Raw genomic sequence first — 57671 nt, 5'->3', positions numbered from 1 at the left:
CTCTCACCCTTTGTGATACTGCCACGAACACGGGAAATCTCGTCGTCTATTGTGTTTTGAATTTGTTGGCTGACGCTATCGTCGTTTGCCCACCCTACGGCCATAAGCCCTCCTCGTTACTTGAATGAGAAAATCTACTTACCGTGGTAAGGTGGATGATTATATCGATTACAAATAACAAGATAATTAGGGTAAATTCGAAAACACTATTACGCTTTGGTAAAAATAGATAACCTAAAACCAATTACCATTCTTTAATTAGTTGGTATGACTCATTCTCCTGAAGCCTTGAAAGAACATACCCGTGAGTAGAACCATAGCTTCCGCTTAACACACTGTTTTCCTTTAACAGTATTACATCTTCCAAACCATCATCATTGTAGTCTCCGGTCGCAAGAAGAGTAACTTTTTGGTAACCATCGGAGTTATCGTAAAATACAGCCTGGAAGTCATTCAATCGCTCAAAACTAGTGATTTTATCCATATCAGCCCATCGATGTGCTTCTTTTGATTTTCTCAATTGTTCATCAGAGATGATAAAACTCAACTCTGATGGAGATATATCCGGAAGACTCTCACTAATGATGCTTTCTGATATGTAAGAAGTATTAGATGGTTTAAGAGATCCCATCACTTTCCAAGATTCACATAAGACTTTTGTTGCCATTAACGCAGAATGCTCTGAGTCTATTTTAGCGCTAAAGTTTTTTTGGCTTTTCAGCTCGAGTTCTGCACAACTTTTAGCTACTGAGACTTCTCCAGAAGCGGACTTAAGTGGGAACTCAAAATACCACTCCGCTCCATAAACTGCTCTGACATTATCCTGAGTTAAGAAGGTCACTTTTTCGACAAAAAAACGATCAGAGTTATTGTAAGGACTATAGAAGGGCTCTATCGAAATTGGGTTTGCGAATAAGCTAGAAGAAGATAAACCTAGTAAAAGGAAGAGTGATTTCATTAATGAGACCTTAATAAGTTTGCTACATAAGCATTTCTTTCTGCTTGTACACCATTTCTTTTCGACTCGAGGGCCGCTTGCTGATAATTTCCGTTTCGAATATGCCCATTAAACTTGGGATAAGTATCTTTAAGTTTTGGCATACCTAAATTAAATATCATGTCAAAAAGCGCTAGCTTTACGTTGTCCGGATAAGATGTAAACGCTTCATCTCCATAGATAACCTTAAGCTCTTTTTCGAAAGACTGTATGTGATGTGCTACTTGCTCGTTCATCACGCTTTCAGTTAATTTGAGGGCTGTAAAAGGCTTAAACCTTGAAGCTGGCTCTGACTCTCCAAAAGGCCGGGCCTTAACACGCAAAAACTCTTCTTTGATTTGCTCGTAAGTAGCCGGTTCATTTGTAGAATTGTGAACAAATGGGAGCTTTGTTGCTGCGGTAACGTCGCTTAACATACTACCTACCCCAACAGTGATATAGCCTCTGGTATCCAAATACATATGCTCGACTCTTCCCTCATATTGCTCTAATTTAGCCTTGAGCTTCATTTTGAGGGAGGTTGAGACAGGCAAAGCCTTCTTCGCACTCAAAACCGTGATACCTTGCATCAACTTACGATGGCTTCTTCCATTCACATCTATCCTTCCATCTGGACGAGCCATCCCAACAAGGTTTTTCTGAAAAGCTTTAATTGCGGCGACAGTCTTGGAGTTTTCCGGTCTAGAGCCCAGTTTCCCATCCACTTTAAGTTCCTTTACTCCCCTTAAAGAACCAAGCAATTGGTTAATAGACCTTTGTACCGTACGAATATCAGCATCCACATTTTTACCACCCAAGCCAACAGAGCCGCTTATTCTTATTGAAGCCATGAAAGTACCTCCTCTTTATATTTTGGAGGAGCTTGTCACGCTCAATGAAGCTTAGAAAAATATCATTAGGGACTGGTTTTAATAATTTAGGCTAACTATGCAATACCTCATCCTATATTTACATAACAACGTATTTTCACTCGACGCAGATAACAAAAAACCCAGCACTGAGGCTGGGTTTTGGTGTTCAAGTGGTTAACGAATTAACCGATGTGCGTTGCGCCCGCCATGTACTTCTGAAGTACTGTAGGGATTGCAATGCGGCCGTCTGCTTCTTGGTTGTTTTCTAGGATAGCAACCATTGTACGACCTACAGCAAGACCAGAGCCGTTTAGCGTGTGTACAAGCTCAGGTTTCTTCTCGCCTTTACGACGGAAACGCGCTTGCATACGACGAGCTTGGAAGTCCCACATGTTAGAACATGAAGAGATTTCACGGTAAGTTTCTTGAGCAGGAACCCAAACTTCTAGGTCGTAAGTCTTACGAGCGCCGAAGCCCATGTCACCTGTACATAGAACCACTTTACGGTAAGGAAGCTCTAGAAGTTGTAGAACTTTCTCAGCGTGACCTGTTAGCTCTTCTAGTGCGTTCATTGAATCTTCTGGCTTAGTGATTTGTACTAGTTCAACTTTGTCGAACTGGTGCATACGAATCAGACCACGAGTATCACGACCGTAAGAACCTGCTTCTGAACGGAAACATGGCGTGTGAGCTGTCATCTTAATTGGTAGATCCGCTTCGTCAGAAATCGTGTCACGAACTAGGTTCGTTACAGGTACTTCTGCAGTAGGGATTAGAGACAGTTTACGTGGCTCTTCGTCGTTTACTTTTTCTACTAGCGGCTCAGTGTGGAAAAGATCTTTACCGAACTTAGGAAGCTGACCAGTACCGAATAGGCTGTCAGAGTTTACTAGGTAAGGTACGTACATTTCTGTGTAGCCGTGCTCTTCAGTGTGAAGATCTAGCATGAACTGAGCGATTGCGCGGTGTAGACGAGCAAATTGGCCTTTCATCACGATGAAACGTGCGCCAGTGATCTTAACTGCGCTTGCGAAGTCTAGACCGTCACCCATTTCGCCCAGGTCAACGTGATCTTTCAGTTCGAAGTCGTAAGACTTTGGCTCACCCCAACGAGAGATTTCAACGTTGTCGTTTTCATCTTTGCCATCTGGCACTTCGTCTGCTGGGATGTTTGGTACAGAAAGCGTGAATTCGTCTAGTTGAGCCATTACTTGCTCAAGTTCAACTTTCTTCGCGTCAAGATCGCTACCTAGAGTACCGATTTGTTTCTTGATCTCTTCTGCGCCTTCTTTGTCGCCAGCCGCCATTTTTTGGCCGATTTGCTTGGAGATGGAGTTACGCGTGGATTGTAAATTTTCTACTTCTACTTGAATGGACTTACGTTGTTCTTCAAGTTTACGAATAGTATCTACGTCTAGCTTAAAGCCACGACGCGCCAGTTTAGCAGCTGTTTCATCCAGCTCTGTACGAAGTAATTTAGAATCCAGCATTGTTAATCCTATGCTTTTTGTTGTGAAATCACGCGCACTTTCCAAGCGTACGCGTTAAAAAAATTTACTGAACAAATGTATCCAAAAACGCCTACTTTTCATAGCGCTTTTGTGGGCTATTTGCGTCTAAAGTAGCCAAGTAATCTAACTTTTCGCCGATTTTGGTCTCTAGACCACGATTTGTCGGCTGATAGTACCTACGATCGCCCATTTCAGGTGGCAAATATTGCTCACCCGCAGCGTAAGCGCCAGGCTCATCGTGAGCATAACGATACTCTGCACCGTAACCCATGTCTTTCATCAAACTGGTTGGTGCATTTCGAAGGTGATGCGGCACTTCATATTCAGGTAAGTTATGAGCGTCTGTGAGCGCCTGTTTCCACGCCACGTAAACAGCATTACTTTTCGGCGCACACGCTAAGTACACGATCGCCTGTGCAATCGCACGTTCACCTTCTGCTGGACCAACTCGGGTAAAGCAATCCCAAGCAGACAGTGCCACTTGCATTGCGCGAGGGTCAGCATTACCTACATCTTCAGAAGCGATCGCCAATAAGCGTCGAGCGATATACAAAGGGTCACAACCAGCAGCAATCATACGCGCAGACCAATACAGCGCAGCATCCGGGTTTGAGCCTCGAATTGATTTGTGAACCGCAGAGATTAAGTCGTACCAGATGTCACCTTTGTTATCGAAGCGAGAGACCTTCTCCCCTGCGACTTCCGCAAGCAACTTAAGCGTGATCTCTTTTTCACCCTGCGTATTGTCTTCTGCCATGTCGTAGAGCAGCTCAAGGTAATTGAGAGACATACGAGCATCACCGTTTACCAGTTCTGCTAGGCGGTCTAATACGTTATCAGCGAAGTGTGCAGGTGTATTACCCAGTCCACGTTCTTTATCGCTAATGGCTTGGTTCAACGCCAACGAGATTTCATCTTTGTCGAGAGACGTTAGCTTGTATACACGTGCACGTGACAGCAATGCGTTGTTTAGCTCAAACGATGGGTTTTCTGTCGTCGCACCAATAAAGGTAACCGTGCCATCTTCGATATGCGGTAAAAACGCGTCTTGTTGAGATTTGTTGAAGCGATGCACCTCATCCACAAATAAGATGGTGCGGCGGCCCGCCATTTTGTTCTCACGTGCTTTCTCGATTGCTGCACGGATTTCTTTCACACCAGACGTTACGGCAGACACGCGCTCTACTTCAGCATTGGCATAGTTTGCAGCCACTTCCGCTAATGTCGTTTTGCCTGTGCCCGGTGGTCCCCAAAGGATCATCGAGTGAATGTGACCCGCCTCTAGCGCACGGCGCAGTGGCTTACCGGGACCTAAAATGTGCTGCTGTCCGATGTATTGTTCAATCGTTTCCGGTCTCATACGAGCAGCAAGGGGACGAAAATCTTCGTCCCCCGAGAAATCTAATGTGTAATTGCTCACTACCAATTAATTCCTTTGGTCATCCACTTCCACACCTTTTGGAATTGTGAATGTGAATCTGTCTGCTTTTGGTTTACCCAGCTTCACGTTGCTAAAGGTGAACAAACCTATTTGACCGTCTTGTTCAACCACATTGAAACCTTTCACCACACCTTTAGCATCAATATTAATCTGGAATTGACCTTGTGTGGAGTCTACTGCACTAGGAATGAGGATGAACTCATCACCTTTTTGGGAAATCTTGTAGTTATCCCAATCACTTGCGCGATTACGCGTTAGCAAAACAAATGGCGTTTGCTCTGTTGCTTGTTCTTGCCAGTAGATACTCACTTGCTCGATGAATGGGCTGTAGTACCACAATGTCTTACCGTCAGAAACCAGTAGGTTTTCATCTGGGAATGTTGTGCTCCAACGGAACAGGCTTGGACGAGCGATTTCAACCGTGCCTTCTCCTTCCATCACCGTTTCGCCTTCAGGGCTGATAACCTGCTGAGAGAAATCCGCACTGAAGCCATCATTCATAGAAAGGCGTTTGTTTAGTTCATCTTTGGGAGACGCGGCGTGTGCAGTAGAGAAGAGAGAAAAGCTTAAAACAAGCGCAGAGAAAAGTTTCGCTGAAAATAGTTTTTTCATTCAGATACCTATTGTTAGAACCACTCACCTCAGTTGGACTGAGGTGAGTAACACAAGTTCATTAATCTTTTGGTGGCGCAGGTGCCAGTACTTCACGGTTACCGTTATGACCCGGAGCACTTACGATGCCCTGCGCTTCAAGCTGCTCTACAATACGGGCGGCACGGTTGTAACCTATCTTAAATCGGCGCTGAACACCGGAAACCGAACCTCGACGTGATTGAACCACGTGCTCAACAACTTGATCGAAGAGTGGGTCTACATCTTCATCCGCTTCCATTTGCTCACCTGGCAATAGACTTTCTGGAGTTTGATCTCCACTGATGATCTCTTCAATGTAGCTCGGTTTACCACGCGCTTTCCAGTTGTTTACAACAGCATGAACATCATCATCTGATGCAAATGCACCGTGAACACGAGTTGTATGACTTGATCCCGGCGGTAGATACAACATATCACCCATACCAAGTAGTGATTCTGCGCCGCCTTGATCTAGGATTGTACGAGAGTCCGTTTTAGTCGATACCGTAAACGCAACACGAGTTGGAATGTTCGCTTTAATTAGACCGGTAATAACATCAACCGATGGACGCTGAGTCGCAAGAATTAAGTGAATACCTGCCGCGCGCGCTTTTTGCGCCAAGCGAGCAATCAGTTCTTCAACTTTCTTACCTACCACCATCATCAGGTCAGCAAATTCGTCAACAACAACGACGATGTAAGGCAGCTTTTCTAGCAATGGCGGTTCAGTATCCATGCTGTCGCCTTCCTGCCAGAACGGGTCATGGATTGGGTGGCCCGCTTCTGCTGCCATCTTCAATTTTTCGTTGAAGCCCTTCACATTACGTACACCTAATGCCGACATCAATTTGTAACGACGTTCCATCTCGCCCACACACCAACGTAGAGCGTTTGATGCGTCTTTCATATCAGTCACAACTTCAGAAAGAAGATGAGGGATACCTTCATAAATAGAAAGCTCTAGCATTTTCGGGTCAATCATGATGAAGCGTACATCTTCTGGGCCTGCTTTATACAGCATGCTCAAAATCATCACGTTCACACCCACCGACTTACCAGAACCTGTTGTACCTGCTACTAACACGTGAGGCATCTTCGCAAGATCGGCCACCACAGCTTCGCCCGCAATGTCTTGACCTAACACAACCGTTGTTGGTGACGTTGCTTGCTCAAACTGAGGGCTACTGATGACATCAGATAAATAGACCGTCTGACGACTCATGTTTGGCAGTTCCAAACCGATGTAAGGCTTGCCAGGGATTACTTCCACGACACGTACCGCCATCGCAGACAATGCACGCGCTAAGTCAGTTGAAAGACCAGAAATACGACTTACTTTCACCCCCGGCGCCAAATCAAGCTCAAAACGAGTGATCACTGGACCAGGATAAATACCAACCACATCGGCTTTGATTTTGTAGTCAGCGAGTTTGCTCTCTACCAATCGAGCGACCTGCTCTAACGCATCACGGTCGATAAAGTTTTCACGTTTTTCTGGATGATAAAGCAACTCGAGCGTTGGGAGTGGCTCTTCCGGAACTGGCAAGTTTTCTTCTTTCTGTACCAAAAATGGGTTCTGTGTTGCAGCGACTTTGGCTTGCGCATTGGAAACCATATCTTGGAATGCGGTAACGTCTTGGTCGTTGTCTTGGACCTCTTCTACCTCCACTTTTTGAGGTGCAGGTTCAAATGTTGTTGAAGGTGTTGCAACTTGCTGATGAGGCGTTGTTGGCTGTACTTGCTGCGCAGGCTGAGACTCCACTTCGTCTTCATCATCTAACACATCAAAGTCAGAGATCGTAGGCTCAATATATTGGCTCGATTCCGTTTGCGCCGTGATGCTATCTAATACAGCAGAATCAATTGCAGGCTCTTCATGTACAGGATGCTCAATACTTGGCTGCTGTACTTGCTCTGCTTCAAATTGTTCGTACTCCGCATAATCTGGTTCAACACTGATCGGTTCTTCTGTAGCTGTATGTTGCTCGACATAGGAAGAATAAGTGTCTGCAAATGATGGGGTAGCCTGTTCTTCAGTTCCCCAGTCATCTGCTTGTTGCGCCGCTGCTTCAAGCTCCTCTATCGTAACATTCAGTTGCTTGGTGCGTTCCAAGAGCGGATCAACGTTATCAGTGTTAACCGTATGGATAGGTTGTATTTGAGGCTCAGGTTCAGAATAAACTGGCGCAGCATTAACCGTAGCCTTGCGTTGTGGTGGAGTCGGTTCTACCATCGCCTGTTCCGCAGGCTTATCAGGTTTAGCTTGCGGCATATAAATAGGATACTCATGCGCTGGCGCCGGCTCTTTCGGTTCATCGACATCGTACGCCGTTAAATGAGGAAGCGGCTCATCATCAATTTCACGGTCTACATTATGTTTAGGCGTAGAGACTTTATCTTCTACAAACTCATCAAGCTGAGGTTCTAAAACTTCCTGCTCTGAACCTCTTGCCTTATTTGCAAGCGCGGCAATTAGTGCTAACGCACGATCACCAAGCCATTCCACGATGTTAAGCCATGAGATGCCAGTGAAGAGCGTAAAGCCCGCTCCCCACAAGAACAGCAGTACCAATGTGGTACCGAGTACATTCAATGTAGGTAAAGCGAGGCTAGACAACACATCCCCGACCACACCTCCGGATGAAAAATACCAAATGTCATCAAAATTAATATCGGCAAGACCGCAACTGGTCATAATAAGGACGACAAGACCGAGCAGCCTTGTACCCCATAGCATGAAATCAATTGGCTCATCTTCTCCTCGTTTACGGCAAATCACCCATGCAGCCGCCGCTAGCAAGAAAGGGATTGGGTAAGCGAGAGAGCCAAATGTGAAGAATAGAGTATCGGCTAGCCAAGCGCCGAAAAGGCCACCAGCATTATCGATATCCCCTCCCCATGCGGTTTGGGACCAAGAAGGATCGGCCGGACTGAAGGTAAATAGTGCAACCGCAAGCAATACCGAGCTAAGAACGCCAACGATAAAGCAGCACTCTTTTAAGCGTTGGAAGCCATTTAAGCGTGAAGACTGGGGCTCTTCACTGGTTTTGATAATGGTTTCGACTTTCTTTGCGTTCTCTTTGAACATAAATCAACTTGAATATGGAAATGAAATAGGAAATTGCAAAACATTCCGAGCGGCATCAAGCCGCTCGGTAAATTGATTTAACCATATCAAGGAGAAAAACCCAATTACTCTCTGGCGAAAGCGGAAGCATATACCGCTTTCTTTGCAAGAAATTAACGAGTTTTGATCACAAGCTGGTTAGATTGTTTCACTTCTTCCATAACAACGTATGTGCGAGTGTCATTTACGCCAGGTAGACGTAGTAACGTATCGCCCAATAGTCGGCGGTAAGCACCCATATCTGATACACGGGTTTTAAGAAGATAGTCAAAGTCACCTGAAACAAGATGACACTCTTGTATGTCGTCTAGCTTTTGAACAGCTGAGTTAAACTGCTCAAACACATCCGGTGCACCACGGTTTAGCGTAATCTCAACGAATACTAATAGTGATGCATCCAGGAACTGCGGATTCAATAATGCAGTATACCCTGTGATATAACCCTGACGCTCTAAGCGACGTACACGCTCCAAACATGGCGTTGGAGAAAGTCCCACACGTTTTGAAAGCTCAACGTTTGAAATACGACCGTCTTTCTGCAGCTCATTAAGAATGTTGCGGTCGATACGGTCTAGTTCCTTGGACGGCTTTTTATAGTTGTCTGCCATTTTTTATTCCACCTTATTACTTCCTTGCAAAAAAATATACTACAACTTTTTAATATTTGGTGCCAAATTTTACAAATCTATAACTATACTAGTTATTAATTCGACAATAACACCCTACTAACAGTTAATACAACCATTATAGAAAGAGGATACAGGATGATCATTGGCGTACCTAAGGAAATCAAGAATCACGAATATCGTGTTGGTATGATCCCAGCTAGCGTGAGAGAACTCATCTCACATGGTCACCAAGTTTTAGTTGAGACCAATGCAGGTGCCGGCATTGGTTTTTCAGACGATGATTACATCGCTGTCGGCGCATCCATTCTCCCTCATGCTGCTGACGTATTTGCGCAAGCAGACATGATTGTAAAAGTAAAAGAACCCCAAGCAGTAGAGAGAGCAATGCTCCGCGAAGGGCAAATTTTATTTACTTATTTACACCTAGCACCAGATTTTCCACAAACTGATGAGCTAATCAAGAGCAAAGCTGTCTGTATAGCCTATGAGACTGTAACAGATAATATGGGTCGTTTGCCACTGTTAGCACCAATGTCAGAAGTGGCAGGTCGGATGTCTATCCAAGCTGGCGCGCAAACGTTGGAAAAATCGCACGGCGGTCGTGGTCTACTCCTAGGCGGCGTACCTGGTGTTGAACCTGCAAAAGTCGTTATCGTTGGTGGTGGCGTTGTTGGTGCAAACGCTGCTCGTATGGCGGTTGGCCTTCGCGCTGACGTCACTATTCTAGACCGTAACGTAGACACACTTCGTAAGCTTGACGAAGAATTCCAAGGTCGCGCAAAAGTGGTTTATTCTACTGAAGACGCTATCGAGAAGCATGTTCTAGAAGCGGACCTTGTTATCGGTGCCGTTCTAATTCCTGGCGCAGCAGCACCTAAACTGGTCACTAAAGAGCACATTGCTAAGATGAAGCCTGGTGCGGCAGTGGTTGACGTGGCAATTGACCAAGGCGGTTGTTTCGAAACTTCGCACGCGACAACTCACGCAGATCCAACTTACATCGTTGATGAAGTGGTTCACTACTGTGTAGCAAATATGCCTGGCGCAGTTGCTCGCACTTCAACATTTGCACTCAACAACGCTACACTTCCATACATCGTGAAGTTAGCAAATAAAGGCTACCGCGAAGCACTTCTAGAAGATAAAGGCTTCCTTGAAGGTCTAAACGTTATTCACGGAAAAGTAACGTGTAAAGAAGTAGCAGAAAGCTTTGACTTGGAATACGTTGAACCAACTCAAGCTATCGCTATGTTTAATTAATGACAAAATAAAACATAACTTGTCACGTTTTGTTTACAAAAGCCCACTCATAAGTGGGCTTTTTCATATAGAGCGTTTGGCTATAAAGAATAACTAAATCTTATATGCACAAATTAAAATATTTCTAGGCGTGACCGATTTAGGGCAAAACTCTGACAATCTAACACGGTAACCACGTTCTTCAAGATAAAGCACTTTGTCTAATGCGAGCCAGATCTCCAACGGACGTTGAAAAACAAGTTGCACTAAGCTCATTCTCTCCATTTGCCAGAAGCGTTGTTCGCTTAACTTTTCAAAATGAGAGAAATCGATTTCTTGAGGAAGAACAATGCCTTTTTGCTCCGCTGCCCAGCGACATAAAGATTCAAAACCATCACTTAATTGCGACTTACGGATACTCGGCACAGGCTGATACTCTGCCATTCCCAAAGCTTGTCGCGTGATCAAATCAAACCCAAGACGAAACATCATTTCCTGCTGACGATGACGACGCACGCGCTCTCCTCCTGTCACCGTTTGTTGTAATGGGATACGCAGTTCTTGCTTAGACAATGATAGAGAAGAAGCCCTGCCCGATTCCGACATCGGCTGGTATTGTTCCGACTGAATCAAGTGGTAACAACAAGGTGATATGGTCATCGCAGCAACCCCATTTTCACTGCCGTACTGCATTAGACGAACGTGAAGGTCACCGCATGCATGCAGTGCTACTGCGTGTTGCGTTGGCTTAAACACGGCTTTCGCTTTGCTATCAAACGCGTCGCCTTGAATAAACGTCATCTTCCAATGATGTTCATTGGCTGCTTGTTGCCCCGAATCGCACAGTGCTTGTTGGTATTCAAAGCTGGTTACAGGCTGATCGGTTTGCGTGGTCAGGATTCGCCCCAAGTAACCTTTACCTGAGCACCATTCTAGCCATTCTTCGCCACAGTGTTGTTGAATTGCAGCTTCACCCATCGAGCTAATTTGCTCCAACTTACGTCCCGGAATACCGTTATCTAAACCACGAGCGAGTTCCAAGCCGTTTAACGACAAAAGCTCTAAATGAGTCAGTTCTGCGAGTTGTTCAAGCTCAGGCAAAAACGGACTAAGTGCTTTTAACGCGAGTTCTGGTTCTGCTTTGCATTCTTCGATTTGAGAGGGAGTAAGAGACGCTAGCCATTGGCACAGTCGAGGATGTTGCTCCTGCCAAGGTAATGATGTGCGAATGCTGCTTTTAAAAGGCTCGAATCGCCACAAAGATTGGTTTTCGATTAAGCAGTCATTAATAAATTGAAATTGCGTTTTCATAGCTCCCCCTACAACGAGCGCATTGTAGAGGGAATCGAAACATCAATGAAGTGTTATCTCACCGGAAGCTCGATGTCTTTAAACATCTCTTCGATTTCTGCATTAGACTTCAGCGAAATCGCCTGCTCAACCACTGGACGCGTTAAGTGCGGTGCAAAACGCTCCATAAAATCGAACATGTAAGAGCGTAAGAATGTACCACGGCGGAAGCCGATGCTCGTGGTGCTCGCGCCAAACAAATGGCTCGCATCTATTGCAACCAAGTCACCGTCCTGCTCTTCATCCACTGCCATGCTTGCAATCACACCCACACCGATACCCATACGAACGTAAGTTTTAATGACGTCTGCATCAGTTGCCGTGAACACCACTCGCGGGGTTAAACCTTCGCGGTTGAATGCTGTATCCAGCTCTGAACGGCCAGTAAAACCGAACACGTAAGTGACTAATGGGTAAGCGGCAAGATCACTGATCGTTACTTTGTCTTTCTTCGCTAGTGGGTGGTCTTTAGGCACAACTATTGAACGATTCCAGTGATAACAAGGCAGCATGATAGCATCTTGATATAAGTGAAGCGCTTCTGTCGCAATCGCAAAATTCGCTGTACCTTTAGCTATCGCCTCAGACATTTGTGACGGTGTACCTTGGTGCATGTGTAACGACACTTTTGGATAACGAGAAGTAAAACCTTTGATGACATCTGGCAGTGCATAACGAGCCTGCGTATGTGTCGTGGTGATATTCAGCGTCCCCATTTCTGGATGGGTGTGCTCTCCAGCCACCGCTTTGATGCTTTCTACACGAGCGAGAATTTCTTGAGAGATACGTACAATTTCTTCTCCAGCTGGCGTCACTTGCGTTAAGTGCTTACCGCTACGTTCAAAAATCTGAATACCTAACTCATCTTCCAGCAACCGAACCTGTTTACTAATACCTGGCTGAGAGGTATATAAGCTTTCCGCCGTTGCAGATACATTCAGATTATGGTTTACAACCTCAACAATATATTTCAGCTGCTGCAGTTTCATCGTAATCCCTTACTTATTCATGAGAGAGTTTATTGGCCACTCAAGCGAGCGATATAATAATTAGTTATAACGCGTTCAAATCGAAATGAACAGCAATTTCTAACTTATACCTCAATCACATACTAATAATCTTCAAGCAAGAAACAATATGCACAAAGTTGAGCCAATAAATGACTGAAGTTCTATGATGTGACTTCTATCAGTAACTAAAACGTGGGAGAGACAAAATAATCAAACAAATAAGGTGCCGAGTAAGATAAGATTCATGTATTCTTTAACGCTAGCCGCAGAAAAGTAAAGCAGACGCAAAGATATGAATATTGGTTTAATAATCGCTTTGGTAGCCATCCTACTGGTGTTAATCCTAGGCTATAACATTATGTTGCAATATAAGGTTAAAGTTGAAACCGCAAAAAGGCAGGAATCAGCGCGATATGTAGCCTTGATAGATGGTACTGAAGAGTTGATTGGTCATGCGCACCATATCCCTTTTAGTAAAGAGCTGTTGCTGTGTCTAAACAATCGTATTCTTGACGCGCTAGAGAGCATGCATGAGCTGGACCCGAAGAACAAGCAACTTGCTCAACGTATCGAAAATATGAAGCAGCAGATTACGCAGCTAAAAGAGAATGGTCCTACTGGCGAGAGTACCACTTTCAAGATGCCGAGTAGTGATAAACAAGCTATCGTCATGCTTAAGCTGGTTAAACGACTTCGCGACACTATCCGTAACGAGCACAACAAAGGCCGATTGGATACCCAGACTTACGTCACTGAAAATGCGCGCTTGGAAACGATGCAAATTCGCATCAACATTGAAAATGTCATCAAAAGAGCAAACGACTCTATCGCTCGTGGCCAACCAGGCACCGCGCTTCAACTGCTGCGTAAAGGTATCGATGCTTTGAGCACTAAGAGCGATCCTTATTCTATTCAAGCGAAACAAAAGCTTGAAGAGATGTTGGGTGACTTAGATAAAAAGCGCCAAGATAAAAGCGATGCTGAAATGCAGCAGATTGCTGACAAAGAGCGTGACAATGACATGGAAGCACTCTTCGGCGAGAAGAAAAAGTGGTAACATTCACTTCAGGTCAAGAAAGGCTGCAATTGCAGCCTTTTTTCTATCCGCAAGACAACGGATATGCCCAATAAAAATGTGAAGTACTAAAACTAAAATGATGAATCTAGACGCCTATCAAGATCTTCTTGCTCCCATTAACCAATTTCTGCAATGCAGTACACCTGATGAATGGGTAGAGGAAGCAAAGAAACCAGAGAACCTTCAAACCATTTTGTTAGACCACCTACTGTGCGAACTAAAAGCTGGCCAATCTGCCATGTTTTTAATTCGTAAGTATGCCGTTGACCAATCCAGTTCACATGCTCTACTTGACTGGTTTAAGCCCTACGAAGATTTTGCTTACCGTAACGTAGGCTCATTGGAAACTTTAAAAGGCAAGAGCAATATTTCTAAGTCAATCATGGCTAAGTCCGACTCACCATACAGCCAAGATTTGATCGATAAGATGGTGCTTTTGATAAAAGAGGAGTTACACCACTTTTATCAAGTTTTAGAGATCATGGAAAGTCGTGGAATTGAGTATAAAAATATTCCAGCAAGTCGCTATGCTAAAGGACTGATTTCGCATATGAAGACTCATGAGCCAGAAACGCTGATCGATAAACTCATCATTGGTGCGTACATCGAAGCCCGATCTTGTGAGCGTTTTGCCAAACTAGCACCACATATGGATGACGATATCGCAAAGTTCTACATTTCTTTATTACGTTCAGAAGCACGCCATTACCAGGATTATCTTGTATTAGCGGAGCAAATCGCAGGCAAAGATATCAGCGAGCGCATCGCCTACTTTGGACGTATAGAGGCAGATTTAATTTCTACGCCAGATACAGATTTTAAGTTTCACAGTGGTATCCCAGCCTAGCGAGCATATTCTCCCAAGGTTGAGCATACTCTGAACTTATATAGACAGAGAATAAATAAGCCGGACATTTCGTCCGGCTTATTTATTGTAGCAATGAGGTTAGGAATAAAGCTGAAACACAACAACTAGAGCTGGAATGAACCCATTCGAGTTTTCAAGTTGTGCGCTAGGCTACTAATCTGCTGACAAGCCACAGCCGTTTGTGAAGCTCCCTCAGCCATCTCTGTTGAAGCACTATTAATATGCTCCACACTGCGATTCAGCTCTTCGGATACAGAATTCTGCTCACTGCACGCCGTTGCGATTTGTGTGCTCATTTGCGCTATGTTATCGACAGAATGTTCAATTTCTTTTATCTGGCTATCAGCGTCATTAACTTGCTCAACACACTGAGAAATACCCTCCTGACAATCACGGCTTGAATGCCCTATTTTACTGCTGCTCTCTTGTAGCTGATTAACAATTTCCACAATTTGTGAAGTGGAGTCTTGAGTGCGTTGCGCCAGAGAACGAACCTCATCTGCCACAACAGCAAACCCACGTCCTTGTTCACCAGCCCGAGCGGCTTCAATTGCGGCGTTCAGTGCTAACAAGTTTGTTTGCTCGGCAATCCCGCGGATCACATCGACGACCACATTGATATTGTTTGAGCTCGATTCAAGCTCACGTGCCAGTTCATCTGATTCTTGGATCGTATGTGATACACGCTCAATTACTGCGATAGTTTGTTGTAACGTCGCCGTTCCTTGCTTTGCCACTTCCGCAGCCGAATAAGCAGAGGTTGCGCCAACTTCGGTATTTTGTGCCACTTCACTTACAGCAGCTTGCATCTCTGTCATCGCAGAAGCCACCGAGCTAAGTTCAATTTGTTGATTTTGCATACCAGAGGCGGTCTGAGAAGAAATAGCACTCACTTCCTCTACTGCTGCCGTTAGCTGAATCGTTGAGTCATTAATCTCAGAAACCAACGAATGTAAGTTTGTTTGCATACCGACAAGCTCTTTAAGCAACGTTCCTAACTCGTCTTTGCTCAATTCACTTTCGTCGATTTGATTATTCAATTGACCCTTGGCGATTTTAGAAGCGAATTCCAATGCTCGATCAACAGGCCCGCAAATGACTCGAGAAAGCAACATGGCAGACATTACCATGACCAATGCGACGACGAGCGCACCAACAGCAGCGCTGTATTGTGTAAATGCCGCTTCACTTTGTACTTCTTCACCAATCAAATTCACCAACTCATCGTTTAACGCGAGGGTATCATCCAAGCTGCTCAACGCTTTTGAGTAGGTATCGAAACTCGATAAAATCACATCATTTGCACTTTCAGCATCACCTTGGCTTAGCAGTGCGTTGTAAGTCTTCGTTTCTTTGATGTATTGATTCCAAGTTTCTTTAAAAACGCTAAAAGACTGCGTTTCACGCTTATTAAGGTCGAGCTTTTCGTATTCTGCAATACCAGCCTGCACATCAGAACGCCATTGGTCGAGGCCTTTTAACCACTCACCAATTTTGGGGTGATTTGCGTTTGGCAATAAAGAGAACTCATCTTTACGCACTTTAGTAATATCAACTTGGATACCTTTCAAAATCGCAACAGAAGGTAAACTCTTATCTGTTAACACTGAGATGTCTTTATTCAGTGTTAACAAACCTTGCACCAACATTACTGACACTAAACCAAACACGGCAAAAACGGTTAAATAACTAACCGATATTTTCTTTACGACACTTAAGTCTTTAATACGCATGCACTTTCTCCCCGCAGCCTTTCCAAACCTCTCACTTAAGTGAAAGCTTAACCTCTAAAACGCACTGTTTTTTGCGCTCGATATCATTGAACGCTCTTATATACATCGGCTTGAGAGATCAAATCTTGACCAGTAATTGATAGTTTTATCACATGCTATTTTAAAGATAGGCTCGTATGCTCCGTATTGTGTCTACATCTTTTCATGAGCGCTTCTCGGCGCAGATCCAAGATCTCATCGATGAGCTTTTCTTTCGCGTTTATCCCAAAATGCTGGGCATAATTTTTTACTTTTGCTATCTCATTAGGCTGCAAGCGGTACACCTCTTTCTTTAAACGCGCTTCTGCTTCACTTCTAATCAGACCTTGCTCTTGTAACAATTTAATGATGGTTTCATCGGTTGGATTTACTGCTCTAGCCATGGTGCTCCATCTATCAATTTGAGTTCTAGCCATATGGCTAGATGAATGACGCCGCACAACTTATAGAGCAAAGATGACAGCTTGATTGCAGTGAATGCAATTCGTTGACTGTTGGTATTATTTTCCACCGCTTCAACGGCAACACACTCAATACCTCCACCCTCACCATTGAATAAAGATCACATTCTGATAACAATTTTCAGCACTGACTTAGATGTCATCCATATTTAACGTGCAAGTAACATTTATAAACAAGAATGATTGCTCTAGTTCAAATGATGGAAAAATAAGATGAAATTTTCGCAGTGGAGCCTTTTAGTAAGTAGCTTGATAGCGTTACCCAGCATTGCAGATACCGACGTTTACCTAACGAATAACTCTGATCAACCGTTAACTATTCAAGTAAAACATGAAGGCAGTGATTTGCTTCAATACGGAGAAGAGTGGCAACAACATGTGCAGGTACTTGGTCCGTGGGAAACTAAATCTGTATTAAGCTTCAACCGCTGGGAGGGCGTGAAATCAAATCAAACTTACCGTTTTGAAACTGTGGTTTCTAGCCCCGAAGGTGAAAGCATAACACTCAATCAAATAATGGAAGGCCATTGGTACAATTCGACCATTGAATACGGCTTGTCCGCAGCCGATGTCGAGTTATCTCTCAAAGATGATCGTAACATTCATCGTGCCAACACTAACGCTTTTGGTGCGAGAGAAACCGAACTGGCATTTAAGTCAGACAGTACCGCTCGATATGATGATCTTTACTACACCATCACGCCAAGCAAGGTAGCGGAATCTGTCGACAACGAAGAACAAAACCTTAAGTTGATGACTTATAACATCTGGGCGTTGACGGCTATTGCATCGCACATTGGAGATCGTTACGAACTGATTCCTCAACATGTAAAAGGTTACGATGTTTTGGCACTGCAAGAGGTGTTTGCCAGCGGCCGTGAAGCATTCTTACGTGAGTTAGCCAAGGAATATCCTTACCAAACAAAGATGTTAGATAAAGAAGGCGTTAATATTCATGATGGTGGCGTAATCATAGTTAGTCGCTACCCTATCGTGAATGAAGCGCAATATGTCTTTCCCGATTGCTCTGGTACAGACTGCTTTGCCGATAAAGGCGTAAATTATGCGGAAATAATTAAAGGTGGTCAGGCTTATCATGTGTTTGCTACCCATACCGCATCTTTCGATACAGACACCGCCCGTGAGTATCGTCAGCGCCAGTTCAAACAAATCCGCACACTCGCCCAATCTCTTAACATTCCTTCAAGCGAAACTGTGGTATACAGCGGCGACTTTAACGTAAACAAAAGAAAGTTTCCTGGTGACTACCAACAAATGATCGCTAACTTAAGTGCCATAGAGCCTCACTACTCTGGTTACACGGAGTCAACCTTTGATCCCCGTATCAATAACTTCGCAGGTGAAGCGTTATCAGGTGGCGAAAACGTGGAATACCTTGACTATGTTATGGTGAGTAGTGAATACGGGGTGAAATCATTCAATGACAACCGTGTAGACGTACCGCGCACAACCGCAGAGAGTTTATGGAAACACTACAACCTTTCTGACCATTTCCCAGTAAGCGCAACAATCAAGCCATGAAGAAAATCGCTTTGATAATCATGTCCGCCATTATGGCGGGCATGATATTTTTAACTTTCAGTCACGATGTTCAAAAAGAAGAGCTCGCTTCCTCTCCTTCCCCTAAGACAAAAAATCAGAATGTCTCCAGTACATCACCACAAACAAGCAGCATCGTGCCCGATACAGATACTTCACCACAAACCGCTAAGCTCCCTTCCACAGTTCAAATAACGACTGAGCGATTAACTCAACTCAAAGGCAGGAAACTTGTCGCCGAACTTGAGACGTTTTGGCAAGAGTGTATGTTGAACCGTAGTTGTGAAGAGCAGGTCGCCTTGTTTGAGGCGCATTTATCTTCAGCTCGATTCCAGCTTTTGGCGAACTACCCTCAGCTCAGCAGCCAATGGCAAGAGAGTGTAGGAAATTTGTTATTTGATGAGCAACAATCACTGGCGTCGCGTATTGCACAGCTGAAGAACGAAGCAAGGAGCATCTGGGGAGAATTGGCTGATGTTGTTTTCGCGGATGAGTTCGCGCTGTACGATTTCAATTTAGAAGCCCAAAAGCTGGACACTCAAAGCCCAGATAACTTTTTGCGAGCTTTCGAGCAACTCACCATTGACTGGCAAGAACATGCAGATGCTATCGGGCTAACAAGCAACCAGGAAAAATATGAGCGTGCGGTCACCCTGATTCCTAATAGTATGAGCCTACCAGATCGCTTGGCGATCATCGCAGAGCTAGAACGAACTTACTTAACGAAAGAAGAAAGTAAAAACATTCATGCTCGTCAGCAGCAAATTACAGAGCAAAAAAAACAAGTCAAAGATTACCAACAAGCATTACAACAACTTGAGTCCAAGCTAAGAACGCAAAGAGCCTCTAGCCATTCACATTTGTCAGAACCGGAATGGCAAAGCTATTACCAACAAGAAGTCGCGGATTTTCGTCGTGAATTTTTTTCTTCTTAACAATGCGCTTTGACTGACTGGGAACTTAAAAAGGCACGTTGCTAACCAGTCGTCGTGCCTTATGTTCAACTCTCTACTTTTAATTCAGAACAAATTTAAACCAAATACATCTTTCACATCAAATAGCACTTTTTCGGTTTTCTCGCGAGAACGCTCACTACCTTGTTTTAAAATATCAATCAGCTGCGCTTTATCATTCAAATACATAGCGCGCTTTTCTCGAATAGGGCGAAGCATCTCTTGTAAGCATTCTTCTAACACTTTCTTGGTCAAACCATCACCTAACCCACCTCGTCGATAATGGTCTTTTAGCTGTTCGACATAATTTTTATCAGGATGAAAAGCATCGAGGTAGATGAATACAATATTCCCTTCGACTTGGCCAGGGTCCTCAATTTTCAGATGATTGGGATCGGTATACATAGATTTCACCGCCGCAGAAATCTCCTTTTCAGACGTCCCTAGGTTGATTGCATTCCCCATGCTTTTAGACATCTTATTTTTGCCATCAGTACTCGGCAAACGAGGTGCATCACTAAGTAATGGACGGCATTCCCTAAGAACCTCTTTTCCACCCAGGTGGTTTATTTTTCTCACGATTTCATTAGTTTGCTCTAACATCGGCAGCTGGTCATCACCCACTGGTACTAGCGTCGCATGAAACCCCGTAATATCAGCAGCTTGAGAAATTGGATACGTTAAAAAGCCTGCGGGAATAGAGCGTTCAAAGCCTTTACTTTGAATCTCATTTTTAACCGTGGGGTTTCGCTCTAATCGTGCGATAGAAACAAGATTACTGTAATACATTGTCAACTCGGCTAACGCTGGAATTTGAGACTGCAACGTGATCGTAGTTTGAGCGGGGTTGATACCAACAGCCAAATAATCTGCAACGACATTGAGAATATTAGAGGATACCTTTGATGGGTTATGCGCGTTATCCGTCAGCCCTTGCATGTCCGCAACCAAGATCGTTTGCTCGTGCTCCGTTTGCAATTTGACTCGTTGTTGCAATGAACCAATATAGTGCCCGAGGTGTAATGGACCTGTTGCTCGATCTCCGGTAAGTATAATTTCACGCTGAGATGTATTTTTATGGGTATTCATATTTGTCTCCAAGTAATTAATAGATCGCTACTGGAGATAAAAAGATCAAACACTCTTAGCTACCATCCAGCAGCTTAAGAATGTAAGTATTCCGCGCCGCTCTATTTAGAGCGCCACCAAGAGAAGGTTGTTAATGAAGGGCGAACGTGTATTTTCATGTTTTTTAAACTAACAGCACATACCGCAGAACTCAATCTGTTTTGTACTGAATTAGAGTGAGTGTTCCAACAGCCAATTAAGAGGATTACATTGGTAAAGACATCGCAATGACCAAAACCGCACCAAATACCGAACCAGAGACAAACGCACACAGTACAGTTTTGTTGTGTTTCCTTTTCATTGATGAACTCCTATCCATAACTACGATGACCAGCCCTCACATCTAATACGCATGTGGATGCATCACGACAACGAGTTAATCAACATATCGCACGTAGGACCAGTACCGCTTTGTTAAATTGGGACCTCGTCCATAACTTGGAGTGTAAATGACTCCGGAACCTACAACAGAAGAAAATTTCATCACGTTACTGTCCTACCCTCCGGGTTTGTGGCTTAATAGGCAACAGGAACACTTTTTTCTTTTGCTGCGGATACTTACATGGAAGCTGTTTTACATCAGTTGCAATTCTCTTTGTCGATAACCGGACCTATCTGTTTGATGTTGGTACTTGGCGTTCTTTTTAAGCGCTTTGGTCTAATCAACGATAATTTTATCGAAGTAGGCTCTAAACTGGTGTTTCAAGTTACCTTGCCTGCAATGTTATTTGTCAGCATTGTGGCTTCAGAACACGACTTTTCCGCGGCAAGTGGATTCGTCAATTTCGGCGTCATCGCTAGTATTTCGTTTTTCATTTTCACCTATCTTTCCGTCAAACTTCTATTCAAAGCATCGCCTGACCAAGGCGTTCTCATCCAAGGTGGGTTCCGAGCAAATACAGGTATTATTGGTATCGCTTACGTTGCCAATGCGTATGGTTCTCAAGGTGTGGCGTTAGCGGCTCTCTATGTCGCGGTCACCACATTTATTTATAACGTCCAAGCGGTAATTTGCTTATCTCCCAAAGGAGCAACGTCTGCCTCGCAAGCAGCAAAGATGATGGGCCGAACACTGACTAGGAATCCACTCATAATCTCCATTGTTCTAGGAATGGCTTTTTATTTACTCGCTATTCCAGTACCGAATGTGGTTATTGACGCAGGAGACTACTTGTCCAAAATGACATTGCCTTTGGCGCTGTTGTGTACGGGTGGCTCACTTGACTTTAGCTTGATGAGAAAAGAGAAAGGTCCATCTTGGTTTGCGAGCAGTTACAAGCTCATCGTAGCGCCAGTCATCATCACCATGGGAGCTTACTTAGTAGGATTTCGAGGAATTGAGCTAGGTATTCTTTTCTTTATGAACGCCTCTCCAGTCGCTGCTGCCAGCTATGTCATGGCGCGCTCCATGGGAGGCAATGCCACGTTAGCTGCAAATATCATCGCACTCACTACGGTGCTTTCTACCGTGACCTGTACGTTGGGCATCCTATTTCTTAAGTTCTACAACTTAATATAATTGGCCAGCGATAAAATAAAGACGCTAGACGGCATTGATGTAAGTTACTGGTCGTGATTCGCAAAAGTGAGCTTTCTTACCAGACGAAAAAATTCAGTCGCTTCAGATTCCGACAAACAAGAAAAAAACTCTTTCTGTAAATTCGTCATGATTTGATGAACTTGCTTTAAAGCATTTGCCCCCTCTTTTGTCATGCTTAGCATTTTAAGGCGCTGATTCGATTTACTTTTAGAAACTTGAACAAACCCTCTCTTTTCCAGATTGTCCACCATCCGCTTTGCTACACTTCGCTCAGTTCGAACCGCATCAGCTAACGCTTGCTGGCTCATAGGCTGAAATTCTTCTAAAGCGGCCAGTGCACTTGCCATTTCTAGTGTCATCAAATTTTGCCGAGAGAGCTCAGCTTGGGCACGATTGCGGTACATGCGCTGCATCACACCACAAACAAACATAGGGCTTTGATCCAAAACGGAAATTGGGGAAACTTTCTGATCTTTCATCGTCGTTTTTCTTCTTTAGGCTTCCATTCGGTCGAAAAGGCTGTGCTGATACTGCACACAACACGCCGTCTTTCAGGCTCGCGTCATAGACGGTAACCACCAAGTGAAAACATAAAATAAAGAGCGCCGAAGCGCCCTTTAATCGTGTTTATTATCACTAGTATAACTCAGTTAAAACAACCAAGTCCTACTCGCTTTGCTGAGTGGGTTTAGTGCTGGTCTCAGACAACTCTGCCTCCGACTCTTTTCTCGCACGTCGATCAAACAATCGCTCAACCACTACAAAGAAGATTGGGACGAAGAATATACCCAATATCGTGGCACTGATCATGCCACCAAGCACGCCGGTACCCACTGCGTTTTGACCTGCTGATCCCACACCTGAACTAATAGCTAGTGGTACCACACCCAAACCAAAAGCAAGCGATGTCATGATAATTGGGCGCAGACGAACGCGAACAGCATGTAAGGTTGCTTCGATAAGCCCAGCGCCTTTCTCATAGTAGTCCTTTGCAAACTCAACAATCAGAATGGCGTTTTTGGTTGCCAAGCCGACCGTCGTTAATAAGCTCACCTGGAAGAACACATCGTTATCCATACTGCGCGTCATTACCGCAAGCACAGCACCAAGCACACCAAGAGGAACAACTAACACCACGGCGAAAGGTACTGACCAACTTTCATACAAAGCGGCAAGAACTAAGAATACGACGAGGATAGATAGCGCATATAGCATCGGCGCTTGGTTTCCGGAAAGGCGCTCTTCATACGAAATACCATTCCAGTTCACCGTGAAGCCTTCCGGTAGCTTTTCTACCATTGCTTCAATTTCTTCCATGGCTTCACCAGTACTTACACCAGGAGCTGCACCGCCTTGAATATTCATTGCTGGCAAACCATCAAAGCGCTGCAAAAGAGGAGACCCATAGGTCCACTCGCCACTCGCAAAAGCAGAGAAAGGCACCATCTCTCCTTTAGCGTTGCGTACGTACCATGAATCGAAGTCTTTTGGCTGCATGCGGTATTCCGCATCACTTTGCACCATCACTTTCTTCACACGACCGCGGTCAATATAATCGTTAATGTAAGCCCCGCCCCATGCAGCTGACAGGATTTGGTTTACGTCATTGATACTGACATCCAAAGCACGAAGTTTGACGTGGTCAATGTTCACTTTGTACATTGGCGCATCTGCCTGACCGTTTGGACGAACACCAACAAGTTTCGGGTTTTGTGCTGCCATGCCCAGAAGTTGCCCTTGAGCCGCAACTAATGCATCGTGCCCTTTATTCAACGAGTCTTGGAGATAGAAATCGAAACCTGTCGAGTTACCTAGCTCTTGAATCGCTGGAGGGGCGAACGCAAACACCAAAGCTTCTTTAATAGTAGAGAAGTACCCCATCGCTCGGCCCGTAATGGAAGCGGCATCGGCGCCTGGCGCTTCACGCTCAGACCAATCTTTCAGGCCGATAAATGCCATACCCATATTTTGGCCTTGGCCTGCGAAACTAAATCCAGCAACGGAGAAGACAGATTTTACATTGTCTTTTTCGTCTACTAGATAAAAGTCACGCATTTTCTCAAGTGTTTTTTCCGTCTGCTCTTGTGTTGAGTTAGGCGGCAAAATAGCCATTGAGAATACTGTGCCTTGGTCTTCATCTGGCAAAAATGACGTTGGAAGGTTCATAAATAACCAGCCAGCACCTGCACTCATTGCCAAAAATACAACCAACATGCGACCTGTGCGTTTTAAAAGTTTAGCAACACCGGTTTCATAGCCAGCTGTCATCGCATCAAACTTGCGGTTAAACCAGCCAAAGAAGCCTTTCTTTTCTAGAAGCTCAGCATCGCCTTTTTTCAGTAATGTTGCACATAATGCTGGAGTCAGAATTATCGCAACCAAAACGGAAAGCGTCATAGCCGCCACAATAGTTATTGAAAACTGACGGTAAATAACCCCGGTAGAACCAGACATAAACGCCATAGGGACGAATACCGCTGAAAGCGTCAACCCCACACCAATCAGGGCACCAGTGATCTGCCCCATCGATTTTTTGGTCGCTTCTTTGGGCTCCAACCCATCTTCATGCATCACACGCTCGACGTTTTCCACCACAACGATGGCATCATCCACCAGCAAACCGATAGCCAGAACCATCGCGAACATGGTTAACGTGTTTACGCTAAATCCAGTCGCGTACAAAATAGCGAAGGTTCCGAGCAATACGACAGGCACTGCGATCGTTGGAATGATCGTCGCACGGAAGTTCTGCAAGAACAGGTACATGATTAAGAACACAAGAAGAATAGCTTCTAATAGCGTTTTAACCACTTCTTGAATCGAGGCTTTGACGAATGGCGTTGTTTCAAATGGGTACGCAATCTGCAACCCTTCTGGGAACGTTGCACTCAGTTGTTCTAAGCGCTCTTTTACCGCATTGGCTGTCTCAAGCGCGTTTGCGCCAGTACCTAATGAAATACCTAACCCCGACGCTGGGAAGCCATTATATTGGCCTCGAATATCATAACTTTCTGCACCACGCTCAACGCGAGCTACATCTTTCAAATAAACATTCGAACCACTGGCGTCGGACTTAAGAATGATGTCTTGGAACTCTTCTACACTGCTCAAACGACTTGCAGAAGAAATCGTAGCATTCAACAACTGACCTTCCTGCGCAGGTGCCGCACCCAGTTGACCTGAAGAAACTTGCGCGTTCTGTTCACTGATCGCGTTCGCTACATCGATTGCGGTCAAGTTGAACTGCGTAAGCTTAAATGGATCCAGCCAAACTCGCATCGCATACTGCGCACCAAACGCCTGCACTTGTCCTACGCCAGTTACACGACTTATCGGGTCTTGAATATTCGTTACAACAAAGTCGCCGATATCGTTTTCTGTAAAGTCAGGATCTTCAGAATAAACTGCGACAACCATGAGAAATGCCGTATTGGATTTATTGACGACAATACCTTGGTTTTGTACCTCCATCGGCAATGAAGTCAATGCCAATTGCAGTTTGTTCTGCACCTGTACTTGCGCGATATCAGGATCAGCTTCGCTATCAAACGTCAGGGTAATTGTCGCATTACCAAATGCATCACTGCTCGATGATAGGTAGCGAAGGTAATCTAATCCCGTCATGTTTTGCTCGATAACTTGCGTTACCGAGTCTTCAACGGTTTTTGCTGATGCACCTGGATAGCGAGCACTGATGGTGATCGTCGTCGGTGAAATCGTTGGGTATTGAGAGACGGGTAAATTGAATAATGACATTACCCCCGCCAACATCGTTAGAATCGCGAGAACCCAAGCAAATACCGGACGATCGATAAAAAATCGTGCCATGATTACTCCTGTTCACCGTTTTGGATAGTTACCGAACTGCCTGGCCCTACCTTTTGTAAACCGGCGGTAATGACTTTATCACCCGCGTTCAAACCATCAATAATGCGCCATTGGCTATTGATCGCTTCAGCAGTCTTCACTGGTTTCGCTTCCACTTTGTTCTCGCCATTAACCGTCATCACTGTCGCTTTACCTGTCGCATCACGAGATACCGTATTTTGTGGTATTAGAATCGCATCAGGGTCGACACCAGTAATGACCGTCGCACGAACAAACATTCCAGGTAGCAACAAACCGTCAGGGTTTGGGAATTCGGCACGAAGCGTCACGCTGCCCGTACTTTCGTTCACATTGACCTCAGTAAATTTCATTGTGCCTTTGTGTTCGTAAGTGCTGCCATCTTCAAGCATCAATGTAACTTGCGCAGAGTCATCTTCTTGCATATGGCCTTGGGAGAGTGATGCTTTCAAACGCAGCAGTTGCGCGGATGATTGCACAATATCAACATTGATAGGGTCAAGCTGCTGAATGGTCGCTAATTTGGCAGCTTGGTTAGCCGTAACCAACGCACCCGCTGTCACACTCGATTTACCGATCACCCCGCTAATCGGAGCTTTGACTTGCGTATAATCTAAGTTGATTTTTGCTGTGTTGATCTTGGCTTTTGCGACTAGGACCTGCGCTTTCGCTTCTTTGTATGCCGCTTCTGCTTCATCCAAGTCTTGTTGGCTGATGGATTTTTTGGTGATCAAGGTTCTGTAACGCTTCACCGTGGCATAGGTCGACTCTGCCGCAGCTTGCGCACGGATTAATTCCGCTTCAGCGCTCAGCAAATCCGCCTGAAATGATGAATCATCAATTTGATATAGCGACTGCCCTCGTTCAACAAGGCCACCTTCAACAAAATTTCGCTCCGAAATAATGCCAGTGACTTGCGGACGAACTTCCGCTTCTTTGAATGCTCGGCTACGACCCGGCAACTCTACTGTCAATGCTTGGCGCGTTGGCTGCACTGTTAACACTTCTACTTCGGTTGCGGGCGCAGGCCCCCCACCTTGGCTCGATCCTTCTTCGCTAGGTTGACATCCAACCACAAAAAGGCTCGACGCAATCAGCAGAGATAGCGTGGTTTTACGTCTCATGAATTTTTCTCTCTTATCTACCGACAAGCCTTCAAGATTCCTTATTAAAAGCTTCTAGAATGACTTAATAATGACTAATGGATGTATATCCAGAACAAATTAATTAGGATGATAAATACCCAGTGTTGTACATACAACAAAATTTACAGTTCTATACGCTTACGAAAAACGTTTATGGTAAAGGTGTTATGAAGTTCTCAAATTTGAAGATTTTGGGTTGGAAATCACATTTTCCTGTGTGCAATTGCAATGGTTAAAAAGCAGCAAAAGTGATGATAAAAGCATCATCACGCTGTACAGAGTTTGTTACCGCTGTCTAGGGTTATTTGCCCACTCTGGTATACGAACTAAAGTGAGAAAGGAATGTAAATATAGTCGAAATTTCACAAGTCAGGTTCGCCACTTATCTAAAAAATAACCCGCTAAGAAGCGGGTTATTTCGTCAGTGAGATTGCTGTTCTCAGCTTATACTTTGAACTGACTGACCTGATGATCTAAACGTTGAGTTTGCTCTGACAACATGGCTAAAGAAGCTTGCGCTTGGTTTACGATTTCCACAATTGAAGTGCTACTGTCTGCAATGCCTTGTACGTTGCTATTTACTTCGTCACTTACTGTACTTTGCTGGCTCGCAGCCGTTGCAATGTGTGTATTCATCTCGTTCATACGTGAAATCGCGTTCAAGATTTCAGAAAGGGATTCACTCGCTCGGCCAGCGGACTTGATCGTTTCATCACTGCTATTTTGGCTACCGCGCATCACTTCTACAGCTTGTCCTGCACCAGATTGTAGCTTTTCAATCATGGTTTGGATTTCTCCCGTACTCTGTTGCGTACGACTGGCTAAAGAACGAACCTCGTCCGCTACCACAGCAAAGCCTCGCCCTTGCTCTCCAGCGCGAGCCGCTTCAATGGCTGCGTTAAGCGCTAATAAGTTTGTTTGCTCGGCAATACCACGAATTACATCCAGTACGGACGCAATGTTACTCACATCATGATCCAATGTGTTAATGACGTGGCTTGCGCTTTCGATTTCACTTGCGAGGCTGCGAATTGAGCTAACCGTTTGATCCAAAATAACATTGGTATTGGTAAGTTCATCATTCGCTGTTTGGCTCGCAACCGCGGCTTCGTTAGCGCTATCGCTTACATTTCTGCTGGTGACTTGCATTTCGTGCACTGCCGCCGCTACCGCCTCACTATCTTTTTGCTGAGAAACGGTCGAGTTCGCGATGGTCTTGGTCAACGAGCTAAGATTTGCCATTTCGTTACGTAGGGTATTTGAGCTTTCAATTACCTGAGCGACTGTCACTTGAATTTTGGACACAAACTGGTTAAATGCGTCTGCTAAATTGCCAATTTCGTCTTGTGTTTTTACATCGATTCGCTGACTTAGATCACCTTCACCGGACGCAATTTCTGTCATCGCATTTTTAATATCATTGATAGGCTTCACAACCGTTTGCAACAACAAAAACGCCATCGCAATAGCGGCCAGAATAACAATCACAATGCCCGCTTCAAGAATGAGTTCTGCTCTTGTTGCAGCCGCTGATATTTCGTCCTTCAATTGGCTTTGCTTTTCTTCTATTGCATCTTTTACAACGTTAAGCTGCGCTCTAACCTCGATAAATTGGTCTTCAAAGGTATGTTTGTGCTCATTGTAGTAACCACGCCATTGAGATTGAGGTAAACGTAGCATCGCCTCATAACTTGCTAACCATTTTTCACCCAAAGAGACAAGCGTTCGAACTTCATTACCATGTGTAGAAGGCGTCACACCGGCTTGCGATAGCTCAATCATTTGTTCCATACGCGGCAGCGCTTTGTATGCGTTGTCTTTGTATTCACCGATGTGGTGATCAATATCGGTTTGAGTATCAGAAAGAGCAACACCTTGGATTGCAGATGTAGCTTGGTAAAGATCGCGGTAAGCATCCTCAATCGTTAATAAGTTCGGCACGATCTGTTCGTTGAGTGTCTCACTCAATTCAGATTGCTTCCAACTTGTCATAACGTTTAATACAGAGCTCACAATAAACAATCCAATAATCAATGACAGCGGAATCACTATCTTCTGCTTGATCGTTAAGTTCTGGAACATGAATAGACTCTCTTTATTTATGGTATACAAACTGCCGGAAATTATATCAAACAAATAGAGTATACTATTAGGTAAAAGAGGCTATTCAACATGAAATCTAATGACTTTTTGACAAGGGTTCTAATTTCAACAATTAGTTGATTTTATACAAAATTTAACAAAGAGATCTTTTCAAAAGATGCAAATTAAAATGCTCTTTCAAAACGAAAAATATGTAACAGAAAGTGAATTAAAAGGGACCACATTTTGAAGAATAGATCGACTCAATGATTTACTGAGAACACATACAAAACACAGTTCTTGGATTGAGCACCACCGCGGAATATGCAAAGGTCCGAACATTTCTTCTAAAGCTCAAAAAAACCATTGTTTATCTGACGTATTTAAGGGTACTCCTTGATGATGTTAGTCGTGATGTTGGCAGACAGGATGCTTACAAGTTTTCGAAGTTAACCAGTAGCACAGTGAACGATTCAGATTTTCTTGAGCGCCAAGGCAATAAAAAAGTTTGCCATTTTCCTCTCAAGAGACGCATTAAAGAAAATAATGCAACCTAGTCACAAAGTCTTGCTACATCTTCAGAAAAGAATGATGTTGCTAAACAAATCTGGTGCAGCATACACATTGAAGCTAAACTCGTTTAAGGAACTTTTTCATATCAATATGAGAAAACATAGATTTCTCAAAGTTACACCGACCATTCAACGATTAAACTAATGTTAGCGTACCGGTACGTCCAAAAACTCCATGCATGAACCATTTGAAAGAGCCAAAATGTTCCAACCCAACTTCGCCTCAGTGGAGTGGCGAGTCGTTTCGCTCGCTCTCCTACTCTCTCTTCCTAACACAGCTCAAGCGGATCCACTAGATAAGGAAATTAGCAACCTTCTCCAACAACGTTTTTCTATCGCGGTTTTGCTGTCCGACACTGACGCAATTGCGTTTGGTATTGGCGACTTTGATCCGAATGCATTATTTGATACCGCCAACCCAGAGTTCGGGACTGACGAGTCAATCAATGAACGTCGAAGCAAATCCGTATATGTTCTCCCTTACACGACTAACTTTGACATAGAGGGCAGCGAGGACTTACATGAGCTGTCGTTTAAGGCATTTACGATACAAACAGAGAATGATCTCAAACTATTCGGCACAAGTAAGGATCTTCTCAAGGAAAGGACATACGGTGCATCGATTGGTTATGGGTATCTATACAAAGCAAGTGAAAACGTCACCCTTAGCACCAGAACGACGACTCACCTTATGCGTTATAAAAACTCATTCTCTACCGATAATAAACTTTCATCCATCATTGGAAGAATCCTAGACGGCCGTGCCGTTAACGTTTCAGCATGGGCGGCAATAGTTCAACCATCCATTAAAGCCAAATACACGTCTCCCACAATTTGGGGGAAATGGCATGCCAGTTCGACATTGAATTCATTCATTGGGCACAGCTGGGGAAGCGCAAATAACGGCAATATAGGCAACCCTAAAGGTTGGTACCTATCTAATGAAATCACCGGTTACTACAATATTTATCACGGTGAGCAGGCTTTATTTACCGGGATTAAAAGAGTCGACCTTTCGCATGATTTAAGCGATGAACTGGGAAGTCCGCATTACTACGAAGCTTCTATAGGATGGCTATTTTATGCACCAAAGCCCTTTGATTGGTTGGACAATTTCGGCATAGGCGTTAACTTCAACTACGGCTCGACTCTCAGAGGCGGCAGCATTCAGCTTTACTACAACAAACAATAAAGCCGTCAATACAGGAACCAGTTGGTAGCATATATAACAAGAAGAACGAGAAGACACAAAAGGAATGGCAGAGTTAGCGTCTTCGCAAACTTTTTCATGAGACTTGGGTTATCAAACACCACACCTTCCGCTTCTCTTACCCTTCGCTCTTCGTCAAAATGCCATTTAATGGCTAAGTAGGCTCCTATCCCTAATACAATAAGCTTAAAAGCTCCAGCAAAGTAAGGAAAGAAATTAGCCCAACTGTCATTCATTATCCATCTCCATCAAATTCAATATCAGCTTTGCGGTGGCAGAATCCAAAATTCATGTAGAATACCCCCCTCAAAGTCAGACTCTCTGGCTAGCGCCAGTCTACTGCTCGAGATAGCTGTCCACAACTCTCTTTACCATATCGGCATCTATTAATTATTTAATAAATAATAAGAAAGACACTAGCACACTTGCTGAAAAGTAAGTGTCAGTTTGGATTGAAACTCATCAGAAATCGAAAATGGTCCGCAGTCGACTTGTTGATCTAGTGAAAGCCGAATTACCTAGCGCCAAATCGTTCGCTAGTATAAAAATGTAGCCTATCGCACTTCTGGTCGAGTGCTAACGAACTTATGATGCATATGTCATTAGCAGTGCAATTTTAAGTTTATCAATTAGCTAAAGTTTCCCACCTTAACTGCCAGTAAGTTTGCTGTGTTTGAGATGATCTCGACATGACTAGTGTATAAATAGTATGGAGGTTCAAAGTGAAGGCAAGGCAATTTTCCTTACTAAAAATATTGTTTTTGTAATTTTATTTCAGGATTATCGAAACCATCATAAGGATAATTCGAACTAATCTTAATCCATGCTCCTTCAGTTACATTTGCTTTCTTTTACTCACTTCTCGCGACTATTAGTGGCATTTTGAGACAATTTCCTACACTCCTTTCTTTCCCTTAGTTGATATAAATCATGGTTAGAAGAAAACAGAATCACCTGTATTTCTCGATACATGAATCCAAACTGCCCGACTTTTCGTAACTAAATTACAGATAGACACGATTTTTAGTATGGCACGTTTTTGAGGAACCAAGATGTTAGATACCCTCATGCTGTCGCGGATCCAGTTCGCGGCCAATATCAGCTTTCACATTCTCTTCCCGACCATCACCATCGCGTTGGCATGGATGTTGGTGTTTTTCAAGTGGCGATATAACCGCACCCAAGCCCCCGTATGGCTCGATGTTTATTACTTCTGGGTCAAGATATTCGCTCTTACTTTCGCCTTAGGTGTAGTATCCGGCATTACGATGAGTTTCCAGTTTGGTACCAACTGGCCAGGCTTTATGGAACGAGTCGGTAACGTAGCAGGACCATTGCTCGGATACGAAGTGATGACCGCCTTCTTTATGGAAGCCACCTTCCTTGGCGTGATGCTTTTTGGACGAGGACGAGTGCCGGAATGGGTTCATACTCTCGCCACCGTTCTGGTTGCTGTTGGGACAAGTATGTCCGCGTTTTGGATTCTAGTGCTTAACAGCTGGATGCACACACCAAGTGGCTATGAAGTGATTGACGGAATTGTACATGTAACCAGTTGGAAGGAAGTTATTTTCAATCCTTCTTTACCTTACCGTCTTCTGCACACGCTATTAGCATCGGCGCTGACTGCCAGCTTCTTGATTGCGGGTATCTCAGCTTATCAAATAATGAAAAAGCCAGATCACCGCTCAGCCAAACTTGGCCTAAAAGTCGCGCTGTTCGCGGCGGCTGGATTCATCCCAATTCAAATCTTTGTCGGTGACCTTCACGGGTTAAACACGCTTGAACATCAACCTGCAAAAATCGCAGCGATGGAAGGCGTGTGGGAGACCGAGCAAGGCGCGCCTCTTCTTCTGTTTGCGATGCCAAATGAAGAAACTCGCAGCAATGATTTTGAAGTGGGCATCCCAAAGCTGGCGAGTTTGATTCTTACGCATGACTTAGATGGGGAAATCCAAGGACTTAACGAGTTTGCACCTGACCACCCGCCAGTGAAGCCCTTGTTCTTTGGTTTCCGCGTGATGGTTGGTGTTGGTGTCCTTATGTTGCTTGTTAGCTGGTATGGCGCGGTGAAGCTAGCACGTAAAAAAGCGCTACCTAAACCTTACCTGTACACGGTATTAGCCATGACGTTCTCTGGTTGGATAGCCACACTGGCGGGTTGGTATGTTACTGAGATTGGTCGACAACCTTGGTTGGTCAGCGGTGTATTGCGAACATCCGAAGCCGTCACCACGGTTGCGAGCAGTAGCGTGATGACTTCGCTCATTATGTACTTAGCCATTTATGCTGCATTGCTGGTTGCGTACATCCATACCCTATTCTATTTGGCGCGCAAAGACGTTGCAGCCCATGAAGTCCCACTGACACAACAAGAGGCCTAATCATGCTCGACTATCTACCAGAAATTTATCTTCTGCTGCTTGGCTTCTCGGTCTTTATGTATGCCGTGCTCGACGGCTACGATCTTGGCGTCGGTATCCTTTTACCGAGTGATAATGAAGCGCAACGTGACCGAATGATAGCGTCTATCGGCCCTTTCTGGGATGCGAATGAAACGTGGTTGGTGTTAGCCGTCGGTATTCTGCTGATTGCCTTTCCTACTGCTCATAGCTTGATTTTGACGGAACTTTATATGCCGACCGCGATTATGCTTATCGCACTGATCATGCGTGGCGTGGCGTTCGACTTCCGAGCCAAAGCGAACTCGGATCATAAACCTCACTGGGATTGGTGCTTCAGAATTGGCTCGTTAGTCACCGCGCTAACCCAAGGCTACATGGTGGGTCGTTACATCATGGGATTTGAACAATCAACCGAAGCATTTGGCTTTGCTTGGTTAAGCGCACTTTGTGTAGCGGCGGCGTACGTTTACATCGGTGGCGCATGGTTAGTACTAAAAACGGAAGGTGATTTGCAAATACGCTCGGCCCGTTGGTCTCGCCGTGCTGGTTGGTTAGCAGCCTTAGGAATCTTGGTGGTTAGCGTTGTAAACCCCAATTGTAAATCAACAAGTTGCCTTGCGTTGGTTCAGCTTCCCAGAAATCTTGTTGCTTGCCCCAGTTCCGTTAATTGTATTGGCAACCATCTTCCTAGTTGATCGCTATTTGCGTCAGGTTCCAATGGTGAATGATCTGGGTGTGCGCTGGCCTTTCTTTGGTGTCACTGTCATTTTCGCGTTGAGCTTTCTCGGGCTTGCGTATAGCTTCTTCCCAGAAGTTGTGCCGGGATTAATGACCGCACAACAAGCTGCCTCCTCGCCTGCGACGTTAATAATCGTGGGCTACGGTGTGATGATTGTTATGCCGGTGATATTGCTTTACACCTTTGTGGTATACCGGATCTTCAAAGGCAAAGCGACAGAACTTAGCTACAAGTAGGAAAGGGAATTCCTCAACAAAGCGCCGCTGCTCATGCGGCGTTTTTTTGCAGTACTCAACGACTAAAGTATCTACCCAAGGCGACTGAGTGGGAACGCTGAGAGAATGTAGCGGCAGCCAGTAGTTTGTTCCTAACTAGAACGAGATAACCGTTTCTCAACTATAGCGATACAGGCACAAAAACAGAAAGAATATTTGATGTTACAAAAGGTAGACCGCCACTTTAAAACGCTTTGAGTATTTTTTGCGCTCAATGTGGTGCAAGTATACTTATGCTTTTTATGACTTGTGAACACTCAATTGCATGTTATGTTGCTGTTGAAATCGTACATGAAATAAGGACAAGAACATGAAGATAAGATGCAAAACGACGCAAAGCATTGAAAAATTTAACCCTGATGACCTCAATCTAAACACAGATCTCTTTGGTATGATTGCTGTTGTATTCGTGTTCATGGCTGTTTTGCTTAGCATCTAGTAGCACTACGTTCATTCTTGTGGCCGTATTCATACCTCATGTGATATGGGTGCTAAATTCTAGATTAAAGCGGATGTGCTAACCCGCACCAATCAGATTATGGCTGCCTCTGTATAGCATCTTCAATTTTGGCGTTGTATAGAGGTGAGATGTGAATAGTTGGCTTGTAGATAGAATGGCGCTTGCACCTTGAGCACTCTTGTGTACTTTCAATTACGCATTACTTTAGTGTAGATACGAAAAAAGGCCTGACAAATCAGACCTTTTAGAATGTGGCGGTGAGTGAGAGATTCGAACTCTCGATACGTTGCCGTATACACACTTTCCAGGCGTGCTCCTTCAGCCACTCGGACAACTCACCGAATCAAATTTTGGTTAGCATCATTGGCTAACGAGGCGCTAATTTAATGATTATGTGCCTGATGGTCAAGGCTAAACATAAAAAAAAGCGCCCTTTTCGAATCGATTGCTCACTAAGTAACTAAATTGAGCAAAACTGGGGCATTTACATGCTTTGAGAATAACCGGGAACACGGAACCAACGGCGGCACATATCCAAGAAGTACCCATACAACACACCCATGCCACAAGAAATAACAGCGTTACTTGCCACTGCGGTCACAATTTGATCTGTAGACGCGCCAACCGCGAATAAGATACCCGCATAAACTGGAGATTGAAATAGTACATAAGCGACCAGATCAGAGATGTTTTTCATAAAGGAAGACGGCGACACCTTACTACCTTGATGCAGCACCCAATCACGAAAAACCCCATACGGCCAAGCAATGGCGATATTCACTGGAATCGATAGCGTACGCGATGCTAGAGATTGCTCAAATGTCATCCCTGAAATCAAAATCTCGACAATCATCCCTGTGATAAAGCAAAAAACAACCATAGCAAAGGTATCCGCTGCGGCGTGACGAATACAAAATGGTCCACGAGACTTCATTTACAAAACCCTTAAAACCAAACACTGCAATTAATAAAAATAATAAAACTATTAACCACTAAAAAGACATCAAGCCAGTTAATGATGCAATTAGAACACACAAAAACTAGCTTATGGCTCTGTATTTAAAATTAAGTTGTAAATTTATAACCAACTTTTAAAGTAAAAGTAGTTTTTTTCACCAATGGCGAGTAAAAACGCCTAAAATTACGTAAAAATGGTACAAAAACACGGATTTCACTTACATAAAAAGGGGTTACGATAATTATTTTGACGTAAAGTTAGAACAAAACTCGGACTGTAAACAGTCACTCCTATAGCTTATGCTACCAAGCTGCGAAAATTCAGAGTATTACCGATATAATCACAGTAGAAGGTCTTGCTGCTTTACTCGTAAAAGTAAAACTGCAAGCCTGTTCATTGCAGGTTAGAAGAGTTTGTGACGACGCTGGATGACGTATGAATAGTAAGAACAATTTACAGTTGCGCCATATTGATTCAGTTATGGTGAGGCCAGCAAAATCGTTAATGTATCGATATCATCTTGGTCCGGGGATTGCTGACGCTTTAAGTTACTTCTTATCCGTTCGGCGACTGAAGAAACGTCGCCACTGAGTTCAAGGGGAGCCTCCGCAATGATCGCTGAAATAGCCTCAAGTGCTTCATTAAGATGTCCATTATCTAGAGCGACATAGAAGTTGAGTAACCACTTTTCAGCATTAAAGCTATCTGCTGCATTTCCATCAAAGTCCGATTGGTACTGATATAACTGTGTCGCATGAAGATACAGTGCATCATTTAATTCAGACTCCACTATTGGTTTCGCTATTATGTGGTCTGCTCCTACATTAATCATACGCTCTTGTGTTTCTTTGAACACATCCGCTGTACAGCCAAAAATCAGTACCGACTTAGCAGGTGAACTCATTGCTCGAATGGCTGATATGGCCCCAACGCCATCTAGAACAGGCATATGATTATCCATCAGTATCAAATCAAATGGTTTGATCGCAACCTCATCGACTGCAAGCTGACCATTTTCGACACTTGTGCACTCAAAGCCCTTGGCTCGGAGGAAAGTTTCCATAATGATCGCATTTGTTCGGTTGTCTTCAACAATGAGTGCTTTCAACCCTTTACAGTTCAATTTATGTGTATTGATTGACTCTACTTTACCCGGCTTGCAAGGTGTAAGGGCAATTTCGACAGTAAAAGTCGTTCCAGCGTCCTCCTGACTCTCTACAACCACTTGCCCACCCATATGTTCCGCGATTTCTTTGACTATTGCTAAACCAAGCCCTGTACCACCAAACCGTCTAGTCGTTGATGACTCTGCTTGCTCAAAAGGACGAAAAATGCGTTTTTGTGCCTCTTTTGAAATACCAATCCCTGTATCTTTTACCTTTAGTATCAGCTTGGTGCCAGCCTTACTCGATTTCTCGGCTAGCTCTACCTCTACGATGCCACGATCGGTGAACTTAACAGCGTTATTGAGTAGATTGAACAGTACTTGACGCAAACGGGCTTTGTCATTGTTGTACCAACGACCCGTTGGTAAATGCGAGACTACTCTAAAGCGAAGACCTTTTTCTGCACATAGCGTTTGATAAACACTCTTGATACTGCCGATAATCGACTCAATTGGGAAAGGCTTATTTTCAAACTCAACATGCCCTTGTTCAATTTTTGAGTAATCTAAAATCTCATTGAGTAATGTCATCATGTGATCACCTGAATCATAAAGTGTTCTCAGGTGCTTACGCTGCTCATCGGTAAGTGGTGTTTTTAACAGTATCTGGGCAGTTCCTAGTACACCGTTCATTGGTGTGCGAATCTCGTGGGACAATGTGGCTAAGAATGCCGTTTTAGCGTTTGTCGAAGCCTGAGCTTTTATTCTCTCCTGCTCTAAATAGATCGTCTTTTCATTGAACTTCTCGATAAGCTGTCCGATTTCGTCATCGCTATCGTAGTCAATATCTATGATCCCACCAGTTTTCGAGTCATCAATCTTAGCGGCAATGCGAACAATTGGTTCAACAATATAGCGATTCAGTAAGTAGTAACCGACCAAGACACACAAGAGCAAAAATGGAATGATCCTCCCCTCAACGCTCATCACTTGTTCAAACACTTGATCGGCGACTTTAGCTTTTGCGTTGACAACTTCCATGCGCCAATCGAACTCTCCGAAATCAAGCTCGCTGACATAAATTTCGTCCGTCAGTTGAAAGTTGTGTTCAATAATCACGTTTGAGTCAGCATCGCGAACCACTACCCCCAAAGAATGCTGGTTCGTGTGCTCTCGAATAAACTGAAAAAGTGCATCAAGTGATAGGTCTACCGTTACAACTCCAGCGAATCGACCGTTTTGGTAGTACGGAGAAGACGCGGTAATCATCTGGACCTGAGTAAAGGTATCGATGTAAACCGTAGACCAACTAACAGAACCTACCGGAGCATCGGCGGCAGCGACATACCAGGCTTCATTATCATAACCGCCAGATTCGGGGTTATTGTAGGAGTGAATTTGGTCAATACCACTATCACTGTTTTTATTGAAGAATAGACTTTTATATCTCCATTGTTCTGCTTTTAGTTCGGGTTTAGGCCATACGCCACCACTAACAAGCATCTTGTCACTCAATTGAAGTATATGTGGAATTATTGTGTTGAGAGATTGAATATTTTCAGTCCCTTGGGCTAGCCCTACTAAGCTGCTCAATACACCTGTAGAACTGAGGAGGGGCTCTTTTATCTCAAGAGCCAGGAGTTGGGTACGTAACTCTAGGTTTTGCTCTAGCTTTTGTCTAACCGGTGGCTCAACAACCAAATAGGCGACAGAACCGATAGTGGCGATAAAGAAGCACAGGTAAAGTGTTAGGGCGAGAATGCTTTTTTTTCTAAGTGATGAGCGAATTTCCATAGATGTGTGAATCATTCCCTAATATCGATTTATCACTAATTGATTGGTAAGATGAGCGCAATCAACCAGCCCATTAACAAATGGTATTCTATTTTGAAACTACAAGACATCCTTTCTCTCCCAGAACTTGACGGTAAACTACTAAACCTAGCAAAAACTCAAGGCTTTGTAACAGCGATGGCTGCAGCGCCAAACGTATTAATGCCTCAAGAGTGGTTGCCATTCTTATGGGGTGGAGAAGAAACAGCGCCATTTACTGACGGTGAACAACTAGAGCAGTACATTGACGAGATTGTACAAATGTGGAACCAAACTCGTCCCGCTCTCCTAGAAGGCACTTGGCAGTGGCCTGCAGGGTGCGCGCTAGATGAGCAAGACATTGTAACAAGTCAGGCTCGCGATTTCTGTGAAGGTGTATTACAAGGCTGGCAACTTGCGCGTGATGACTGGGAAACGTTGATGCCTGAGGATAGCGAAGATAATGCCCTACTCGGTGGTGTTTTACTTTCTCTTACTATGCTTTACGACCCAGAAACAACCATTGAAACATTGGCCGAACAAGGTATGGAAGGCTTAGAGCAGTTTGAAGAGATCTTCAATGCAATGCCAGTGATGTTATGTGGTCTTACCCAGCGCGGTGTTGCATTAGCTGAAGAACAATAGACGCAACGCTGTCGACCATCAAGATTGAACGGCTGAATAGACAAAAAGCTCTCCAAATGGAGAGCTTTTTTGATCATGTTAAAATTACATGTGGAATATACCGCGCCATATCTTGAGTCACTAAGCTACTGTCTTCCCTAATCGAAATACCGGCAGCTCTATCATTGACCAACCAACTGCCAATTAACGTATGGTTTTGCCCAAACTTAGGTAGTGGATGGTATTGCTGGACGATATTGAATTTAGATTCATAAGGCCCTGACGTTTTAACAAAACGTTTTCCATCGATGACGATCTCGATGTTCGCGCCCTCTCGAGAAAATAGTGGCTTGATGACACAATCTCTCATAGTGTTCGCTTTTGAATCGTTAGCAAAATAAGCGGGCAAAAGGTTCGGGTGATTAGGAAAGCGCTCCCACAATAACGGTAAAAGTGCTTTATTGGATAGAATCGACTTCCACATCGGTTCTAACCAGTTTACGTTCGCAGTCGCTAAGTACTTCGCATATTCCTCTTCAAACATAAACTCCCAAGGGTAAAGCTTAAACATCCAACGAATCGCTCTGTCGTCAGCATCCACAAACAGACCATCTTCCGTCACTCCAATATCTTCGACATGCACGAATGCCGTTGCTAACCCTGCCTCTCGCGCGCAATCCTCTAAATACTGGACAGTCCCTTTATCTTCTTCAGTGTACTTGCAGCAGCTAAAGTGAAGTGTTTGTCCTGGTTGGTATTTTGCTATTTCGGCAAAGCGCTCGATCAAAAAGTCTTGAAGAATATTGAATTGATCCGCGCTCTGGTGAACTCGACCTTTATTTACAACATCTTCTAGCCACACCCACTGCCAAAAGCCAGTTTCAAACAAGCTGGTTGGCGTATCCGCATTGTTTTCCAGTAATTTTGCAGGCGAGGTCCCGTTGTACGCGAAATCCAGCCGCGAATAAAGCGAAGGTTCGCTTCGTCTCCATGAAGAAGCGACCTGCTCCCACATAGATTCAGGGATCGCACATTGCGTCAGCAACCGCTCACTCCGAACGACTTCATCCACAATAGCCAGGCACATCTGATGCAGCTCTTCAGTGGGCGCTTCTATATCGCGCTCAATTTGCTCCAGCGTGAATTGATAGTAAGCACTCTCATCCCAATACGGTTGGTCATACATGGTATGGAAACCAAAACCAAACTGGCGTGCTAATTCACGCCAGTTTTCGCGCTCTTGTATTTCTCGTCGAAACATAGTGCTTTTTAACCGCCTCGACTGACCGACACCGCTTTACCAAACCCGCCTCGAGACATCGCCCTGCCAATGGTGCCGCCGCCACGTTTATTAAGGCTATTCGTCGCAACTTTGGTCGGCTGATTTCGGTAGGAGCCAAAGAATTGTCCTGCTCCATTATAGAATTTGGATTTATAACGGTACATCGGCTCTGAGTAATAGCTCTTGTTATAACCTTTCAACCCGCTTAATGAGCGACTGTAAAAAAAACCGCCAAAGTTAGGTACATAAGCTCGGGAACTGGAACTGTAGTAACAATCATCCTCGTAGAAATCATTCTCGCATTCGAACTCGCTGCGGTAGCGAGGGGCATTTTGTTCGGCACGAGCTAAAGCTTCTTGGTATGCAATGTCACACTGTTCACTAAACTCAGGCGAGTTAGATTTACACTCATCAGCATCAGAAAAAATGTACCCTTCTGTTTTTGACTCGTACGCAGCAAAGAAGAAAATACCACCAAAGGCAGCAAAGGGAAGAATTTTCCCAAGCTTTAAGCTTTTGTCCATGGAAGAACGTTTAACGTTAGAACTCCGCTTCATCGTTCCTCCTAGTAGGTCATGCACGCGGCATTCAATACGCCAACCGAAACAGAAACTGCTGCTAATACAATACCGGCTGGCAGTTCATCTTTTTCGATACGCTCTGCCACTTTCGGAAGTAAAATAAAGCGTACAATTGCAAATGCAATAATTTGAGCAAGCATTGCAACAACGCCCCAAACCATAAAATCGACGATATTGACTGAGTTTTTTGCCGCCCCCGAAATCGCGAGACAGTAACCAAGGAAGGCCCCACTTAGCGCAATCGCTGCTGCTGTATTTTGTTTTTCTTTGATCAGATGCCACTCATCGTATGGCGTCAACTTGACGTAGATGAACTTAAACGCCAATACAAAAATAATAGAAACAGAGAAATAGAGTAAAAAGTTTGGGAAGCCTGCTAACAGGCCAGCAATCATGTGCATTATTGTTCCTTGTTCATTTCTTTCCAGGCAAAATCTTCAATACGTTCATCTGCAATGTAAAACAGCTTGGTACTCGCGGGTACTTCAGCATCTAAATCTGGGTTGAGTTGAATACCATCGCCAATATCAAAAGCAATCAGCGTGGCATGATGGCGTCTTTTGAGAAAAACGAAGAGATTCTCAATAGTGGTGGCAGACTGCCCCTCAGGATAAATAACTGAGTATTGCGTCATACCTCGTGTTGAAGCCAAAAGCTCCTGATGAAGCGCACTTGAGCCCGGGTCAACCGCCGCTTTTGCCAACATTTCTGCGCCAACAGCAGGTATGCATTCCGCTTTCGGGCAATGCTGACTTAGAAGTCGGCCTAGCGCTTCATCTTTAAAGTAAGCGACCAAATGAGCGGAAGGGTTTACAGATGCGCAGTATAGAGCGGCTGACAAGGTAATGTCGTCCGAGAGATTATCCACAATAATGCAAGCGGCTTCGGCAATATTGGCGTTTTTCATTTCTTGCGAATCGGTATAACTGGTCACTTTGATAAAACTGATTTCGCCAGGTAACGGGTTCTCTATTTCTGAACGGCTGCATAAAACAATCGGACGCTTTCCCTCTTCTTCATGTTGTAACATGCGAATAAGGTGCATCGTTCTCGATCCATTCCAGCCCAACAATACAATATGGTTTTCCACTCTTACTCTCCGTTTTCCTAAAATACCCGCTCGCCAATAGTCCATCGCTGCTCCAGCGACACGCCCCAATAATGCGGCGAATAAGCTCAAACCGCCGGGGATTACAAATAGTACGACAACCCATTTACCCAAATCTGTTACTGGAGAATGGTCGCCATAACCCACCGTACTCGCCGTAACCATGAGGTAATAGATAAAGTTAGCGAAACTGTCTGTTAATGCTGTTTCACCAGCGAGAACCAGCAGCCACCATGAAAGGCTCACATATAAGCCACTAAAGATGAGAAGGCTTCGGTTGCTCAATTTAAAAAGGTGGGAACTAAGCCACTTTTTAACTACTAACCACACCGCCATAAATTTATGACCTCGATATTCATTGATTGCATCAATAGTAACTCATTGATAGTAAGACACAAAAAAACCAGCCATATTCGGCTGGTTTTTGAGATTTACTTTCAGTTACGCCTACTTTTTAAGCATTACCTTTCACTTGCATATTTAGCTGCTCAGCAAAATCTAGCATGCGGTTAAGCGGGATAAGGGATTTAACACGCAGTTCTTCGTTAACAAAAATCTCGTGCTCTTCACCACCTTCACTAAGCGCTTTCTCAATTGCTTTCAAACCGTTCATTGCCATCCAAGGACAGTGTGCACAGCTGCGACATGTTGCGCCTGCACCTGCGGTTGGCGCTTCGATAAGTTCTTTCTCTGGCACAAGTTGCTGCATTTTAAAGAAAATGCCTTTGTCTGTCGCAACGATCATTTGTTTGTGAGGAAGCGCTTTCGCTGCTTTGATCAGCTGACTCGTTGATCCAACGGCATCGGCAAGTTCTACGACGCTTGCTGGTGACTCAGGGTGAACCAAAATAGCCGCATCTGGATACACGCTCTTCATTTTTCGTAGCGCATCAGCAGAGAACTCATCATGAACCACACACTCACCCTGCCAAAGCAGCATATCTGCGCCAGTTTTGTTAGCGATGTACGATCCTAGGTGACGGTCTGGTCCCCAAATAATTGGCTTATCTTCAGCGTCTAAGTGTTCCACGATTTCAAGCGCAATACTCGATGTAACGACCCAGTCGGCACGGGCTTTAACCGCTGCTGAGGTGTTTGCGTAAACTACAACCGTATGATCAGGGTGAGCATCACAAAACTCGCTGAACTTATCCGCAGGACAGCCAAGGTCGAGCGAACATTCCGCTTCCAACGTTGGCATTAGAATGCGCTTTTCTGGTGTCAGAATTTTGGCCGACTCGCCCATAAAGCGAACACCACCAATAATCAATGTACTTGCAGGGTGACGATTACCAAACTTCGCCATTTCCAACGAGTCACCAACAAACCCGCCAGTGTCTTCAGCTAGGGCTTGAATCTCAGGGTCGGTATAATAGTGCGCGATAAGTACCGCATCTTTTTCTTTGAGTAACTTTTTAATACGCTCAATGTAAGATGCTTTTTCTTCTTCGCTTAATGGAACTGGTTTCGGTGGGAATGGGTAAACAGTGTCGATTTTATCTAATATATGGCTCATTGCTCATGCTCTACGCAACTTCCTTTAATCCGAGTATTGTAACCTCGTTAATTTTCAAAAACCAACTTGTCGCGGGGATTTCTAGCGGTCTAGCCGTATATCTTTGTTACAGGTAGCATTTCCGAGTAGCGAAATTCGGTGCAACACAAGGTCAGAGGCTCTGCATCATTGCTATCGACTTAGCCGTTCTGCACCAACAGAAAATGGAAAAGAAAAAGGAAGCCGAGGCTTCCTTTTCAAAACATAACGTCTTACAGCTTAGAGCTGGCAAGTTTTGCAGATGCACTACCTGGGTATTCATCAACCACTTGTTGGTAGTACTTTTTCGCTTGAGCTGCATTGTTATTACGCTCAGCGATTTCGCCTAACTTAAGCAACGCATCGGCTCGCTTGTTGGAGTCTTTATAAGACACAACAGCGGCAAAACTTTTCACTGCATCCTCATCCTGCTTTTTAGCGAAGTACAACTGACCTAACCAGTAGTGAGAATTCGCTGAATATGTAGAATCAGGATAATCTTTCTGGAACTGCTGGAACGCTGCAATTGCGCCAGTGTAATCACGCTTTTTGAGAATGAGGTCAACTGCATTCTGATATGCCGTTTGCTCATCAACATTTGGAGTGTACTGGCCACCTGTTTTCACAGGTTGTGCTTCTTGTGCAGGTGTGGATTTTATCTCTCCACGAACACGATCCAGCTCGACAAACAACTCACGTTGACGTTGCAACATTTGTTTCATTTCGTAGCTATTTCGCTCTAATTGACCACGCAATTCACTGATCTCTTGTGACATTTGGTCAATTTGCTGTTGCATTTGGAGCTGAACGCGATTGCGATTTTGTAGCAAACGTTCTAGACGTTCTACTTCCGTTTCAGATGAACGGCTCTTAGAGACGGATGATGTGCTGTTGAGATCGGATACTGGAGCTGGTGCAGCGAACGCAAAGTTCGCTGCACTTGCCAGTAACGTAAGCGCAACAGCGCGCTTAGTGTTACTGAACATGAGGATTACCTCGAATTAGTATACTAGAACCGCGCGACGGTTCTTAGCGTAAACTTCATCTGATTGACCTAGAAGAAGTGGCTTCTCTTCACCGTAGCTAACGATTGAGATTTGGTCAGCTTGAACACCTAGTGCTTGTAGGTAGTTCGCTACTGCTTGTGCACGACGCTCACCTAGAGCAATGTTGTACTCAGGTGTACCGCGCTCATCAGCGTGACCTTCGATAGTTACGTTAAGTGCTGGGTTCTTGCTTAGGTAAGAAGCGTGAGCCGCTAGCATCTCTTCGTAATCTGCTGCAATTGTTGAGTTGTCAAAAGCAAAGTAGATTGTTTGAGTTTCACGTAGCGCTTGCTCTTTTAGCTCTTGCTCTGTCAACTGACCGCTTTGATCAATTGGCGTAGCTACTGTTGTTTCCACTGCGCCATTGTTGTTTGTTGCTGCACCAGTGTTAGAAGCAGCGTCGTCGCTTGAACTACACGCTGTAACAGCCATTACAGGAAGCGCGATTAGTAGCCCTTTTAGAACCTTGTTCAGTTGCATCTTATTTTCCTTTATTAATCAAACTTATTACTACAAAAACGGTGACCATGCAGGCGCTCGAACACGCCCATTTGTTGCCGGTAATCTAGCTTTGAATCGACCATCAATTGACACCATCGATAGTACGTTTTTCTTGTTGTAAATCGAGCTATACACAACCATGCCACCGTTTGGGGCAATACTAGGAGACTCATCAAGCAAGGTCTTAGTTAAGACTTGAAGAGCACCAGTTTCCAAATCTTGTTTCGCCAAATTAAATCCTGCGTTGCTGCGGTTCACCATAACTAGGAATCGCCCATCAGGAGTAATCTGACCACCCAAATTTTGGCTGCCTTGCCAAGTCAAACGGTCAATAGAACCGCTGCCCAAATTTACTTGATAAATCTGTGGTTTACCACCCCTATCCGATGTGAAAATCAACGATTTTCCATCCGGATGCCAGAACGGTTCCGTATTATTTGATCTGCCACGCGTAATTTGCGTCAGCTTACGAGTGTTAAGGTCAAACGTATAAACATGAAGCGAGCCTGTTTTAGAAAGAACAATCGCTAACTTATTGCCATCTGGCGAAAATCTTGGCGCACCATTGTGACGTGGGTATGAAGTAATTTTCTCACGTTCACCGGTGTAGATGTTCATGATGAAGATTTCTGCTTGGCCATTTTGGAAGCTAACATACGCAAGCTTTTTACCATCTGGTGACCACGCTGGTGACATTAATGGTTGCTTAGAACGTAAAACCAGACGCTCATTGTAGCCATCGTAATCAGCGACTCGAAGTTGGTAAGGGAAACGGTCTTTATCGTTCACTACCACATATGCGATACGAGTCATGAAAGCGCCACGGTCGCCAGTTAACTGTTCATACACCAAATCAGAGATACGGTGAGCGTACTCACGCATACGAGGCCCTTGAACAGTGGCTACTTTATTGAACAGCACATGATCTTTTGACAGAACCAATTCACCGTCACTACCAAGCGCCTTACTCTTCCCACCTGTTAACTGACCACGCACAATATCAACAAGTTGATAGTTGATAACGTAGTCACCTTGGTCGTTTTGCTTGATTGAACCAGTCAATAGCGCATCCACACCTAAATTGGTCCAAGCATCAAAATTAACTTCTGATTCACTGAACGGTGTTTGTGGCATTTTGCTCGTTGGAACTGGGCTGAATTTACCACTACGTTGTAAATCCGAGGCGATAACAGCAGAAACATCCGTTGGAAGCGCTTGTGTGCCCTCCCACTTAAACGGAACAACAGCAATTGGTCGTGCTGAATCAATACCATCGGTAATGACCAACTCTAATGCGGCATTCGCCACATTTGTCATACTGCTAAACAGTACAAACATTCCTAGTAAAAGGCGTCTAATCACGTCTTATTCCTTTTAGTCCAAAGCAACAGTTATGTTGATGTCTTTTAGTCTTTCATTGACCGCTGATTCTGAAGATTTAGGGAACGTCCCTACCTGAGCTATTGCTCGCTTCGCCGCAGCACATACTCGAGTATCGCCACTCAAAACGGTAACACCAGAGACCATCATATCAGTTCCTGTCGGAATCAATTTGATGTTTACCCTACACTCCTTTCCCAGCAAGTAGTCATCCTTAATCAGCTTTTGCTGAATATTTTGAGTATAGATGGATGACATACGAGAAAGTTCGTCGTCAATAAATTGATTGCGCGCAGCACTGTTTTTACTGACCTCATCCTCGAGACCCGCAAAAATATCATCTAACGCGGCTTCTTGAGCTTTACGCTCACGCTCGGCACGCTCAGCTGCTTCTCTCGCTTTACGCTCTCGCTCCGCTGCCTCTTTTGCCGCTTTCTCTTTTGCAATGCGCTCTTGTTCAGCTTTTTCAGCAGCTTCACGCTCACGACGTGCTTTTTCTTCCGCTTCTTTTGCTGCTTTTTCACGAGCCAAACGTTCTTGCTCAGCTTTTGCTATAGCCGCTTCTTTTGCTAAACGCTCCTGCTCAGCTTTACGCACGGCCTCTTCTTTTTCCTTGCGCTCTTTTTCTAGCTTAGCAGCTCGCTCTTTTTCTTTGCGAACACGTTCTTCTTCCTGCTTGCGCTCTTGCTCTTTTTTCTTACGTGCAGCTTCTGCTTCTCGCGCCGCTTGAGCATCTTTCGCTTGCTGCTCTTTCAACTTGCGAATTTGCTCTTCTTCAGCTTTGCGGTTTTTTTCTAGCTGCTCTGCTTCGCGTCTCAGTTTATCAAGACGCTCTTGTTCTTTTTTCGCTGCCTTTTCGCGTTGCTGGCGAATTTCTTTCGCTTGTTGCTGCACAAGTTTTGGATCGATGACAACAGCTTGAACCATTTGCCCTGTAGGCTCTGGTTTAGACATGTTGAAGTCCGCCCCCCAAAGCAGGGCTGCAACTAGAATTGCATGCAAACCAACCGATATTGCTATCGGTTTGGTGTATTGGTTGGGTTTCTTCTTGTGATCTTTCATAGATAATTGATGTCTATTCCCTGATATCGGTCATTAGACCTACCTTAGGGATACCAGCTCGACTTAGTTCATCCAGCAATAGAACAACATCGGCATATGGTGTTGCCGCGTCGCCACCTACCGCAACTGGTGAATCCGGCTTAACCTCTCGCTCCGCTTTCACTCGCACAATAACATCTTGCAACGACAAACCTCGCTGAACTTCTTCATCATTGACGCTTAGGCCTAAATTACCCTCGCTATCAATTTCGATGATAATAAAGCTACTGTCAGTCTCGCCAGCAAGGTCTTGCATAGATTCTGCAGTCGATGTTTTCGGAAGATCAACGTCGACGCCTTGAGTCACAAATGGAGCGGTCGCCATAAAAATGATCAACAGTACGAGCATTACGTCGATATACGGAACAACGTTGATCTCCGCTGTCATTTTTCGCTTTTTAGGTTGATAACCCGCCATGCTTTATTCCTTATCCGCGCTGTCTCGGCCAGCCATCGCTTGACGATGAAGGATGCTGTGGAATTCTTCAGAAAATGTTGCGTAAGTGTGCTCTAGTTTACTCACTTTATTGCTTAGGCGGTTGTACGCCATTACTGCCGGAATAGCCGCAAATAGACCCATCGCTGTCGCGATAAGTGCCTCGGCGATACCCGGTGCAACCATAGACAACGTAGCTTGCTTTACTTCACCCAGCGCAATAAAGGCGTGCATGATGCCCCAAACGGTACCAAATAGGCCGATATAAGGGCTTATAGAACCAACTGTTGCCAAAAACGGTAAGCTTGTTTCTAGCTCATCAACTTCACGAGAAACAGCAACGCGCATTGCGCGGCCAGTGCCTTCCATGATGTAAGCTGGTGAATTTGCGTTGCTCTTACGTAGGCGAGCAAACTCTGTAAAACCTGCGTAGAAGATTTCTTCTGTGCCTTCAATTTCGTCTTTACGCGCTTTTACTTTTTGGTAAAGCTGAGAAAGATCAGTACCCGACCAAAATTTGTCTTCAAACTGCTCTGCATTTTTTGACGCTTGAGAAAGCACTTTGCTGCGCTTGATGATCATTGCCCATGACACAATTGACATGCCAAGCAACGTCAGCATCACAAGCTTTACCAACAGACTGGCCTGAAGAAAGAGATCTAAAATGGAAATATCAGCAGTCACTATTTGTTAGCTCCGAATTTATAAAGGTTGGAATAGCTATTGGTTTCATTTTCTTATTATCGATACATGCTACCTTAACCGAGGCCTTGCACAATATCTTGCCTTGATCATTGACCAACTCTTGACAGAATTGCAGAGAAGCACGTTTTATTTCTGACACTCGGGTTACGACTGTCAGATGCTCGTCCAGCCTAGCCCCTTGGTTAAAATCGATATCCATGTGTCGGACAACAAAGCCGATATTTTGTTCCAGTAACACATGTTGAGAAATGCCTTTAGCACGTAACATCTCTGTCCGTGCGCGCTCAAAGAATTTTAGATAATTAGAATGATATACAACACCGCCCGCATCAGTGTCTTCATAGTACACGGTGATCGGCCAGTGAAAGAGATTTGATGTGCCTTGCAAGGGAGTACCAATATATTCAATTCTTTAAAGTAATTACTATAACTGAAGCGACAGCAATTGGTACCGAGCTAAGGAAATATTTTTGAAATTTGTAGAAAAAATAAAAGCTAGGCGAGATACCTAGCTTTTATTCGATGATTTAGTAACCGACTTTATTACAGCATATTTCAGCCTAAATGAAATAAAGTGCCGTTAGATAAATTAAGATAGCTAACGAGAAATAAGGACTAAACAAAACTTGCCAGTACCAGTTTCTTGGCTTGAAGCCCACCCCATACACCATGCTTGAACATACAGACCAAATCAGTGCTGGTGCGACGATTGAGTTAAAACCACCAATTGCTTGATGGTAAGCTTCAGGGTCCCACATCACCAATCCTACGTGCATAAAGCCAAGGATGAGAGATAAGACTCGTAGCAGAGTCTTATCCATTGGTGCGTGAAGTTTCGCTACCTTATCAGCGAGGTTACTCACTGTCTTTATCCATCATTTCTGAGTGCTCTAGCCAAAGAGCGTTGATGATACCGAATGCACAAGCAAGTAGTACACCTAGAATCCATGCGAAATACCACATAGTAAATGCCCCTTAGTAAAGTGAGTTTTTGTTGTCTTCAATGTACTGGTCATCAAGGCGACCAAACATCTTGTAGTAAGTCCAAGATGTGTAACCAAGGATGATTGGCACCATAACAAACGCAACGCCTGTCATTAGGTTCAGAGTCAGCTCAGATGACGTTGCATCCCACATTGTTAAGCTGTGGCTTGGCATTAAGTCTGAAGGCATGATGAATGGGAACATCGCAAAACCTGCAGTAAAGATAACACCAGCAACACCCAAGCTTGAAGTAATGAACGAAATCGCACATTTTTCAAGACGAGATGCCAATACAGCGAGAAGCGGCATTGCAACACCTAATACAGGAGCAGCCCATAGTAGTGGGTAGTTTTCAAAGTTCTTCATCCACGCACCAGCTTCACGGATAACCTCTTTGTTTAGAGGGTTAGAAGCAGCGTTAGTGTCGATACCGCCAACAATGACGTAGCCATCGATATTTTGGATCCAGAAACCAGCCGCTACAAACGCAGCAACCGTCAGTAAACCAGCCAACTGAGCAACGTTGCGCGCACGCACATGCACTTCGCCTGTTGTTTTCATTTGTAGCCAAGTAGAACCTTGCATCAAAATCATGAACAAGCTTACTAGACCACACAACAGTGCAAATGGATTTAGTAGACCAAAGAATGAGCCATGGTATGTTGGCATCAAGAACTCACTCAATTGGAATGGTACACCTTGTAGAAGGTTACCAAACGCCACACCAAAGATGATTGGCGGAACAAAACCACTGATTGAGATACAGATATCCCAGGTATTGCGCCATTTTGGTTCTTCGATTTTAGAGCGGTAGTCTAGACCCAGAGGACGAAGCCATAGCGCTGCTAGTGTCAAAATCATCGCTAAGTAGAAGCCTGAAAATGACGTTGCGTAAACCAAAGGCCAAGCTGCGAACAGTGCACCACCAGCAGTGATAAGCCAAACTTGGTTACCATCCCAGTGAGGAGCAATTGAGTTAATCATGACACGGCGTTGCGTGTCGTTTTTACCGATGATAGGTACAAGCGCGCCTACACCCATATCGAAGCCGTCTGTTACTGCAAAACCAACTAGTAGAACACCGATTAGTACCCACCAGATGAGTCGCAAGATTTCGTAATCAAACATCTTGTTATCTCCTTACCTTACGCTTCTACTTGGCGACTAACTTTGTCTTCAACAGAGTCAGCATTTTGCTCGAAGTGGTAGCGACCCGTTTTCAGGCTACTTGGGCCTTTACGAGCGAATTTCAACATTAGGTAAACTTCTGCAATCAGGAATACCGTGTATAGCGCCAGAATTGCGAAGAGTGAAGTCCAGATTTCACCTGCAGTCAGCGCAGAAGCTGCAACATGCACTGGTAGAATTTCACCTACAGCCCAAGGCTGACGGCCGTACTCAGCGACGAACCAACCCGCTTCAATTGCAATCCAAGGTAGTGGAATGCTAAATAGTGCAGCTTTTAGAATCCATTGTTTCTGTTCAATCTTCTGACGACACGTTTGGATAAACGCCGCACCAAAGACAAACAACATGATGAAGCCACAAGCAACCATGATACGGAATGACCAGAATAGCGGCCATACTGTTGGGATTGAGTCGTCCGCAGCAGCTTGGATTTGCTCTTCTGTTGCATCAACAACATTGTCTGTGTAGCGTTTTAGAAGTAGACCGTAACCTAGGTCACCTTTCACTTCATCAAACGCAGTCATGTTTTCTTCTGACTTATCGCCCGCACGAAGCTTCTCTAGAAGTTCATAAGCGTACATGCCGTCACGAATACGATCGACGTGTTCATCACGTAAATCACGAAGACCTGTTACTTGCTCATCAAAAGAGCGTGTCGCGATAATACCCATTACGTAAGGGATCTTAATTGCGTAATCGGTATGCATCGTTTCCTGGTTAGGAACACCAAATAACGTAAATGCGGCAGGTGCAGGTTCAGTGTGCCACTCTGCTTCAATTGCAGCGAGTTTCACTTTTTGAACTTCACCAAGCTCGTAGCCAGATTCGTCACCAAGAACGATGGTAGATAAGATAGCTGCAATACCGAAAGAAGCAGCAATAGCAAACGAACGACGAGCAAACGCAATGTCACGACCTTTTAATAGGTAGTATGAACTGATGCCTAGAATAAACATTGCGCCACAAGTGTAACCAGAAGCAACCGTATGCACGAACTTAACCTGAGCAACTGGGTTTAGTACAACCTCAGAGAAGCTCACCATTTCCATTCGCATGGTTTCGAAGTTGAAATCTGCGCCTACTGGGTTTTGCATCCAGCCGTTTGCGATAAGAATCCAAAGAGCAGAGAAGTTAGAGCCTAGTGCCACAAGCCAGGTAACCGCTAAGTGTTGGCGTTTAGATAGACGATCCCACCCGAAGAAGAATAGACCAACAAAAGTTGACTCCAGGAAGAATGCGACAAGTGCTTCGATCGCTAGCGGTGCACCGAAGATATCACCTACATAGTGGGAGTAATAAGACCAGTTCGTACCAAACTGGAACTCCATGGTAAGGCCTGTCGCCACACCAAGTGCAAAGTTAATACCGAATAGCTTACCCCAGAACTTGGTCATGTCCTTATAGATTTGCTTGTTCGTCATTACGTACATCGATTCCATAATGGCCAGAAGGAAGGCCATACCAAGGGTCAATGGTACGAATAGGAAGTGATACATCGCTGTCAGTGCAAACTGCAACCGCGATAGATCAACTACGTCAATCATGGTAACTCCTATGTGTCGGCTGAATGACACTCTCTACATATTGCAATCCATATTCAGGTGTTATTTACACTTGAAAAATGTTGAATTATCACAACTCATTGTTGCAAAAATGTGCTTCATTGGTTAGTTAATTGTTAAGCATCAGCTAATATAGCTGGGGCTAATATTACTTGTAAAAACAGATTGTTTCAAAAGGTTTATAGCCGTAACGCGCTTTGATATACATCAATGTTTATGCGCGGAATTTGCACAAAAATCCATCACATTGATCTAGATCAACCAGTATTGGATACGGATGTTAAGAGAGAGTAATCAGGAGAGAAATTAACCAGTTGCAAGCAAACATCGAGTTAACAATCAATGCTTTTTACTTACTAAACCAGTATGAGAAAAAATTCAAAAAATGTGAGTTTGGTCAACTTTAATGAAGCGCTGGGCAACAAAGGCCCAGCGAGGGAATCTTATTTTTCAATTCCGAAATGCAAATACGCACGATCTGTCGCGATTCTTCCACGCGGAGTGCGTTGTAAATAACCTTGCTGAATAAGATAAGGTTCAAGAACGTCTTCAATAGTGTCCTTTTCTTCACCTATCGCCGCTGCCATGTTGTCGAGCCCGACCGGACCACCACCAAATTTTTCCATAATCGCGAGTAGTAGCTTACGGTCCATGTAATCGAAGCCTTCGGCGTCCACATCAAGCATATTCAACGCCTTATCGGCAACATCGGCACAAATGTGACCATTGCCTTTTACTTCCGCATAATCACGAACACGGCGTAGCAAACGGTTAGCAATACGTGGTGTGCCACGCGCACGTCTTGCCACTTCCAATGCACCTTCAGGTTCCATTGATAAACCTAAACAATCCGCGCTTCGCTGCACGATATCTTGGAGGTCTTTTATCTTATAAAACTCAAGGCGCTGAGTAATACCAAAGCGGTCGCGCAATGGTGACGTCAAAGAGCCCGCTCGGGTCGTCGCACCAATTAACGTAAACGGTGGTAAATCGATCTTAATAGAACGAGCGGCCGGACCTTCACCGATCATAATATCCAGTTGATAATCTTCCATCGCCGGATATAGCACCTCTTCAACCATCGGACTCAAGCGGTGAATCTCATCGATGAACAACACATCGTTTTCTTCAAGGTTGGTTAACAGCGCGGCCAAATCGCCTGCTTTCTCAAGTACAGGGCCTGAAGTAGTGCGAATGTTCACTTCCATTTCATTGGCAACGATATTCGCAAGTGTGGTTTTACCCAAACCTGGGGGACCAAAAATCAAAAGGTGATCAAGTGCTTCGCTACGTAACTGAGCAGCTTTAATGAAGATCTCCATTTGGTCACGGACATGGTCCTGACCTTGGTAATCCGCTAATTTTTTTGGCCGAATAGCACGATCAATGACATCTTCATCACGAAAGGCAGGGTTTTCTGGCGCGATTAAACGATCGGCTTCAATCATCTTTTTACCTTGAAAAATGGTTACCTGAGAGAATAATGCCGCTCGTTTAACAGCAAGTGGCATATTTCTATATCTCGTCATCCTGTACAGCGACGAAGGAGCGTGATACAGGATCTTCTATCCGAGCGATTTATGGTCAAATTGTTTCATTAACCGCTCAGCGTGCTGCTATTAGATTCCCAGTCTCGCCAGGCTCGCTGGAATGACACAAAAAACATCGTTAAGCGATTGGCATTAACCTTAGAGAATGAGTTATCTTGAACAAATGTTCACTGTGCAACCAGCGTTACACCATTGATTTTAGAGCTTCACGGATCATTTGCTCACTGCTCATGTCCGGTTTAGCGATCTGAGACACCACTTTCGACGCTTGAGTCGGCTTGTAACCTAGAGCTAGAAGCGCACTGATTGCCTCTTCTTCCGCGTTGTTGGATGTCGCACTAGAATCCGCAGGAGCAGCATCCGTAAATGGTGTAAATAGATCGCCAGCGCCCCACCCTTTCAAGCGGTCTTTCATTTCAACAACCAATCGCTCTGCGGTTTTCTTGCCAACGCCTGGAAGCTTAACCAGCGTAGAAACGTCTTCATGTTCCACACAAGTAACAAATTGCGTTGCCGTCATACCAGAGAGAATACCAAGACCGAGTTTAGGACCAACGCCATTGGCTTTGATCACTTCACGGAAAAGTGCTCGTTCTTTTACCGTGTTGAAACCGTATAGCAATTGCGCATCTTCACGGACAACAAAGTGAGTATAAATAATGGCTTCTTCGCCAACATTTGGCAGTTCGTAAAAACAGCTCATTGGCATCTGGACTTCATAGCCAATGCCATTAACTTCAATTAATACTTCAGGTGGTTGTTTTTCAATCAGTATGCCACGAAGACGTCCAATCACTATAAATACTCTTTGGAAATGAATTTGCGACAGGATAATAAAGAACTGGATAGACATCCAGTTAATTTTATCGATAGCGCCCTTTTCTGGCACTGGTTGCTTTGCCCGCTAAGGCAACGAGAGTCTTGTTAGTATTGGCATGACAAATCGCCACACCTAAAGCATCGGCTGCATCCGCTTGAGGCTTGGCGGGCAATTTAAGCATCTGCTGAACCATATGCTGAACTTGCGCTTTGTCCGCGCCACCAGTGCCGACGACAGCTTGCTTAATAAGACGAGCCGCGTATTCAAATACCGGCAACTCCGCATTCACCGCAGCAACAATTGCACTGCCACGAGCTTGGCCAAGTTTTAGCGCTGAATCCGCGTTTTTGGCCATAAACACTTGCTCGATCGCGAAAACGTCCGGTTGAAACTGGGTAATGATTTCCGTGACGCCTGCATAAATCTGTTTAAGCCGACCCGGAAGTTCTTTTTCTGAAGTACGAATGCAGCCACTACCAAGGTATTGCAAGTGGCGTCCATTTTGACGAATGACCCCATAGCCGGTAATGCGCGAACCTGGGTCAATGCCCAAAATAATTGACATGAATGTTCCTAAAAATGAGGCCTAATTCGGCCTCAGTCTTTTTATTATTACTTGCTAACTTCGGAGCAAATACCGCTCCCGACACCTTGAGTTTAATCTAGCGTAGCCGCAACGTCGTCAGAGATATCACCATTGTGATAAACCTCTTGAACGTCGTCCAGATCTTCCAAAGCGTCAATCAAACGAAGTAGTTTTGGCGCAGTATCCGCGTCCAAATCTGCTTTCGTAGATGGGATCAGCGACACCTCAGCGTTCTCTGCCTCAAACCCTGCGGCATCAAGAGCATCTTTTACGAGTCCAAAATCGCCTGGGGCCGTGTAGACATCAATCGAGCCATCTTCTGCCGTTTCAATGTCATCAGCACCACTTTCTAATGCTACTTCCATTACCGCATCCTCATCTAAACCTGGGCCATATGAAATCACGCCTTTCTTGTCGAAAAGATAGTTGACGCTACCATCCGTCCCCAGATTACCGCCTGACTTTGAGAATGCATGGCGTACGCCAGATACCGTACGATTTCGGTTATCCGTCATACATTCGACCATGACCGCCGTACCACCTGGACCATAACCTTCATAGATCACGGTTTCCATGTTGTCGTCGCCTTCACCACCAGCACCTCGGCTGACCGCGCGGTTGACAGTGTCACGTGTCATGTTGTTAGACAGTGCTTTATCAATTGCTGCTCGCAAACGTGGGTTATTTTCTGGCTCACCGCCCCCCTCTTTTGCCGCAACAACGATTTCACGGATTAATTTAGTAAAGATTTTGCCGCGCTTCGCATCTTGCGCTGCTTTACGGTGACGAATATTCGCCCATTTACTATGACCAGCCATAATTCACCTTTTAATGTATTTTGACGCTTAATAACAAAACATGTTCTAAAAGCGTTGCTTGGGAAATTGCTTTGGAAGTTTCTTGGGTTTATTTAAACAAAAACTCCCGCAGTTGCGGGAGTTTTCTTCAAATGTTGTGCGCTTATTCTGCGTCTTTTTCTTTCGCTGCAGTTACTGCGATTGCTAGCTCTTCTAGCGCTGCTGGGTTCGCAATACTTGGTGCGTCTGTTAGTAGACACGCCGCTGCTGTTGTTTTAGGGAACGCGATAACATCACGGATGTTCTCTGTGCCACATAGCAGCATTACTAGACGGTCTAGACCAAATGCAAGACCAGCATGTGGAGGCGTACCGAATTTCAGCGCATCAAGCAGGAAGCCGAACTTAAGCTGTTGCTCTTCAGGTGTGATGCCTAGAATATCAAATACGGCTTCTTGCATATCTGCGTTGTGGATACGAACGGAGCCGCCGCCCACTTCGTAGCCATTTAGAACCATATCGTAAGCGTTAGAATTTGCCGCAGCAGGGTTTGCTTTTAGCTCTTCTGCAGTCACACCTAGAGGCGATGTGAATGGGTGGTGCATCGCGTGTAGGTTGCCTTCGTCATCTTCTTCGAACATTGGGAAGTCAACAACCCATAGTGGAGCCCATGCAGACTCATCCGTTAGCTCTAGGTCTTTACCTAGTTTCAAACGTAGCGCACCCATTGCTTCTGCAACGATACCCGCTTTATCAGCGCCAAATAGGATAATGTCACCAGATTCCGCTTGAGTACGATCTAGAATGCCGTTGATCACGTCTTCATTTAGGAACTTAGCGACTGGAGATTGGATACCTTCCATGCCCGCTGCACGGTCGTTAACCTTCATCCAAGCTAGACCTTTCGCACCGTAGATGCCAACGAATTCACCGTAGCCATCAATTTGCTTACGAGTCAGAGAAGCACCACCTGGAACGCGAATAACGGCAACGCGGCCTTTTTCGTCGTTTGCTGGACCTGAGAATACTTTGAACTCAACGTCTTTCACTAGGTCAGCAACATCTACTAGTTCCAGTGGGTTACGTAGGTCTGGCTTGTCCGAACCGAAACGACGAATCGCTTCGCTGAA

General features: G+C 44.5%; 51 protein-coding genes, 1 tRNA gene and 1 pseudogene (2 of these 53 running past the window's edge). 11 read left to right on the top strand and 42 right to left on the bottom strand.

Going from position 1 to position 57671, the window contains the following annotated elements:
• The 8 genes from R7Q11_RS07795 to lrp all read right to left on the bottom strand — a co-directional run.
• Positions 1–104, bottom strand: partial view of a DksA/TraR family C4-type zinc finger protein gene (locus R7Q11_RS07795; protein WP_053349494.1) — the start only. Its footprint begins 163 nt before the window's first position; 104 of the gene's 267 nt are visible here — the first part of the coding sequence; its start codon is at positions 102–104; its stop codon lies beyond the left edge, outside the window.
• Between the two features lie 140 nt (positions 105–244).
• The gene (locus tag R7Q11_RS07790; protein ID WP_047100794.1) at positions 245–958 is read right to left on the bottom strand and encodes a hypothetical protein; all 714 of its coding nucleotides are present in this window, start codon (positions 956–958) and stop codon (positions 245–247) included.
• Positions 958–1827: a peptidoglycan-binding domain-containing protein gene (locus tag R7Q11_RS07785; protein ID WP_158156129.1), complete on the bottom strand. Its 870-nt coding sequence runs from the start codon at positions 1825–1827 to the stop codon at positions 958–960. The genes R7Q11_RS07790 and R7Q11_RS07785 overlap by 1 nt, the downstream gene beginning before the upstream one ends.
• A gap of 203 nt (positions 1828–2030) precedes the next feature.
• A complete protein-coding gene (serS, locus tag R7Q11_RS07780; protein WP_005437179.1) occupies positions 2031–3338 on the bottom strand; it encodes a serine--tRNA ligase in 1308 nt (435 codons plus the stop codon).
• Positions 3339–3429: 91 nt separating this feature from the next.
• Positions 3430–4785 (bottom strand): replication-associated recombination protein A, encoded by a 1356-nt coding sequence (locus tag R7Q11_RS07775; RefSeq protein ID WP_263857152.1) that lies wholly within the window; start codon positions 4783–4785, stop codon positions 3430–3432.
• A complete protein-coding gene (gene lolA / locus R7Q11_RS07770; RefSeq protein ID WP_225466338.1) occupies positions 4786–5412 on the bottom strand; it encodes an outer membrane lipoprotein chaperone LolA in 627 nt (208 codons plus the stop codon).
• Between the two features lie 61 nt (positions 5413–5473).
• Positions 5474–8521, bottom strand: a complete 3048-nt coding sequence (locus tag R7Q11_RS07765) for a DNA translocase FtsK 4TM domain-containing protein (RefSeq protein ID WP_225466337.1) — start codon at positions 8519–8521, stop codon at positions 5474–5476.
• A 152-nt stretch (positions 8522–8673) separates the two neighbouring features.
• A complete protein-coding gene (gene lrp / locus R7Q11_RS07760) occupies positions 8674–9168 on the bottom strand; it encodes a leucine-responsive transcriptional regulator Lrp (RefSeq protein ID WP_005378234.1) in 495 nt (164 codons plus the stop codon).
• 156 nt (positions 9169–9324) lie between these two features.
• Here lrp and ald point away from each other — a divergent pair, with 156 nt between their 5' ends.
• Complete coding sequence (ald, locus tag R7Q11_RS07755) at positions 9325–10449, top strand: alanine dehydrogenase (RefSeq protein WP_005378241.1); 1125 nt, start codon at positions 9325–9327, stop codon at positions 10447–10449.
• A 93-nt stretch (positions 10450–10542) separates the two neighbouring features.
• Here ald and R7Q11_RS07750 read toward each other — a convergent pair whose 3' ends face one another.
• Both R7Q11_RS07750 and cysB read right to left on the bottom strand, forming a co-directional pair.
• Positions 10543–11739 (bottom strand): methyltransferase, encoded by a 1197-nt coding sequence (locus tag R7Q11_RS07750; protein WP_225466336.1) that lies wholly within the window; start codon positions 11737–11739, stop codon positions 10543–10545.
• Between the two features lie 53 nt (positions 11740–11792).
• A complete protein-coding gene (gene cysB, locus R7Q11_RS07745; RefSeq protein ID WP_005388967.1) occupies positions 11793–12767 on the bottom strand; it encodes an HTH-type transcriptional regulator CysB in 975 nt (324 codons plus the stop codon).
• A 313-nt stretch (positions 12768–13080) separates the two neighbouring features.
• Here cysB and R7Q11_RS07740 point away from each other — a divergent pair, with 313 nt between their 5' ends.
• Together R7Q11_RS07740 and miaE are read left to right on the top strand one after the other, a co-directional pair.
• Complete coding sequence (locus tag R7Q11_RS07740; protein ID WP_005378247.1) at positions 13081–13845, top strand: hypothetical protein; 765 nt, start codon at positions 13081–13083, stop codon at positions 13843–13845.
• 97 nt (positions 13846–13942) lie between these two features.
• Complete coding sequence (gene miaE / locus R7Q11_RS07735; protein WP_005388968.1) at positions 13943–14713, top strand: tRNA isopentenyl-2-thiomethyl-A-37 hydroxylase MiaE; 771 nt, start codon at positions 13943–13945, stop codon at positions 14711–14713.
• Positions 14714–14838: 125 nt separating this feature from the next.
• Here miaE and R7Q11_RS07730 read toward each other — a convergent pair whose 3' ends face one another.
• Complete coding sequence (locus R7Q11_RS07730; protein ID WP_047100808.1) at positions 14839–16467, bottom strand: methyl-accepting chemotaxis protein; 1629 nt, start codon at positions 16465–16467, stop codon at positions 14839–14841.
• Positions 16468–16622: 155 nt separating this feature from the next.
• Positions 16623–16889 carry a hypothetical protein gene (locus tag R7Q11_RS07725; protein ID WP_005388970.1) on the bottom strand — a complete coding sequence of 89 codons (267 nt, stop codon included), beginning with the start codon at positions 16887–16889 and terminating at the stop codon, positions 16623–16625.
• A 291-nt stretch (positions 16890–17180) separates the two neighbouring features.
• On the opposite strand from R7Q11_RS07725, the gene R7Q11_RS07720 reads away from it, so the two are divergent.
• Positions 17181–18509 (top strand): sphingomyelin phosphodiesterase, encoded by a 1329-nt coding sequence (locus tag R7Q11_RS07720; protein WP_042522087.1) that lies wholly within the window; start codon positions 17181–17183, stop codon positions 18507–18509.
• On the top strand, positions 18506–19462 hold the full coding sequence (locus R7Q11_RS07715) for an ATP-dependent dsDNA exonuclease (protein ID WP_206969721.1): 957 nt from the start codon (positions 18506–18508) through the stop codon (positions 19460–19462). The genes R7Q11_RS07720 and R7Q11_RS07715 overlap by 4 nt, the downstream gene beginning before the upstream one ends.
• A gap of 84 nt (positions 19463–19546) precedes the next feature.
• Here the strand turns inward: R7Q11_RS07715 and trpS are convergent, their stop codons facing one another.
• Entirely contained in the window at positions 19547–20569 is a 1023-nt protein-coding gene (trpS, locus tag R7Q11_RS07710; protein WP_053303220.1) for a tryptophan--tRNA ligase, read from the bottom strand.
• Between the two features lie 601 nt (positions 20570–21170).
• Between trpS and R7Q11_RS07705 the strand changes: the two genes are divergently transcribed.
• Positions 21171–22127 carry an AEC family transporter gene (locus R7Q11_RS07705; protein ID WP_005388415.1) on the top strand — a complete coding sequence of 319 codons (957 nt, stop codon included), beginning with the start codon at positions 21171–21173 and terminating at the stop codon, positions 22125–22127.
• Between the two features lie 44 nt (positions 22128–22171).
• Here R7Q11_RS07705 and R7Q11_RS07700 read toward each other — a convergent pair whose 3' ends face one another.
• The 4 genes from R7Q11_RS07700 to R7Q11_RS07685 all read right to left on the bottom strand — a co-directional run bounded on the left by R7Q11_RS07700 (position 22172) and on the right by R7Q11_RS07685 (position 29221).
• Positions 22172–22627, bottom strand: coding sequence for a MarR family winged helix-turn-helix transcriptional regulator (locus R7Q11_RS07700; protein WP_017820057.1), 456 nt, complete (start codon positions 22625–22627; stop codon positions 22172–22174).
• Between the two features lie 187 nt (positions 22628–22814).
• Positions 22815–25976, bottom strand: coding sequence for an efflux RND transporter permease subunit (locus R7Q11_RS07695; RefSeq protein ID WP_005378264.1), 3162 nt, complete (start codon positions 25974–25976; stop codon positions 22815–22817).
• Between the two features lie 2 nt (positions 25977–25978).
• Positions 25979–27118, bottom strand: coding sequence for an efflux RND transporter periplasmic adaptor subunit (locus tag R7Q11_RS07690; protein WP_005388411.1), 1140 nt, complete (start codon positions 27116–27118; stop codon positions 25979–25981).
• Between the two features lie 465 nt (positions 27119–27583).
• The gene (locus R7Q11_RS07685; protein WP_005378266.1) at positions 27584–29221 is read right to left on the bottom strand and encodes a methyl-accepting chemotaxis protein; all 1638 of its coding nucleotides are present in this window, start codon (positions 29219–29221) and stop codon (positions 27584–27586) included.
• Between the two features lie 774 nt (positions 29222–29995).
• Here R7Q11_RS07685 and R7Q11_RS07680 point away from each other — a divergent pair.
• Positions 29996–30985, top strand: coding sequence for a Solitary outer membrane autotransporter beta-barrel domain (locus R7Q11_RS07680; RefSeq protein WP_017820055.1), 990 nt, complete (start codon positions 29996–29998; stop codon positions 30983–30985).
• Positions 30986–30990: 5 nt separating this feature from the next.
• Here the strand turns inward: R7Q11_RS07680 and R7Q11_RS07675 are convergent, their stop codons facing one another.
• Positions 30991–31239 carry a hypothetical protein gene (locus R7Q11_RS07675; protein ID WP_005378271.1) on the bottom strand — a complete coding sequence of 83 codons (249 nt, stop codon included), beginning with the start codon at positions 31237–31239 and terminating at the stop codon, positions 30991–30993.
• Between the two features lie 816 nt (positions 31240–32055).
• On the opposite strand from R7Q11_RS07675, the gene R7Q11_RS07670 reads away from it, so the two are divergent.
• The 3 genes and pseudogenes from R7Q11_RS07670 (at position 32056) to R7Q11_RS07660 (ending at position 34861) form a co-directional block, all read left to right on the top strand.
• On the top strand, positions 32056–33387 hold the full coding sequence (locus R7Q11_RS07670; protein ID WP_005388402.1) for a cytochrome ubiquinol oxidase subunit I: 1332 nt from the start codon (positions 32056–32058) through the stop codon (positions 33385–33387).
• A gap of 2 nt (positions 33388–33389) precedes the next feature.
• Positions 33390–34383 (top strand): annotated as a pseudogene (locus R7Q11_RS07665) (cytochrome d ubiquinol oxidase subunit II).
• 349 nt (positions 34384–34732) lie between these two features.
• On the top strand, positions 34733–34861 hold the full coding sequence (locus R7Q11_RS07660; protein ID WP_005378275.1) for a hypothetical protein: 129 nt from the start codon (positions 34733–34735) through the stop codon (positions 34859–34861).
• Positions 34862–35134: 273 nt separating this feature from the next.
• On the opposite strand, the gene R7Q11_RS07655 is transcribed toward R7Q11_RS07660, so the two are convergent.
• The 3 genes from R7Q11_RS07655 to R7Q11_RS07645 all read right to left on the bottom strand — a co-directional run bounded on the left by R7Q11_RS07655 (position 35135) and on the right by R7Q11_RS07645 (position 38739).
• Positions 35135–35222: transfer RNA gene (locus R7Q11_RS07655), tRNA-Ser, on the bottom strand.
• A gap of 144 nt (positions 35223–35366) precedes the next feature.
• Positions 35367–35816: an L-alanine exporter AlaE gene (locus tag R7Q11_RS07650; protein WP_005378276.1), complete on the bottom strand. Its 450-nt coding sequence runs from the start codon at positions 35814–35816 to the stop codon at positions 35367–35369.
• Positions 35817–36318: 502 nt separating this feature from the next.
• Positions 36319–38739, bottom strand: a complete 2421-nt coding sequence (locus R7Q11_RS07645) for a hybrid sensor histidine kinase/response regulator (RefSeq protein WP_017820050.1) — start codon at positions 38737–38739, stop codon at positions 36319–36321.
• A gap of 51 nt (positions 38740–38790) precedes the next feature.
• Here R7Q11_RS07645 and R7Q11_RS07640 point away from each other — a divergent pair, with 51 nt between their 5' ends.
• Entirely contained in the window at positions 38791–39402 is a 612-nt protein-coding gene (locus R7Q11_RS07640; RefSeq protein ID WP_005378278.1) for a YecA family protein, read from the top strand.
• Between the two features lie 73 nt (positions 39403–39475).
• On the opposite strand, the gene R7Q11_RS07635 is transcribed toward R7Q11_RS07640, so the two are convergent.
• The 21 genes from R7Q11_RS07635 to aspS all read right to left on the bottom strand — a co-directional run.
• Positions 39476–40642, bottom strand: a complete 1167-nt coding sequence (locus R7Q11_RS07635; protein ID WP_054866291.1) for a glutathionylspermidine synthase family protein — start codon at positions 40640–40642, stop codon at positions 39476–39478.
• Between the two features lie 8 nt (positions 40643–40650).
• Positions 40651–41220: a DUF1190 domain-containing protein gene (locus tag R7Q11_RS07630; RefSeq protein WP_053307470.1), complete on the bottom strand. Its 570-nt coding sequence runs from the start codon at positions 41218–41220 to the stop codon at positions 40651–40653.
• 8 nt (positions 41221–41228) lie between these two features.
• Entirely contained in the window at positions 41229–41645 is a 417-nt protein-coding gene (locus R7Q11_RS07625) for a DUF350 domain-containing protein (RefSeq protein WP_005378281.1), read from the bottom strand.
• Entirely contained in the window at positions 41645–42688 is a 1044-nt protein-coding gene (locus R7Q11_RS07620; protein WP_017635053.1) for a potassium channel protein, read from the bottom strand. The genes R7Q11_RS07625 and R7Q11_RS07620 overlap by 1 nt, the downstream gene beginning before the upstream one ends.
• Before the next feature lie 118 nt (positions 42689–42806).
• Positions 42807–43868, bottom strand: a complete 1062-nt coding sequence (gene nadA, locus R7Q11_RS07615; protein WP_047100825.1) for a quinolinate synthase NadA — start codon at positions 43866–43868, stop codon at positions 42807–42809.
• Between the two features lie 251 nt (positions 43869–44119).
• A complete protein-coding gene (ybgF, locus tag R7Q11_RS07610; RefSeq protein ID WP_005378285.1) occupies positions 44120–44872 on the bottom strand; it encodes a tol-pal system protein YbgF in 753 nt (250 codons plus the stop codon).
• 15 nt (positions 44873–44887) lie between these two features.
• The gene (gene pal, locus R7Q11_RS07605; RefSeq protein ID WP_005378293.1) at positions 44888–45412 is read right to left on the bottom strand and encodes a peptidoglycan-associated lipoprotein Pal; all 525 of its coding nucleotides are present in this window, start codon (positions 45410–45412) and stop codon (positions 44888–44890) included.
• Between the two features lie 30 nt (positions 45413–45442).
• Positions 45443–46795, bottom strand: a complete 1353-nt coding sequence (gene tolB / locus R7Q11_RS07600; protein ID WP_005387925.1) for a Tol-Pal system beta propeller repeat protein TolB — start codon at positions 46793–46795, stop codon at positions 45443–45445.
• A 12-nt stretch (positions 46796–46807) separates the two neighbouring features.
• Entirely contained in the window at positions 46808–47875 is a 1068-nt protein-coding gene (gene tolA / locus R7Q11_RS07595) for a cell envelope integrity protein TolA (protein WP_176310872.1), read from the bottom strand.
• A gap of 13 nt (positions 47876–47888) precedes the next feature.
• The gene (locus tag R7Q11_RS07590; protein WP_005378298.1) at positions 47889–48332 is read right to left on the bottom strand and encodes an ExbD/TolR family protein; all 444 of its coding nucleotides are present in this window, start codon (positions 48330–48332) and stop codon (positions 47889–47891) included.
• A gap of 3 nt (positions 48333–48335) precedes the next feature.
• Complete coding sequence (gene tolQ, locus R7Q11_RS07585) at positions 48336–49034, bottom strand: protein TolQ (RefSeq protein ID WP_005378301.1); 699 nt, start codon at positions 49032–49034, stop codon at positions 48336–48338.
• On the bottom strand, positions 49024–49443 hold the full coding sequence (gene ybgC / locus R7Q11_RS07580) for a tol-pal system-associated acyl-CoA thioesterase (protein ID WP_017820044.1): 420 nt from the start codon (positions 49441–49443) through the stop codon (positions 49024–49026). The genes tolQ and ybgC overlap by 11 nt, the downstream gene beginning before the upstream one ends.
• 172 nt (positions 49444–49615) lie before the next feature.
• Complete coding sequence (ybgE, locus tag R7Q11_RS07575; protein WP_017820043.1) at positions 49616–49918, bottom strand: cyd operon protein YbgE; 303 nt, start codon at positions 49916–49918, stop codon at positions 49616–49618.
• Positions 49911–50018: a cytochrome bd-I oxidase subunit CydX gene (gene cydX / locus R7Q11_RS07570; RefSeq protein ID WP_000270284.1), complete on the bottom strand. Its 108-nt coding sequence runs from the start codon at positions 50016–50018 to the stop codon at positions 49911–49913. Before cydX ends, ybgE begins: the two co-directional genes overlap by 8 nt.
• A gap of 12 nt (positions 50019–50030) precedes the next feature.
• The gene (gene cydB, locus R7Q11_RS07565; protein WP_017820042.1) at positions 50031–51167 is read right to left on the bottom strand and encodes a cytochrome d ubiquinol oxidase subunit II; all 1137 of its coding nucleotides are present in this window, start codon (positions 51165–51167) and stop codon (positions 50031–50033) included.
• Positions 51168–51184: 17 nt separating this feature from the next.
• On the bottom strand, positions 51185–52771 hold the full coding sequence (gene cydA / locus R7Q11_RS07560) for a cytochrome ubiquinol oxidase subunit I (protein WP_005378311.1): 1587 nt from the start codon (positions 52769–52771) through the stop codon (positions 51185–51187).
• A gap of 461 nt (positions 52772–53232) precedes the next feature.
• On the bottom strand, positions 53233–54237 hold the full coding sequence (ruvB, locus tag R7Q11_RS07555; RefSeq protein ID WP_005378312.1) for a Holliday junction branch migration DNA helicase RuvB: 1005 nt from the start codon (positions 54235–54237) through the stop codon (positions 53233–53235).
• 286 nt (positions 54238–54523) lie between these two features.
• Positions 54524–55135 carry a Holliday junction branch migration protein RuvA gene (ruvA, locus tag R7Q11_RS07550; protein ID WP_017820041.1) on the bottom strand — a complete coding sequence of 204 codons (612 nt, stop codon included), beginning with the start codon at positions 55133–55135 and terminating at the stop codon, positions 54524–54526.
• Between the two features lie 67 nt (positions 55136–55202).
• Positions 55203–55724 carry a crossover junction endodeoxyribonuclease RuvC gene (gene ruvC / locus R7Q11_RS07545; RefSeq protein ID WP_005387909.1) on the bottom strand — a complete coding sequence of 174 codons (522 nt, stop codon included), beginning with the start codon at positions 55722–55724 and terminating at the stop codon, positions 55203–55205.
• A 92-nt stretch (positions 55725–55816) separates the two neighbouring features.
• Complete coding sequence (locus R7Q11_RS07540) at positions 55817–56563, bottom strand: YebC/PmpR family DNA-binding transcriptional regulator (protein WP_005378402.1); 747 nt, start codon at positions 56561–56563, stop codon at positions 55817–55819.
• Positions 56564–56705: 142 nt separating this feature from the next.
• A protein-coding gene (gene aspS, locus R7Q11_RS07535) for an aspartate--tRNA ligase (protein WP_005378401.1) crosses the window boundary here: on the bottom strand, positions 56706–57671 show its 3' portion. Its footprint extends 813 nt past the window's final position; only the last 966 of its 1779 coding nucleotides appear in the window; its start codon lies beyond the right edge, outside the window; the stop codon is at positions 56706–56708.

This window comes from Vibrio sp. 970 (assembly GCF_033339075.1).
The sequence above is the reverse complement of the archived record's forward strand: the minus strand, read 5'-3'. Positions and strand labels throughout refer to the sequence as shown.

Excerpts from the sequence above, each read along its gene's own strand:
- R7Q11_RS07790 (WP_047100794.1), bottom strand. The coding sequence starts at position 958 with ATGAAATCACTCTTCCTTTTACTAGGTTTATCTTCTTCTAGCTTATTC.
- R7Q11_RS07785 (WP_158156129.1), bottom strand. The coding sequence starts at position 1,827 with ATGGCTTCAATAAGAATAAGCGGCTCTGTTGGCTTGGGTGGTAAAAAT.
- serS (WP_005437179.1), bottom strand. The coding sequence starts at position 3,338 with ATGCTGGATTCTAAATTACTTCGTACAGAGCTGGATGAAACAGCTGCT.
- lolA (WP_225466338.1), bottom strand. The coding sequence starts at position 5,412 with ATGAAAAAACTATTTTCAGCGAAACTTTTCTCTGCGCTTGTTTTAAGC.
- R7Q11_RS07765 (WP_225466337.1), bottom strand. The coding sequence starts at position 8,521 with ATGTTCAAAGAGAACGCAAAGAAAGTCGAAACCATTATCAAAACCAGT.
- lrp (WP_005378234.1), bottom strand. The coding sequence starts at position 9,168 with ATGGCAGACAACTATAAAAAGCCGTCCAAGGAACTAGACCGTATCGAC.
- ald (WP_005378241.1), top strand. The coding sequence starts at position 9,325 with ATGATCATTGGCGTACCTAAGGAAATCAAGAATCACGAATATCGTGTT.
- R7Q11_RS07750 (WP_225466336.1), bottom strand. The coding sequence starts at position 11,739 with ATGAAAACGCAATTTCAATTTATTAATGACTGCTTAATCGAAAACCAA.
- cysB (WP_005388967.1), bottom strand. The coding sequence starts at position 12,767 with ATGAAACTGCAGCAGCTGAAATATATTGTTGAGGTTGTAAACCATAAT.
- R7Q11_RS07740 (WP_005378247.1), top strand. The coding sequence starts at position 13,081 with ATGAATATTGGTTTAATAATCGCTTTGGTAGCCATCCTACTGGTGTTA.
- miaE (WP_005388968.1), top strand. The coding sequence starts at position 13,943 with ATGATGAATCTAGACGCCTATCAAGATCTTCTTGCTCCCATTAACCAA.
- R7Q11_RS07730 (WP_047100808.1), bottom strand. The coding sequence starts at position 16,467 with ATGCGTATTAAAGACTTAAGTGTCGTAAAGAAAATATCGGTTAGTTAT.
- R7Q11_RS07725 (WP_005388970.1), bottom strand. The coding sequence starts at position 16,889 with ATGGCTAGAGCAGTAAATCCAACCGATGAAACCATCATTAAATTGTTA.
- R7Q11_RS07720 (WP_042522087.1), top strand. The coding sequence starts at position 17,181 with ATGAAATTTTCGCAGTGGAGCCTTTTAGTAAGTAGCTTGATAGCGTTA.
- R7Q11_RS07715 (WP_206969721.1), top strand. The coding sequence starts at position 18,506 with ATGAAGAAAATCGCTTTGATAATCATGTCCGCCATTATGGCGGGCATG.
- trpS (WP_053303220.1), bottom strand. The coding sequence starts at position 20,569 with ATGAATACCCATAAAAATACATCTCAGCGTGAAATTATACTTACCGGA.
- R7Q11_RS07705 (WP_005388415.1), top strand. The coding sequence starts at position 21,171 with ATGGAAGCTGTTTTACATCAGTTGCAATTCTCTTTGTCGATAACCGGA.
- R7Q11_RS07700 (WP_017820057.1), bottom strand. The coding sequence starts at position 22,627 with ATGAAAGATCAGAAAGTTTCCCCAATTTCCGTTTTGGATCAAAGCCCT.
- R7Q11_RS07695 (WP_005378264.1), bottom strand. The coding sequence starts at position 25,976 with ATGGCACGATTTTTTATCGATCGTCCGGTATTTGCTTGGGTTCTCGCG.
- R7Q11_RS07690 (WP_005388411.1), bottom strand. The coding sequence starts at position 27,118 with ATGAGACGTAAAACCACGCTATCTCTGCTGATTGCGTCGAGCCTTTTT.
- R7Q11_RS07685 (WP_005378266.1), bottom strand. The coding sequence starts at position 29,221 with ATGTTCCAGAACTTAACGATCAAGCAGAAGATAGTGATTCCGCTGTCA.
- R7Q11_RS07680 (WP_017820055.1), top strand. The coding sequence starts at position 29,996 with ATGTTCCAACCCAACTTCGCCTCAGTGGAGTGGCGAGTCGTTTCGCTC.
- R7Q11_RS07675 (WP_005378271.1), bottom strand. The coding sequence starts at position 31,239 with ATGAATGACAGTTGGGCTAATTTCTTTCCTTACTTTGCTGGAGCTTTT.
- R7Q11_RS07670 (WP_005388402.1), top strand. The coding sequence starts at position 32,056 with ATGTTAGATACCCTCATGCTGTCGCGGATCCAGTTCGCGGCCAATATC.
- R7Q11_RS07660 (WP_005378275.1), top strand. The coding sequence starts at position 34,733 with ATGAAGATAAGATGCAAAACGACGCAAAGCATTGAAAAATTTAACCCT.
- R7Q11_RS07650 (WP_005378276.1), bottom strand. The coding sequence starts at position 35,816 with ATGAAGTCTCGTGGACCATTTTGTATTCGTCACGCCGCAGCGGATACC.
- R7Q11_RS07645 (WP_017820050.1), bottom strand. The coding sequence starts at position 38,739 with ATGGAAATTCGCTCATCACTTAGAAAAAAAAGCATTCTCGCCCTAACA.
- R7Q11_RS07640 (WP_005378278.1), top strand. The coding sequence starts at position 38,791 with ATGAGCGCAATCAACCAGCCCATTAACAAATGGTATTCTATTTTGAAA.
- R7Q11_RS07635 (WP_054866291.1), bottom strand. The coding sequence starts at position 40,642 with ATGTTTCGACGAGAAATACAAGAGCGCGAAAACTGGCGTGAATTAGCA.
- R7Q11_RS07630 (WP_053307470.1), bottom strand. The coding sequence starts at position 41,220 with ATGAAGCGGAGTTCTAACGTTAAACGTTCTTCCATGGACAAAAGCTTA.
- R7Q11_RS07625 (WP_005378281.1), bottom strand. The coding sequence starts at position 41,645 with ATGCACATGATTGCTGGCCTGTTAGCAGGCTTCCCAAACTTTTTACTC.
- R7Q11_RS07620 (WP_017635053.1), bottom strand. The coding sequence starts at position 42,688 with ATGGCGGTGTGGTTAGTAGTTAAAAAGTGGCTTAGTTCCCACCTTTTT.
- nadA (WP_047100825.1), bottom strand. The coding sequence starts at position 43,868 with ATGAGCCATATATTAGATAAAATCGACACTGTTTACCCATTCCCACCG.
- ybgF (WP_005378285.1), bottom strand. The coding sequence starts at position 44,872 with ATGTTCAGTAACACTAAGCGCGCTGTTGCGCTTACGTTACTGGCAAGT.
- pal (WP_005378293.1), bottom strand. The coding sequence starts at position 45,412 with ATGCAACTGAACAAGGTTCTAAAAGGGCTACTAATCGCGCTTCCTGTA.
- tolA (WP_176310872.1), bottom strand. The coding sequence starts at position 47,875 with ATGAAAGATCACAAGAAGAAACCCAACCAATACACCAAACCGATAGCA.
- R7Q11_RS07590 (WP_005378298.1), bottom strand. The coding sequence starts at position 48,332 with ATGGCGGGTTATCAACCTAAAAAGCGAAAAATGACAGCGGAGATCAAC.
- cydX (WP_000270284.1), bottom strand. The coding sequence starts at position 50,018 with ATGTGGTATTTCGCATGGATTCTAGGTGTACTACTTGCTTGTGCATTC.
- cydB (WP_017820042.1), bottom strand. The coding sequence starts at position 51,167 with ATGTTTGATTACGAAATCTTGCGACTCATCTGGTGGGTACTAATCGGT.
- cydA (WP_005378311.1), bottom strand. The coding sequence starts at position 52,771 with ATGATTGACGTAGTTGATCTATCGCGGTTGCAGTTTGCACTGACAGCG.
- ruvB (WP_005378312.1), bottom strand. The coding sequence starts at position 54,237 with ATGATTGAAGCCGATCGTTTAATCGCGCCAGAAAACCCTGCCTTTCGT.
- ruvC (WP_005387909.1), bottom strand. The coding sequence starts at position 55,724 with ATGTCAATTATTTTGGGCATTGACCCAGGTTCGCGCATTACCGGCTAT.
- R7Q11_RS07540 (WP_005378402.1), bottom strand. The coding sequence starts at position 56,563 with ATGGCTGGTCATAGTAAATGGGCGAATATTCGTCACCGTAAAGCAGCG.